This is a genomic window from Brevirhabdus pacifica (assembly GCF_002797755.1).
GTDB lineage: Bacteria > Pseudomonadota > Alphaproteobacteria > Rhodobacterales > Rhodobacteraceae > Brevirhabdus > Brevirhabdus pacifica.
On the sequence record NZ_PGFI01000013.1, the window covers coordinates 53,923 to 108,534 of the forward strand.

Below are 54,612 nucleotides of genomic sequence, written 5' to 3' on the forward strand. Positions count from 1 at the left end.
TCAGGAACCGGCGGCCGGTGGCGGGGGTGAAGGGCACGGCCAGTTGCAGCTTGGGGTAGTAATCCCCGCCTGCCCGCTCGAAGGCATGGGCCCAGGAGTGGTCGAAGACGTATTCGCCCTGGCTGTGCGACTTGGCGTAAAGCGGGGCGCAGGCGATGACGCGCCCCTCGCTTCGGGCTACCAGGTAGCGCGGCTGCCAGCCGGTTCCCCGCCCGACCGAGCCCGAGCGTTCCAGCGCCAGCAGGAAGCGGTGGGTGGTGAAAGGGTCGACGGGGCGGGCCGCTTTGTCGGGATCCGGCCCATCGGATTGCACTACCTCCGGGCAGGCGCAGGCATCCCACTCCGCGGCCGGGATATCCCCTAGGCTGGGATGGACGTGGATCTCGATCTCGGTGCTTTGCATCTGCTCTTCCATGCGCCCTGCTCCAGATGGTCCGGGCACGATCCGCGTCAAGTGGGGCGGGCCCGGTGCCCTAGGGCACCGCGGGGGTATACCCCTCGAAGGTGATGCCCTGCGCGTGGTCGCGGGCGCGCCCCTCCTGCGCGGCGGAGCGGACGGTCCAGCACAGGATGTCATGCCCGGCTCCGGCGATCCGGGCCACGGCAGGGGCGTCGAGGTCGCGGACATCGTGGCTGATGAAGCTGCCGCCGACGCGCGCAAGATCCGGGATGCCGCGCAGCGCCGCCAGGTCGGCCGGGTCGACCCCGGGCCAGTCGTCCGCCGCGAAATCGCAGGTGACCAGCCCCCGCGCCACGCCGGGCGCCAGGTCTTGCAGCCGCGCCATGCTGTGGGGATTGAAGGACATCACCGCGACCGGCCCGTCGTAATCCGCCAGCTCGGCGGCGACCGCCGCCTCCAGCCGGCCGGCATCCGGCCCCTGCCCCGACCTTTGCCCCGGGCCCAGGCTGCCGCTCTGGTCCTTGATCTCGATCAGCAGGGGCACGCGGCCGGCAACCAGCGCCAGCACCTGCGCCAGGGTGGGGATCCCCTCCTCGCCGCCGCTGAGCGGGATCCGACCCAGCTCTTCCGCCGGCAGGGCGGCGACCGGGCCCTTGCGCGCGGTCAGCCGATCCAGCGTCTCGTCGTGAAAGACCATCGCCCGCCCGTCGGCCGACGGTTGCACGTCCAACTCGATCCCGAAGCCCGCCTCGATCGCCGCGCGAAAGGCGGCAAGCGAGTTCTCGGGCCGACCCTGTGCACGGTCGTGCAGACCGCGGTGCGCCAGCGGCAGCCGCAGGAAATCGCGCGCCAGACGCGGGGCCGGGGTGCCGGTGGGTGTCATCGCCGGTGCCTCAGCGGACCTGAAAGATGCCTTCGATCTCGACCGCGACTCCCAGCGGCAGTGACGCCGCCGACACGGCGGCCCGCGCGTGCCGCCCCGCGTCACCCAGCACCTCGGCGAACAGGTCCGAGGCGCCGTTGATGACCTTGGGCTGGTCGGTGAAGTCGGGGGTGGAGTTGACGAAGCCGGTCAGCTTGACGACCCGCACCAGCCGGTCGAGGTCGCCGTCACAGGCCGCGCGCACCTGCGCCAGCAGCGACAGGGCACAGGCCCGGGCCGCGCGGGCCCCCTGCTCCACGCCCAGGTCATCGCCCAGCCGGCCGGTGATGAAGCCATCGCGGTCCTGGGAGATCTGGCCCGAGACGTAAAGCACGTCGCCCAGCAACACGTAGGGCACGTAGTTGGCGGCCGGGGCCGGGGCGTCGGGCAGGGTCTCGCCCAGGTCGGCGAGGCGGGTTTCAAAGGTGCCGGGCATGGTGACCTCCTGGATTGGCGGCGCGGGGCGCGCGTGAATTGTGGGCGACGCTAGCGCGGGGCCGGCGCCGGGGGAACAGCAAAACGCATCGCTCAGCTTTCGCGAAAGGCGCGCGAGAAATAGTCGGCCAGCGGTTCGATCAGGTAGGCCAGCGGCGTGCGGTCGGCGGTGCGGATAAACGCCTCGACCGGCATGCCGGGGATCAGGGTCATGTCGTCCAGCTTCTCGATCTCGCGCGGATCAAGTCGGATCTCGGCCCGGTAGAAGCTGACTTGCGACTCGCGGTCGGTAAAGGCGTCGGCCGAGATGCGGGTGACCTTGCCCGACAGTTCGGGCGTGATCCGTCGGTCAAAGACCGGAAAGCGCAACGTCACCTCCTGGCCGACGAACACCTCGTCCACGTCCAGCGGGGTGATACGGCTTGAGACGATCAGCGGCCGGTCCTGGGGCACGATGTAGAGCACCGGGTCGGCCGCGCGGATGACCGAGCGGGGGGCAAAGACCTCCAGCCCGTAGATCACCCCGGCGGTGGGCGCGCGGATGTCCAGCCGGGCCAGCCGCTCGCGCAGGCTGGCGCGCTGCTCTGCCATCTCGACCTCGCGGTATTGCAGGTCTCGGGTCTGGGCGATGGCCTCCTCGCGGCGGGTGGATTCCAGGGTCAGGATCTCGATCTCAAGCTCGGTGATCCGGCCCTCCGCCTCGGCGGCCGAGGCGGTCAGCTCGCCCAGCACGCCCTCAAGCCGCGCCTCCTCGCGCTGAAGGGTCAGGACGCGGCTGGCCTGGGCCAGTTGCCGGTCCAGCAGGGATTGCTGTGCCGCAAGCTCCTGCCGGACCAGTTCGACCTGGCGGGCGATGGCGGTCTTCTGGGCCTCGATCCCCTCGATCTGGCTGCCGATCTGGGCCTTGCGGCGGCCCAGCTGCTCGACCCGCTGACCTAGCGAGCGGCGGCGCGCCTCGAACAGGCGCCGCTGTCCCTCGATCAGATCTTCGACAACCGGGTTCTCGGCCTGGGCAGCGATCAATTCGGGGGGGAAGACGACGCCATCCTCGCCATCCCGCTCGGCCGCGAGGCGGGCGCGGCGGGCCATGATCTCGTAAAGCTGGCCCTCGGTCGCGTTCAGCTCCGAGCGTAGCAGCGTCGCATCGAGGGTCAGCAGCGGATCGCCCGCCTGCACGCTGTCCCCCTCGCGGACGTGGACAGCCTCGACCACGCCGCCGTCAGGGTGCTGGACCACCTGGCGGTTCTGCTCGACCTCGACCCGGCCGTCAGCGACGATGGCGCCCGCGATGGTGCTGCGGGCCGACCAGGTTCCGAAACCACCCAGCAGGATCAGCAGGGCGCCGAAGCCGATGGCAAGCGGCATGCGGGCCGACCAGGCCCTGTTCCCGCGCCCGGCCATCACGCGACCCCCCCGGCGCTTCGGTTGCCGATGATGTTCTGATGATTGCGCACCGTGCGCGACAGCACTTCGTCGCGGGGGCCCAGGGCGCGGACGGCTCCGTTCTCCAGCACCAGAAGCACATCGCATTCCTGGATCGCGGCGGGCCGGTGCGCCATGATGAGGACCGCGCCCCCCTCGGCCTTCTTGCGGCGGATCGCGAGGTTCAGCGCCTCGGACCCGTCGTTGTCGAGGTTCGAGTTCGGCTCGTCCAGCACCAGCAGCACGGGGTCGCCGTAAAGCGCGCGGGCCAGGCCGATGCGCTGGATCTGTCCGCCCGACAGGTTCCCGCCCGAGGGCGAAACCAGCGTGTCATAACCGTCGGGGAGTTGCAGGATCATCTCATGCGCCGCGGCGGCCCGGGCGGCGGCGACCACCGCCGCGTCGTCGGGTGCCTCGGCCAGCCGGGCGATGTTTTGGGCGATCGTGCCCTCGAACAGGGTGACCCGCTGGGGCAGGTAGCCGATCAGCCCGCCCAGGACATCCGGGTCGTAGTGGTCCAGGGCGGCGCCATCCAGGCGGATCTTGCCGCCAGCCGGCCGCCAGACGCCGGTGATGGCGCGGGCCAGGGTCGACTTGCCGGCCCCCGATGATCCGATCACGCCCATCGCCTGGCCCGGTTCGACACCGAACGTGACACTGCGCAACGCGGCCGTCTGCTGGCCGGGCGGCAGCACGGTAAGGGCCGCCGCCTGAAGCCGCGCGGCGGGGCGCGGCAGGGCGGTGCGCGGCGGCTCGGGGCGGACCTCGGACAGCAGGTCGCCCAGGGCGGACCAGCCGCGCAGCGCCCGCTGCACCACCTGCCACTGACCCAGCGCCACGTCGATCGGCGCCAACGCGCGCCCCATCAGGATCGAGGCCGCGATCATCGCCCCCGGGGTGATCGTGCCATCCAGGGCCAGATAGGCCCCGAGGCCCAGCATCGCCGATTGCAGGAACAACCGCAGCGTCCGGGTCAGGGTCGAGAAGCCGCCCGAGCGGTCCGAGGCCTGGATCGTGCGTTCCAGCGCCCGACCGCGAAGCCGCTGCCAGCGGGCGAAGGCCGCGTCGCGCATGCCAAGGCTGCGGACGGTCTCGGCCTCGTCGCGGATCTGGTCGGCCATGCGGTCGGCATGGATCGCGGCCCCGCCGGCGACCCGCCGCGCCCCCGACGTCAGGACCTGGTTCAGCAGCGTGACAAGTATCAGCACCCCCGCCCCGGCCAGCGCCAGGAACCCCAGCCAGGGATGAAAGACGAAGATCGCCAGCAGGAAGATCGGCGTCCAGGGAATGTCGTAAAGCGCCAGCAGCGCCGGCGAGGCCATCAGCGTCTGCACCGCCTCTAGGTCACGCAGACCCGTGGCCTCGGCCTTGTCCTGGGGGCGGTCGGTGGCGCGGCGCAGAAGAGCGCTAAAGACGCGCCGGTCAAGCGTGGCCTGAAAACGCGCCCCGGCGCCGGCCAGAAGGCGTCCCCGCGCGTAATCCAGAAGCCCCATCATCAGGTAGAGGAAGGCCACCAGAAGCGTCAGCGCGATCAGCGTTTCCTCCGATCGGCTTCCCAGCACCCGGTCATAGACCTGCAACATGTAGAGCGGCCCGGTCAGCATCAGCAGATTGACGAAGAGGCTGAACAGAAAGACCGAGGCGAAAAGACCCGCGCTTTGCCAGCGGACGCGGCCCAGCTCTGCCCGGCCGGGGCGGGTATCGAGTATCCGTGTCGGTGGCATGATCCCGCCCTCTCCTCTGTCTCCGCCCTGCCCGGCCGCCTGACCGGCCAACTTCCCTGCCCCCGGCACGCAAGGGGCCCGCGCCCCCACCGCGCGACAACCGCGCAACGGTGCCGGGCCGGGTCCATGGGCAGCTTGCGCCTACAAGCCTAACATCCTATCGATGAACCCGGTCCGGCACGCCGAGATGATCGGGTTGGATGACGATACGTCCTGCAAACTAGCTGCTACGGGGGCCCTGTTCCATTGCAACATTTTCATTCCCGGTTTTCCGCCACCCTGCGTCCCGTTTCCCGCCTGCTGATCGCGCTGCCGCTGGTGGCGCTGGTCGCGGCCTGCACCCCCGGCACCCCCGGGCCGGACGGGGTGTTCGACCCCTACGAGCAGGCCAACAGGTCGCGCCACGCCTCCAGCCTTCGGGTCGACCAGGCGGTGGTGAAGCCGGTGTCGGACACCTACGGAACGGTCGTGCCCCGGCCCGTGCGGCGGGGGGTGAGCAATTTCGCCTCGAACCTCGATCTGCCGGGGATCGTCGTCAACGACGTGCTTCAGTTCAAGGTCGAGAACGCGGTCCACAACACCTGGCGCTTCGCCATCAACTCCACCATCGGGGTGGCCGGCCTCTTCGATGTCGCGGGCTCGATGGGCCTGCCCGAGCGGGACAATGACTTCGGCCGTACCCTGCACGCCTGGGGCGCGCCCGAGGGCGCCTACTTGGTGCTGCCGGTGCTGGGCCCCTCGACCGAGCGGGACTTCGCCGGCAAGGTCGTGGATTTCATCATCAACCCGACCCGCTACCTGCTGGAATCGCCTGAAAGCTACTATGGCACCGGCGCAAAGGTGCTCAAAAAGCTGGGCGACCGGCACCAGTATTCCGATGTGCTGGATTCGGTCATATATCAAAGCGCGGACAGCTACGGCCAGGCCCGCATGCTCTACCTGCAGAACCGCCGGTTCGAGCTGGGGATCGACGTCAGCGACCAGTATATCGACCCCTATGAGGTTTCTCGATGACACGTAAAATGACCCGCCGCGACTTTGCCGCCATGGCCGCGTCCTCGCTTCTTGCGATGACGATGCTGGGCCGGCCCGCGGCCGCGGCGATCTCCCCCTCGGATGCCCAGGGCCTGGTACAGGCGCTGGTCGACGATATCTTCCGGGTGATCGAATCGGGCCGCTCCGAATCTGCGATCCTGAAGGATTTCGACGGGCTCTTCGCCAAATACGCCGATGTCGAGATCATCGCGCGGCAGGTACTGGGCGCCGACTCGCGCCGGGCCACCCCGGCCCAGATGCGCGCCTTCACCGATGCCTTCCGCGGCTATATCGCCCGCAAGTACGGCAAGCGCTTCCGGGAGTTCATCGGCGGCCGCATCGACGTGCAGAGCGCGGCCAAGGTGAAATCCTTCCACGAAGTGCGCACTATGGCCCACCTGAAGGGCGAGGCCCCGTTCGAGGTCAAGTTCCTCGTCTCGGACAAGTCCGGTCGGCCACGCTTCTTCAACATGCTGATCGAGGGCGTGAACCTGATGCTGACCGAGACCGCCGAGATCGGCGCGCGCCTGGACCAGCGCCGGGGCGACATCGACGCGCTGATCCGGGACCTGCGCACCATGGGCTGAGCCCTGGAGACGTAGTGCAGACATGAAAACACCCCGTCGCAGGACGGGGTGTTTTTTTTGGGGCCTATATACTTAACTAGCCATCTCAGCTAATGACAGCGCCCTCGGGAGGTTCGATGTTATCCCAACGCTCCGCGATGGTGGCGCAAGCGGCTTCCATATTCTGAAACCTGCGGGTCGCGTCAGTCGGTGCTGGAATGAATGTCGCGGTTGCACAGTCCAAGGTCACGCAGAGCTTTTCTTCCGGAGCCGTCTCATCCTGCACGTCGAGCATTTTGCGCACCCCTAACAACAAAGAAGACTGGTAAGCCCCCGTCTCTTCATCCAGCGGCGTGTTCTTAGCATATCGGATAGTGCCGAGGCCGGTGCGCAGTCGATTGGTCTTCATCACACGCTGGACGCCAAACCGGATGTCTGGGTTCACCTCTACACCGTTAATGTTGGTCCGAAAGCCGGTCGGCGCATCAACAACCTCAGCGGTGTTTGGGAACGTGTCCATGTTGAAGACTGCCCCGTAGGCGATCAGGAAGTCGCCGTTGACGTCCAAGGTATCGCGCTCGAAGTTCGTGTCAGACATCATTTCGTGCAACCGCTCGCCCTCGCCCTTCAGTGCATCTGGGCTAAGTGTGCCAGACCTGAGTGCGTTGGCGACGTAAGCTTTCGCCCGGTCATGCTGGATTGCTCTGGCGATTTTGCGATACTTGCAGTCGCGAATGATCGTGCGCTGCCTTCGTTCGGATGCGACCATATAGTCACTCAGGTATCGGCTGTTGACCTTGGGTGTCTTGACCAAACGGTGGGTCGGCGTTTCACTCATTTAAAAACCTCTGAGGCAGGCATGGCAGAACTCTATCTTACCGGGACAGCGCCAGATGGAAAGCATCTGATGATTGCCCCCATCACGTCCAAAAAGCTCGCCCGGTGCCCGGAGCCACCTGCGGACACCAGCGGCTATTTCCTGATGGAGGAAGACTGCACTGGAACTGGCGTCCTGACCATACTTGCACGTGTTTCCGATGCCGAAGCCGCGTTCCGCTTGGGCCGGATGTTCTGCATGTCCTAGTCCTCAATCAGCTTCGGGGATAATCGCTCTATTGCGAGTTGGGCAACAGAAGGCGCAAGATCTTTCCTTCCCTTCAGGTAGTTCTTGAACCTCCCGCTATCCAAATAGACGTCCTGCAACCACCTTCTGTATTCGCCGAGCGCATCAAGGGGGTAGCAATTCGCAATCTGAGGGTTGGATCGCGCTTGCGGGTGATCTTTGGGGTAGCGGTGCGGAAACCTCTCCCGATCACCAAACTTACTTCCAAGGTCGTTCGCATCCCAGTGCTTTGCCCAGTGTTGACCTATCGAGATATCCGGGACCATCTTTTCACCGATGTTGGCTCCCGCCATTATCAGTTCATAGATCACAGTATGCGCCTCGTTGAAAATACTGAAATAGCCGCTGGGGGCGCTTTGATGGTTGAGCTCAATCCGCTCGTGCCACTTCCTCAGGGGTTCAGTGATACGCTGCCCTGTCGGGTCATACCCGACCTGACTGTAAATTAGGTCTTGCAGGGCCTTCCCTGCGAGTATCCGGAAATTGTCCCGCGCGGTGTCCCTGGGGTTAGCCGCGTCGAAGGCATAGTACTCTAGGACGGCAAGACAGATCACGTCAGGAAAAGCGTGAATTACACGCTTTCCATCAGATGTCTCAATATGGGCCTCGGGCGCTGATATGCCGCGTTTTTCCAAGATGGACTTGATCGCGGCGACACGCGGCTTTGGCGGGTCCTCGTTCCATTCCTGACTAATCGTTCGAATGTGGAGGTTTTCGATACCGACGAGACGAGCAAGTCCTCTCCCCGTCAAGAATGCAGTGCCGTCCCTCAAGACGCCCATGCCAATTCCTTCGATTTCAGCCTGACGCTCTATCTGAAGGTCTAGGGAGCCTTGCCTTGGGTCGAGTTCCTTTCCGCCCATATTTTTAGGTAGCGATTTGATTTCATTGCTTTTCATGCCGAGTTCCTTACCCTTTGCCCGAGGCACCAGAGAGTTAACGACTTCATCGAACGAGCCGTCTATTGGCTCGATCAAATCTTTCTTCTTGTCAGGCATTGATTAGGCTCCTGTATGTCAGTCGCTTGTCGATCATGCGCTCGATAGTCAGTTCAATGAAGTCCATAGTGCCGATGTGCGCCGTGTTGTGACGGAAGGAGAACTCCTTCACGTAGCGGTGCAGATGCTTGGCGCTCATGTAGTGATAAATGCCGATGTAGCCGCGTTTGAGCAACGCCCAGAAGCTTTCGATGCCGTTGGTATGCGCCATGTCACGGACATACTCGCCAGCAGAATGATTGATGGTGATGTGATTGTAGCCACGTGCCTTGAGGTTGATGTAGCCGCCGTGAGTATCGGTCACGATGGTTGCGCCAGCCTTGCAATGTTCGCGGACGAAGCGCTCAAGGGTAGCAGCTTTGGTATTCTCGACCACAACGGCGCGAACCTGCCCAGCTTCGTCACGGACGCCAACAACAGCAGTTTTGCCAACCGTACCACGACCGGCGTGAAGCTTCTTGTTAGCGTGCTTGTTCTTCTCGCGACCACCAACATAGGTTTCGTCAACTTGCATCTGACCGTCCATGTGGTCGTCGCGATCTTTCAGCCACGTCTCGCGGATGCGCTGGGCGAGGAACCACGCAGTTTTCTGGGTGACGCCAAGTTCGCGGGCCATCTGGGTGCTGGGGATGCCCTTGCGGGCGCTGGTGAGCATGAAGATAGCCAGCAGCCACTTCTGCAAGGGAAGGCGGCTCTCGGCCAGCACGGTGCCTGTGCGAACGCTGAAATGTTTCCGGCAGTCTTTGCAGCGGTAGGGCATCGGCTTATGGTCTTTGCACTCGGTCACGGAGACCGAACCGCAGTGACCGCAAACCGGCTCACCACCCCAGCGCTTGGCCTCGAAGAACTTGCGCGCCGCTTCCTCATCCGGGAACTTCTGAAAAAACTGGAAGGTGGAGAGGGATTCAGGCTTCGGCTGCGTCATGGGTCGGGCTCCTTATGGAACCCTTGTAACTTAACTAGCCAGGACGCGCAAGAGATTTATGGCTAGTTAAGTATATAGACCCCTTTTTTTTTGTGAAGGGCCGGGCCGGCGGGCTTCAGGTCGGCGGGTTCAGGTCGGAGGGCGCGGGCCGGCCTTGGCGGACCGGCCCTTCGCCGGCCTCAACGGCCGCCCAAGATCTTGCCCAGAACGTCCAGGATGATCCGCTCGGCGGCCTGGGCGGGGTTGGGCTGCCGGCGCTGCTGCGTGCGGCTGGGGGCCTGACGCTCGCTGTAGCCGCCGTCGTTGTCGCCGCCAAGGGCGACCGGCTCGCCACCGCTTTCCATCGGCAGTGGCTGCGGCGGCAGCCCCTCGTGCACGCGGATCATGGCGTCCTGCCAGATCTCGGCCGGAAGGCCGCCGCCGGTAACGCCGGTCAGGGGCGTGTTGTCGTCATAGCCCATCCAGACCCCGGCCACGTAATCGGCGGTGAAGCCCACGAACCAGGCATCGCGGGCGGCCTGGGTGGTGCCGGTCTTGCCGGCGGCCTCCCGATCGGGAAGCCGGGCGCGCGCGCCGGTGCCCCCGTCGATCACCTTGCTCATCATGTAGGTCAGCTGACGCGCGGCGGTTTCCGAGATCACGCGCTCCCCCATGCCGCCGTCCTGATCCATCAGCGACCGGCTTTCCCCCACGAGGCGCAGTTCGGTCAGCCCGTAGGGCTTCACGCTCCGGCCACCGTTGAGGATGCCGGCATAGGCGCCCGTCATCTCCATCAGCGTGCTTTCCGAGGCGCCCAGCGCCAGCGCGGGGCCGGCGGCAAGGTCGCTCTTGATGCCGAACATCTCGGCGGTACGGCGCACGTTCTCGCGCCCGACCTCTTCCGAGATGCGCACCGCCGGCGTGTTGAGCGAGTTGCGCAGCGCCTCGGTCAGGGTGACGCGGCCGCGATACTTGCCGTCGTAGTTCTTTGGCGACCAGGGACCCGAGCCAGGGATGTTGATCGTCAGCGGCGTATCCTCGACCGTCGAATTGGGTGACATGCCCAGATCCAGCGCCGCCGCGTAGACGAAGGGCTTGAACGCCGAGCCGGTCTGACGCTGGGCCTGCACCGCGCGGTTGAAGGCGCCGGAAACCTTGGTCTGTCGCCCGCCCACCACGGCGCGCACCGCACCGTCCGAGCTCATCACCACGATTGCGGCCTGGGCTTCGGATCCTTCCTTCACCTTGTCGGCGAAGATGGTCTTCATCGCCGCCTCGGCCGCGGTCTGGATGCGGGGATCGAAGGTGGTGCGGATGATGACATCTTCGGTGGTGTCGCGGGTCAGGAAGGACGGGCCGCTCGACATCACCCAGTCGGCGAAATAGCCGCCGGCGCGCGCCTGTGCGGCCTCGGACAGGGTGGCGGGGTTGGCCCGCGCCTGCCGCGCCTCGGATTCCGAAATCTTGCCCTGTTCGGCCATCAGGCCCAGCACGACGGAGGCCCGATCACGCGACCGCTTCAGGTCGTTGGTGGGCGCGTAGCGGGTCGGCGCGACCAGCAGGCCGGCCAGCATGGCGGCCTCGGCGGTGTCGACCTGAGAGGCGGACTTGCCGAAATAGCGCTGGCTGGCGGCCTCGAAGCCGCGGGCACCGGCGCCGAGGAAGGCGCGGTTGAGATAGATGGTGAGGATCTCGGCCTTGGAGTAGCGGGCCTCCATCGCCATGGCGAAGATCGCTTCGTTGATCTTGCGCACCAGGGTGGAGCGTCGGCACTCGGCCTCATAATCGGCTTCGGAGCCATCGACCTGCGGGTCGTAGGGGCGCCCAAGGCAAAGCAGCTTGGCCGTCTGCTGGGTGATGGTCGACCCACCGTGACCCGACAGCGGGCCGCGCCCCTCGCGTAGGTTGATGCTGATGGCCGAGGCGATGCCCCGGGGCGACAGGCCGAAATGGTTGTAGAAACGACGGTCCTCGGTCGCCACGATCGCCTTGGTCAGGACCGGCGCCACCGTATCGGTGGTGATGGCACCGCCGAATTGCTCCCCGCGCCAGGCGAAGACCTCGCCATAGCGGTCGAGCATCCGGACCGAACCCTTGGCCCGCCCGTCCAGCAGCTCTGCCACCGGCGGCAGCGTCGCGGCGGTATAGGCCACCGCAAGCCCGACAAGCAGGATCACCACGACCGAGCCGCGCCAGATCAGGCTCCAGAACACACGCAGGAACCACAGCGGCACCGCCAGGATCATCCCGACCAGGCCCCGGGGCCGACGTGCGCTGCTTTTGCGGTTGGTCTTGCGCGAGCGGCTGGGCGGGCGCCCACGGCCGCCACCGGATCCGCCGCCTGTCTTGGTCTTGGCGCTGTATCTCCGGTCCGCGACCAGACGGGAGCGAGGTTTGCTTTTCGAACTCATATTCCACCCAGACTGCTCGGTTTCGGGGCACGATACAGGCCCCGCCAGCAAATGTGGAGCCGCCATCGCCACTTCGGCGACATCCCCCAATGCTTGGCCTGATGCATAATTTTTAATCACTTTGCACAAATTGTATAATTTTTAGGCGTTTTTTCCAGGAATCCGTCGCTGCGCCCCGCGCCAAAGCTTGCCGCAGCCCCCGCCTCGGCGAGGGTGCTGGGGTGACGGTCCCGTGGGGCCAACTGCCGAAGGGGTAAGACGTGAAACTCATCATAGCTACAATCAAGCCGTTCAAGCTCGAGGAGGTCCGCGAGGCGCTGACCCTCATCGGTGTGCGCGGGATGATGGTGACCGAGATCAAGGGCTTCGGCTCTCAGTCCGGGCACACGGAAATCTATCGCGGAGCCGAATACGCGGTGAACTTCGTTCCCAAGATCAAGCTCGAGATCGTGGTCAGCAGCGGCATGGCCGAAACGGTCGTCGACACGATCCGCCAGACCGCCTGCACCGACAAGATCGGCGACGGCAAGATCTTCGTGCTGGACGTGCTCCAGGCGGTCCGTGTGCGCACGGGCGAAACCGATACAGACGCGCTCTGAGCCGCGACACGAGACAAGGAAGACCCAGATGATACTCAAGAAATATCTCCTTACCGCCGCGGCGCTGGCAGCCCTGCCCGCCCTGGCCCCGACAGTGGCCCTGGCCCAGGAGGCCGCCGCCGAGGCAACCGCCCCCGCCGCCGTGCCCACCGATGTCGTCTTCATCCTGAACTCGGTCCTGTTCCTGGTCGGCGGTTTCCTTGTGTTCTGGATGGCCGCCGGCTTTGCCATGCTCGAGGCCGGCCTGGTGCGCGGCAAGAACGTCACGATGCAGCTGACCAAGAACGTGGTGCTGTTCTCGCTGGCGTCGATCTTCTACTGGCTGATCGGCTACAACCTGATGTACCCGCTGGGCGACTGGGCCATCGAGGGTTGGCTATCGGGCCTCTTCCCGTCCTGGGGCGTGCTTGAGGCCGTGGGCGTCACCGCCGACAAGGTGGACGATTATTCCTATGCCTCGACCGGCTCGGACTTCTTCTTCCAGCTGATGTTCGCCGCCGCCACCGCCTCCATCGTCTCGGGCACCCTCGCCGAGCGCATCAAGCTGTGGCCCTTCCTGCTCTTCACCATCGTGCTGACCTCCATCATCTACCCGCTGCAGGCCAGCTGGAAATGGGGTGGCGGCTGGCTCGACGCCATGGGCTTCCAGGATTTCGCAGGCTCGACCGTCGTCCACTCGGTGGGTGGTTGGGCCGCGCTGACCGGCGCCATCATCCTCGGCCCGCGCCTTGGCAAGTACAAGGACGGCCGCACCGTGCCGATGCCCGGCTCTAACCTGGCGCTGGCGACCCTGGGCACGTTCATCCTGTGGCTCGGCTGGTTCGGCTTCAACGGCGGCTCGCAGCTGGCGATGGGCTCCATCGGTGACGTGGCCGACATCAGCCGGATCTTCGCCAACACCAACGCCGCCGCCGCCGGTGGCGCGGTCGCCGCGGTGATCCTGACCCAGCTTCTCTACAAGAAGCCCGACCTGACCATGATCCTGAACGGCGCCCTGGCGGGCCTGGTCTCGATCACGGCCGAACCGCTGAACCCCTCGCTTGGCCTCGCGACCGTCATCGGCATGGCCGGCGGCACCCTGGTCGTCTTCGCGGTCCCGATGCTGGACAAACTGCGCATCGACGACGTGGTCGGCGCCATCCCGGTGCACCTGGTCGCCGGCATCTGGGGCACGCTGGTCGTCCCGCTCAGCAACCCCGATGCCAGCTTCATGGTCCAGATCACCGGCATCGTCTCGGTCGGCGTGTTCGTCACCGTCTGCTCGGCCGTGCTGTGGCTCGTGCTGAAGGCCGTGACCGGCATCCGGGTCAGCGAAGAGGCCGAGATCAACGGCCTCGACATGGCCGAGCTGGGGATGGAGGCCTACCCCGAGTTTTCCAAGGGCTGACCGACCTCCTCCCCGGTCCGCCAATATGGAAAAGCCCCGCCGTCTGGCGGGGCTTTTTTTCGTCTGCCGGGCGGGGGCCGCGGGCCCCGGCGCCTCACTTGTTGTTGAACCGCTTGGGCGCCCCCGTCGCCATGTCGGTCCCGACATAGCATTTCTCGGCCTTCTTCCAGGCGCCGAAGCCGCCTTCCATATGGGCCACCTTGTCGTTGCCGGCCTCAAGGAAGCCCTTGGCGACCTTTTCCGAGCGGACGCCGCTGCCGCAATGGAACACGATCTGCTTTCCGTCCTGGGTGGGCAGCGCGCCGGGCTTAAAGAAGGACATCGGCATCAGCAGCGCGCCCTCGATATGCTCCATCATGTATTCGGCCGGGGTGCGCACGTCGATCAGGACGATCTTCTCGTCCTTCACCGCCTGTTCCACCTCGTCGATGGTCCAGGTCTCCAACGTTCCGTTGTCGAGCTTGTCGGTCTTCATGGTCGCGCCTTTCTGTGCTGTCGCTCTCAGAAGCGGTTTGCGGGGATCTTGAAGTAGCTGTTGCCGTCATCTTCGGCCGGCGGCAGGTTGCCGCCGCGCAGGTTCACCTGAAGGGCATGCAGCATCCGGTCGGGAAGCGACAGGGTCGCGTCGCGCTTCTCGCGGAGCTTGATGAACTCCTCCTCGGTGGTGCCGCCGCCCACATGGGGGTTGTCGCGCTTGTGCTCGGCGACGGTGGCTTCCCAGGCCGGCTCGTCCCGGGTCTTGGTGCAATAATCGTGGCCGACGAACAGCCGCGTCTCGTCCGGCAGGCTCAGGATCTCCTGGATCGACTGGTACAGGTCATGGGCCGAACCGCCCGGAAAATCCGCCCGCGACGAACCCACGTCCACATGCATCAGCGTATCGTGCACGAAGGCCGCGTCCTTGCCCACCACATAGGTGATCGACCCCAGCGTGTGGCCCGGCGACAGCATCACGCGGCACTCCAGATTGCCGATGCGGAACGTGTCGCCCTTGTCGAAGAGACGATCGAAACAGGATTCGGGATCGAAGGCGTCGGGCGTGTTGTAGATCCCTCGCCAAAGCTCGGCGATCTCCAGCACCTTCGAGCCGATGGCATTGGGTGCGCCCAGCTTCTCCTTCAGCCAGGACGAGGCCATCAGGTGGTCGGCATGGGGGTGGGTGTCGAGGATCCACTCGATCTCCAACCCGTTGTCGCGAACGAAGTCGAGGATTTCGCGCGCGCTGTCGAAACTGCTGCGCGCATTGGGCACGTCGAAATCCTGCACCACGTCGATCAGCGCAGCCTTCTTCGTCTCTTCGCAGACAGCCAGGTACTGGCAGCTGCCGGTCGGCTTGTCGTAAAAACCCACCACGCGGGCGGAACCCGTCCCGTTCGAGGCACTCTCACGCTTGAACATCGGCAATCCCCTTGTTTGCTGCGAAACGTTCATATTCAACGCGTCGCATATTTCCGGGTTCCATGAAGATTGCCGAAAAAGCGGGGCGGCCCCTTTTCACTGTCGCAGAAATATCCCCGCCGGAGGCGTCGCGGCATCCGCAAACGTGCCCCGGGAAGGGATTGAGAGACCCGGCAACCAGGCCTCGCACTGCCTTCGGCCCGGGGGTTGGACAGGCGCGGCATCCCGGTCGCCCGGGGCGCCGCGCGCTTGCGATCAGATCCCCACGTCGAGGATGGCGCGCGCCAGCACCGGCACCGTCTCGGCGTTGAGGCCGGCGATGTTCAGGCGGCTGTCGCCCACCATGTAGATGCCGTGCTTCTCTCGCAGGGCCGCGACCTGCTCGGGCGTGGCGCCCAGGCGCGAGAACATGCCGCGATGGCGCGCGATGAAGTCGAACCGGTCCGAGTTCGACCGCTGGCGCAGCTCCTCGGCCAGTTGCTCGCGCAGCTTGAGCATGCCCAGGCGCACCTCTTCCAGTTCGGCCTGCCAATCGGCGCGCAGGGCCTCGTCGCCCAGGATGGTCGAGACGATCCGCGCCCCGTGGTCCGGCGGGAAGGAGAAGTTCTGGCGGTTGAGGTAGTTGAGCGTCCCCTGGGTCAGGCGCACGGTCTCGCCCTCGGGGGCGATGGCCATCAGGATGCCCGTCCGCTCACGGTAGATGCCGAAGTTCTTCGAGCAGCTTGCCGCGATCAGGCATTGCTCCATCTCCGAGGCGACCATGCGGGTGGCGGCGGCGTCATCCTCCAGCCCGTCACCGAAGCCCTGGTAGGCGATGTCGATGAAGGGGATCGCCTCGCGCTCCTGCAGCAGGGCAATGACCTCGGCCCACTGGGCGAGGGTCAGGTTGGCGCCGGTGGGGTTATGGCAGCAGCCGTGCAGCAGCACCACGTCGCCGGCGGCGACGGTGCCCAGGTCGGCCATCATGCCGTCGAAATCCACGTCGCGGGTTTCATTGTCGAAATAGCGGTATTCGCGCATCGACATGCCCAGGTGCTTGATGATCGACGGGTGGTTGGGCCAGGTCGGGTCCGAGATCCAGATCGTCGCCTCAGGGGCGGCCATGCGGATCAGCTCCAGCCCCTGGCGGATCGCGCCGGTGCCGCCGGGCGTGGCGGCGGCCGCCACCCGGGCGCGCGGCACGGCACTGCCCAGCACCATCTCGACCATGGCGTCGCCAAAGGCCGGATCGCCGGCGAGGCCGGTGTAGGCCTTGGTCTCCTGGGTGTCGACGAGGCGCTGCTCGGCGGCCTTGACGGCGCGCATGACGGGGGTCTTGCCCTCGGCGTTGCGATAGACGCCGACCCCCATGTCGATCTTGTCGTCACGGGGATCGTCGCGGAACAGCTGCATCAGCGCCAGGATCTTGTCGGCGGGCAGTTCCTTGAGGTTTTCGAACATTCAGGCGTCTCCAGTTGCGACCTTCAGGTCGTCATACATTCCCCATTCCGCCCAGGACCCGTCGTAGAGCGAGTGGTCCCGGTGGCCGATCCGCTCCAGCGCCAGCGACAGGATCGCGGCGGTGACGCCCGATCCGCAGGTGGTGATGATCGGACGGTCCAGCTCGACGCCGCCGGCTTCGAAGGCGGCGCGCAGGGCGTCGGGGGATTTCATTGTCCCGTCCTTTTCAAGCAGCGTGGCGTAATGCACGTTGCGCGAACCGGGGATATGGCCGGCGCGCAGGCCGGGACGGGGTTCGGGCGCGTCGCCGCGAAAGCGCGCGGGCGAGCGGGCGTCGACGATGACATGGCTGCCCAGCTTCGAGGCCGAGGCGACCTGGGTCACGTCGCGGACGAGCTGCGACTGGCGCTGCACGGTCATGTGGCGGTCGCGGATGACGGGGGGCAGATCCTCGGTCGGACGGCCCTCGGCCTGCCACTTGGGAAAGCCGCCGTCCAGCACGGCGACATCGGTCTTGCCCATCAGGCGGAAGAGCCACCAGACCCGCGCCGCCGAGAAAAGGCCGGCGCCGTCGTAGATCACCACCTGGTGCCCGTCGCCCACGCCCATGGCCCTGAGCCGGGACATGAACTTCTCGACCGGGGGGACGGTATGGGGCAGGTCCGAGCGCTGGTCGCTGTTTTCCTCGATGTCGAAGAAGCGGGCGCCGGGGATGTGGGCGGCGGCATATTCGGCCGCGGCATCGCGCCCCTCGGAGGGCATGTGCCACGAGGCGTCGAGGATGCGCAGATCGGGATCGCGCAGATGATCGTTGAGCCAGGCTGTGCTGACCAGGGTGCGGGGATCGTCGTCGCTCATGTCGCGGCACCTCGTTCAAGGGACGCAACTGACCTATCGGGCGGCGGTACTGCTGACAAGGGGGTGCGACGGCGCAGGGTTGCCGGGAACGCGGTGCTCAAAGGGACCTGCATCGGCCGGGGGTGCCTAGCCCTGGCGCAACAACCGCGCCTTCTGACGCTGCCAGTCGCGCTTGGCCTCGTTGGCGCGCTTGTCCTGGTTCTTCTTGCCCTTGGCGATGGCGATCTTGATCTTCGCCATGCCGCGATGGTTGAAGTAGAGCACCAGGGGGACCAGGGTCATCCCCTCGCGCTTGGTGGCGTTCCACAGGCGCGCCAGCTCCTTGCGGGAAACCAGCAGCTTGCGGCGCCGCCGCTCGTCGTGGCCGAAGGTGCGGGCCTGCTCGTAGGGCGCGATGTAGGAGTTGATCAGCCACAGCTCACCGTCCTCGACGGCGGCATAGCTCTCGGCGATGTTGGCCGATTTCTGGCGCAGGGCCTTCACCTCGGAGCCCTCGAGCATGATCCCGCATTCGAGATCCTCCTCGATCGCGTAATCGTAGCGCGCGCGCCGGTTCTCGGCGACGACCTTGTAGTTGGGATCGGACTTCGGCTTGGCCATGGAACGCACTTAGGGTCTGGGTGGTGTGAAGTCCAGTTCGACCTGGGATCCGCGCGGGGCGGACGGCGGCCGGGAGTTGGACGCGGAAGGGCGAAATCGGCGGCGTTGCGCGGGCTGAAAGGAGGCCTCCGGCGGGGATATTTGGACGACAATGAAGGGGGGCGTTCCGCGTGCCCCCCCTTGGTGGTCGCGGTGGGCCCCGTGCCCGGTCCCGCGGGAGATCAGCCGATGAGGCCGGCGTGGCGCATCGCGTCCTTGATCGCGAGGCGCGTCACCTCGCCCAGGGGCAGCAGCGGCAGGCGCACGCTGTCGGCGCAGCGACCCAGAAGCGACAATGCGTATTTGGCACCGGCAACGCCCGGCTCCATGAAGATCGCCTCGTGCAGGGGCATCAGGCGGTCCTGATACTCGAGCGCCTTGGCGTAGTCGCCGGCCAGGGTGGCCTTCTGGAACTCGGCGCAGAGGCGGGGGGCGACGTTGGCGGTGACCGAGATGCAGCCGACGCCGCCATGGGCGTTGAAGCCCAGCGCGGTCGCATCCTCGCCCGAGAGCTGGATGAACTCGGGACCGCAGGCGGCGCGCTGCTGGCTGACGCGGGCCAGGTCGCCGGTGGCGTCCTTGACCCCGATGATGTTCTCAAGCTCTGCCAGGCGGCCCATGGTGGCCGGGCTCATGTCCACGACCGAGCGGCCGGGGATGTTGTAGATGATGATCGGCAGGCCCACCTCGTTCAGACGGGCGTAATGGGCATAAAGCCCTTCCTGGGTCGGCTTGTTGTAATAGGGGGTGACGACCAGCGCCGCGTCGGCACCCGCGCCCTGGGCGTGGTTGACCAGGCGCACGGCCTCGGTCGTGTTGTTGGAGCCCGCACCCGCGATCACGGGCACGCGGCCCTTGGCGGCGCGGATCACCGCGTCGATCACCGCCTCGTGCTCGGCGTGGCTGAGGGTGGGGCTTTCGCCGGTGGTGCCAACGGGGACAAGCCCGTCGGTGCCTTCGCCGATCTGCCATTCGACCAGCGATTCAAGGGTTCCGAAATCCACGGCACCGTCCTTGAACGGGGTCACCAGGGCGGGCATCGAACCTTTGAACATCGGGGGTCTCCTGTCGGGCGGCACCTTGGCCGGGATGAAAGTGGGCGGAACCTAGCCGGGGCGGGGCCGGTTGCCAAGAACGTCTGTTGTCGGGGGGGTGATGAAAGATACAGTCGGGGCGTAAATCACGAGTGGGGATCGAATGTTTCGGACAATATGCCTGATCGCAACGTGTTTCCTGGCCGCCCCCACGGGGGTTTCGGCCGAGAATCGCACATCCGCCGCCCGGGAACTGGCGGCGGCCATGGAAGACGTCCGCGGCCAGAAATGGGACGGGCTGTCGCGCCTCTCCGACCCCAACGCACAGGCGGTGGTGGACTGGTTCAGACTGCGCGCCCGCGAGGGGGATTTCGCCGAGTATCTGGCCTTCCTGAAGGATTACGGCGACTGGCCGGGCCTGCCGCTGCTGCGCCAGCGCGGCGAGTATCGCATTCCGCGCGATGCCCCGGCCGACCGGGTGCTGGAGTATTTCGCAGGTCAGGAGCCGGGGACCGCCCTGGGCGCCCTGCGCCTGGCCAGCGCGCTGGAGGCGAAGGGACGCACCGCCGAGGCCGAGAAGGCGATCATCCGCGCCTGGCGCGAATACCCGACCACGCCCGACGTGGTGGATGCCTTCCTGGAACGCTATGGCAAGATCCTGAAGCCGCACCACGAGGAGCGTCTGGACATGCTTCTGTGGCGGCAGCGCTTTTCCGAAGTCGACGCCATGCTGCCGCTGGTGCCGGAGGGGCAGCGCGCCCTGGCCCGCGCCCGCATCGGTCTGCAACGGCGGGTCAACGGGGTCGACAACCTGGTGGCCGCCGTACCGTCCGACCTGCGCGACACGCCCGGTCTGGCCTATGAGCGATTCGTCTGGCGCGTGCGCAAGGGGCTCGACGACAGCGCCCTTGAGCTGATGCTGGAGACCAGTGCCGCGGGCCGCCTTGGCCGCCCGGAGGAATGGTCGAACCGCCGGCGCAGCATGGCGCGGCAGCTGATGCGCGACGGCAAGGGCAAGACCGCCTACGAACTGGCCAGCAAGCACGGCCTGACCGAGGGGTCGCATTACGCCGATCTGGAATGGCTGTCGGGATATATCGCGCTGACGTATCTCAAGGATCCCAAGCGGGCGCTGTCGCATTTCAACAACCACCGCGACGACGTCGAAAGCCCGATCAGCATGGGGCGCGCCGGCTATTGGCGGGGCCGCGCCCACGAGGCGATGGGCAACAAGGCCGAAGCCGAGAAATCCTACCGCGAGGGGGCCAGGCACCAGACCAGCTTCTACGGGCAGCTGGCGGCCGAGCGTATCGGTCAGCCCACCGACCCCGATCTGCTGGGCGACAAGCTTTATCCCGGCTGGAAGACCGCGAAATTCCGCGAAGCCTCGGTCTTCAAGGCGGGCATCTTGCTGCTGGAGGCGGGCGAGCTTGACCTGGCCGAACGCTGGTTCGTGCACCTGTCCGAGCGGTTGAACGGCGACGAGATGGGTCAGCTCGCCGACATGCTGCTGGACCGGGACGAGCCGCACCTGGCGCTGAAGGTCGCCAAATACGCGGCGTCGCGGGGGATCGTGCTTCAGCGGGCCTATTACCCGGTGACGGCGCTGGCCAAGCGGGATCTGCCGGTCGACAAATCGCTGGCCCTGTCCATCGCGCGGCGCGAGTCCGAGTTCGACAAATCCGTCGTCAGCCCCGCCGGCGCGCGCGGCCTGATGCAGCTGATGCCGGCCACGGCAAAGGCGATGGCGGCCGAGGTCGGGCTTTCCTACTCGGGCAACCGGCTGCTGTCGGACGGGGATTACAACGCGGCCCTCGGCGGCGCCTACCTGGCGCGGCTGCTGCCCCAGTTCAACGGCAACAAGGCGCTGGTGGCCGCGGGCTACAACGCCGGGCCGGGGCGGCCACGGTCGTGGATGCGGACCTATGGCGATCCGCGCACCTCGCAGGTCGATCCCGTCGACTGGATCGAGCATGTGCCCTTCCGCGAGACCCGCAATTACATCATGCGGGTGATGGAATCGGTGCCGATCTATCGCATGCGGCTGGAGGGCAAGGTCGGCCCGCTGAATCTGATGAAAGAGCTGAAGGCGGGGGGCTGACGTCCACGCCGAAGCAGACGATGCGAGTAGGGCCGGTGCATGCACCGGCCCTTTTCATTGCCACGCCCTGAAAGGTCGATGGTGGACCGGGCCTCAGCCAGCCTCGGGGCCCGAGGTGACCGGGGGTGCGACGGGGACGGCCTCCCGCGCCTTGGCGGCTGCGCGCAACCGGGCCCGGCGTTCCCGCCACAGGGTGAAGATGCCGGCCGCCACCACGATCGCGGCGCCGAAGGCCACGTTGGGCGCCAGCGTCTCGCCGAAGACCGCAAGCCCGATCGCGGAGGCGAAGACCAGCTGTAGGTAGGCGAAGGGCTGGACGGTGCTGGCCTCGGCCACGTCATAGCAGCGGATCAGAAGGTAGTGGCCCAGCGCACCGGTGACGCACAGGCTACCCATCCACAGCCAGTCGTCGGCGGCCATCGGCTCCCAGAACCAGATGCCGATGGCGCTCATGCCGATGGCGCCGACGATGCCGGTCCAGAAGAAACTGGTCGCGGCGCTGTCGTAGCGCGCGGCATAGCGGGTCAGCAGGCCGTAGACCGCGAACATCAGCGCCGCCGCCAGCGGCACCACCGCCTCGGGGGCGAAGACCGCGTAACCGGGTTGCAGGATGATGAGGACGCCGACGAAGCCCACGCCAATGGCGGCCCAGCGGCGCCAACCCACCTTCTCGCCCAGTAGCGGCCCCGAAAGGGCCGCGATCAACAGCGGGTAGCTGGTGAAGATCGCGTGGCTTTCCACCAGCCCCAGCAGGACAAAGCCCCAGATCATCACGCAGATCTCGGTGATCAGAAGCAGTCCGCGCAGGATTTGCAGACCCGGCCGCGCGGTGCGGGCGGTGGCGCGCAGACCACCGGGCCGCCGCGCCGCCAGCGCCAGCACGAAGAGCGCGAAGAACCAATAGCGGATCATCACCACCATCAGAACGTTGTACTCGCTGGCCAGGTGGCGCGAGATACCGTCCTGCACGGCGAAGACGGCCGTGGTGCCGATCATCAGGTAGATGCCCAGGCGGTCGTTGCGCTCAGCCATGGGCGACCTGCCCTTCAAGCCGACCGCGCGTCATGTGCCGCTTGCGGCCAAAGCCCGGCACCCGCACGACCGCGAAGCCCGCTTTGGCAAGACCTTCGCGCACGAATCCCGCGGCGGTATAGGTGGCGAAGCTGCCGCCCGGGACGGTGTGGCGGGCGACCTCGTCCATCAGCTCGGGCTGCCACATCTCGGGGTTGCGGGCGGGCGAGAAGCCGTCGAGAAACCAGGCGTCGGCGCGGCCGGACCAGTCGGGCAGCGTGTCGCGCACATCGCCATGGATCACCCGAAGTTCCAGCCCCTCCAGCCGGATGGTGCCATGCGGGTCGGCCTCCCATGCGCGGACCAGGACCTCGGCGTCCTGCTCCAGCACCGGAAAGGCCGACAGGGCGCGCGCCATCTGCGCGGCGGACATGGCAAACCCCTCGAAGCTGGTGAAGCGGATGGGCGGGGTCGCGTCCCGGGCCGTTTCTGCCCGCGCCGCGCGCCAGGCGGCGACCGTGGCCAGCGCGTTCAGGCCCGTGCCGAACCCCAGCTCGGCGATGTGGAAGCCCGGCCGCAGGCGGGCGGGCAGGTCGTTGCCCGCCAAAAAGACTTGGCGCGTCTCATCAAGCCCGTGGTCAAGCGAGAAGTACGGATCCTGAAACCGGGTCGAGACGGGCACCCGCCCGTCACGCCATTCCAGCCCGCCCTGCCCCGCCCCGGCGGCAGGGGCCGCGTCGTCGCCGGCGGCTGCGCTCTGGTGATCCTGCATCAATTGTCCTACGAAATTCACGGCGACAATGAGCGGGAGCGCGGCAATTGGCAACGGTCGATCTGACAGTCAGGGGGGCCGGGGTGATCGGCCTGTCGGTGGCCTGGGCCTGCCTGCGCCGAGGGGCCCGTGTGCGGGTGATCGACCCCGCCGGCATCGCCGCAGGCGCCAGCGGCGGACTGGTCGGCGCCCTTGCCCCGCACACTCCCGACCGCTGGAACGAGAAGAAGGCGTTCCAGCTTGAAAGCCTGCTCATGGCGCGCGGGTTCTGGTCGGAGGTGGCCGAGGTCTCGGGCCTGCCCACAGGCTATGCGCCCACCGGCCGGCTGCAACCGCTGGCCGACGACCGGGCGGTCGCACTGGCCCGGGAGCGCGAGGCCGACGCCCGCGCCAACTGGGGCGAGGCAGCCAACTGGCGGGTTGTGGCGGCCAATGACCTTGACCCGGGCGCGCACGAAGCCCCCTGGCTGCCGCCCAGCCCGACGGGGATGCTGGTGCATGACACGCTGTCGGCCCTGCTGCATCCGCGCCAGGCCACCCGGGCCCTTGCCGGGGCCGTCCGCGCCCTTGGCGGAGAGGTGATAACCGGCGTGGACGCCGCATCCGAGGCCGCCCCGAACCCGCCCGAGGTCTGGGCGACTGGCGCCGAGGGCATCGAGGCGCTGAACCGCGAGTTGGCCGAACAGGGCCGCCGTTCGGCGGGCGCGGGGGTGAAGGGACAGGCTATGCTGCTGGACCTGGACCGCGCCGGCAGGCCGCAGCTTTTCGTCGATGGCATGCACCTGATCCCGCATCTCGACGGCACCCTCGCCATCGGCTCCACCACCGAGCGGTATTACGAAGAAGCGACCGGCACCGATGCACAGCTTGACGAGCTGCTGTCGCGCGCCGTGGCCGCGATGCCGGAGCTGGATGGGGTTTCGGTTCTGGATCGCTGGGCCGGGGTCAGGCCCCGCGCCCGCAGCCGCGCACCGATGATGGGCGCGCACCCGCTGCGCAAGGGGATCACCCTTGCCAACGGCGGCTTCAAGATTGGGTTCGGCATGGCCCCACTGATGGGCGAAGTCATTGCCGACCTTGTGTTAGAGGGGCGCGACCGCATCCCGCCCGGGTTCCGGGTCGAGGATAACCTCTGAGCCGCGCCTTGCTTACTCGGACAGGCTGGGGAAATAGAGGCCGCCGGGCGACAGGGTGAAGATCTCGTAACCGGTGGCGGTGACGCCGATCGAATGCTCGAACTGGGCCGAGAGGGACTTGTCGCGCGTCACGGCGGTCCAGTCGTCGGCCAGGACCTTGGTTTCAGGGCGTCCCAGATTCACCATCGGCTCGATGGTGAAGAACATCCCCTCTTCCAGCACGGGTCCGGTGCCCCAGCGGCCATAGTGCAGCACGTTGGGCGGCGCGTGGAACACGCGTCCCAGGCCGTGGCCGCAGAAATCGCGCACGATCGACATGCGATGCCCCTCGGCATGCTGCTGGATCGCGGCGCCGATATCGCCGAATGTATTGCCCGGCTTGACCTGCTCGATGCCCTTGAACAGCGCATCGTGGGTCACCTGGATCAGGCGCTCTGCCTTGCGGTTGGCGGTGCCGGCCACGTACATCCGGCTGGTGTCGCCGAACCAGCCATCGACAATAACCGTCACGTCGATGTTCAGGATATCGCCGTCCTTGAGCTTCTTGTCGCCGGGAATGCCGTGACAGACCACGTGGTTGACGCTGATGCAGGAGGCGTGCCGATAGCCCTTGTAGCCGATCGTGGCCGAGGTGGCCCCGGCATCCTCGACGGCCTTGGTGATGAAGGCATCAAGCGCGCCGGTCGTCTGGCCCGGCTGGACCAGGGGTCCGACCTCGTCGAGGATCTGTGCGGCAAGGGCGCCTGCCTTGCGCATGCCTTCGAAATCCGCGGGTTCATAGACGCGGATCCCATCTCGGGTCACATGTGCGGTTTGGCGATCGTCCAAGGTCAACTCCGGAAACTTTCTTGTATCAACTGAATTTAGAACAATTCACGACAAACCGCCAGCCGCCGTGCTGCCCTGCAGCGTGGGCGGCGTGAGGGCGCGGTCAAGCGTGATGCCCAGCGGCGAGATCCGCGTGCCGTGACACAGCACCTCGACCCCGTCGCCGATGGCCTGAAAATAGGCCGCCGCATAGGCCGGATCAAGGTCGGCCGCCAGTTCCACCGCCGTGCAATCGGTGCGCTGCACCACGTAGAGAAGCATGGCGCGTTGACCCTGCGCCACCATCCGCCCCAACTCGGCCAGGTGGCGGGCGCCACGGGCGGTGACGCAATCGGGAAACTCGGCCAGGCCGGGACGGCGGCAGAGGTGGACGTTCTTCACTTCGAGGTAAAGGTCGGGCAACCCCCCGCCGCTCAACAGGAAATCGACGCGGCTACGCTCGCCATAGCGGACTTCGGGGCGGACTGTTTCATACTGTGCCAGGGCAGGGATCGCCCCCTGGGCCAGCGCCTCTGCCACCAGCCTGTTTGGCAGGGCGGTGTCGATCCCGGCCCAGTGACCTTCGCCCAGGTCTGACAGTCGCCAGGCCCAGCCAAGCTTGCGGCGCGGATCGTCGTTGGGTTCCACCAGGATGGGCTGACCGGGTGTGTTCAACCCCAGCATCGCACCGGGATTGGGGCAATGGGCCGTCACCTCGCGCCCGTCTTCCAGCCGGATGTCGGCCAGAAACCGTTTGTAGCGGCGCAGCAGCGTGGCGCGGACGAGAGGGGTTTGAAAGCGCATGGCGCCGACCTATACCGCTTGTAGGTCGACGGACAAGCGGATCGCCCCGCGCCGCGCGGGCATTTCCCCGCCCCACTGCCGCCACCGCGCCATATCGCCAAGGAGCCGCCATGCAGAACCCCACCGCCGCCATGCTTGCCATCGGGGACGAGATCCTGTCGGGCCGCACCCAGGACGCCAACATGCACCACCTGGCGCAGGAATTGACGGCGGCCGGGATCGACCTGCGCGAGTGTCGGGTGGTGGCCGATGACCACGACGCCATCGTCGAGGCCGTGCGCGCGCTTTCGTCACGCTGGGACCATGTGTTCACCTCGGGCGGGATCGGGCCCACCCATGACGACATCACCGCCGACGCCATTGCCGCCGCGTTCGACCGGCCGATCGACGTGCGCGCCGACGCCCGCGCGTTGCTGGCCGCCCATTACGCCGCCTCGGGGCGGGAGCTGAACGCCGCCCGGCTGCGCATGGCGCGCATTCCCGACGGTGCGGCCCTGATCGAGAACCCGATCTCGACCGCGCCGGGGTTCATCCTTGAGAATGTGCATGTCATGGCGGGCGTGCCCGCGATCTTCCGCGCGATGCTGGCCTCGGTCCTGCCCGGGCTGACCGGCGGCGCCCCGATCCAGAGCCGCACCCTGCGCGTCGAGCGCCCCGAGGGCGACGTGGCCGAGGTGCTGGGCGCCGTCGCCGCCGAATGCCCTGACCTTTCCATCGGCTCCTACCCCTTTGTCGAGGCGGGGGTGCTGGGCACAAACCTGGTGCTGCGCGGCCCCGATCCGGACCGGCTTGAGGCCGCGCTGGCCGAGCTGAAGCGCCGGTTCGGAGGCTTGGCATGACCGGGGCGGCAGATCACCGCCCCGCACAGGCGGACGCCCCTTCACCGGGCACGGCGAATGACCAGGCCATCGGGGGGCAGGCCCTCGGGGGTGACGCCCCCCGCTTCCTGCGCGCGATGGAGGCGACCTGGCCCCCCCGTGCGGTCACGTCCCTCGGCCCCTGGCGGCTGCGCGACGGGGCGGGCGGGGGCAAGCGTGCCTCGGCCGCGACCTTTACGGGTGACCCCGGCGAGGTGTCGGATGCCACGATCGACGACGCCGTGCAGGCCATGCGCGACGCGGGCGGCCCGGTGCTTTTCCAGGTGCTGCCGGGGCAGGAGGCCCTGGACGCCGCCCTTGCCACCCGCGACTTTGCGCTGGTGGATCCCGTGGTCATCAAGGCCGCCCCCGTTGCCGCCCTGGTCGGCAACGCACCCCCCTCGCCCACGGCACAGTTCATCTGGCCCGCCCTCGCCATCATGCGAGAGATTTGGGAAATGGGCGGCATCGGCCCCGAACGCCTGTCGGTGATGGAGCGTGTGGCCGGCCCCAAGACCGCGATTTTCGACCGGGTTGGCATGAAACCCGCGGGCGTCGGCTTCGTCGCCATGCATGAAGGTATCGCCATGCTGCACGCGCTGGAGGTTCAGCCGCCCCTGCGCCGCAAGGGGGCCGCGCGGCATATCTTGGGCTCGGCAATCCAGTGGGCACAAGAGCTGGGGGCCGATCACCTTGCGGTTGCCGTGACAAGCGAAAATACGCCGGCCCGGGGCCTCTATACTTCTCTGAATATGGGAATCGTGGGACATTACCACTATCGGGCGGGGAGCTAAGGCAAGGAACATAAACGGTTGAAAGACGAACCGGACATGCCGACGGCACTGAACCTGCCGCCAGCCGCGCCTATGCCTTCGCATATGGCGGGGTATTTCGACAAATGCGTCGAAAAGCTGGGCATGGTCCCCAACGTCCTTCGCGCCTATGCCTTCGACCCCGACAAGTTCGACGCCTTCACCGCCATGTATAACGACCTCATGCTCGCCGACAGCCCCCTGTCGAAGCTGGAGCGTGAGATGATCGCCGTCGCCGTCTCGGCGGTGAACCGGTGCTATTATTGCCTGGTCTCGCACGGGGCCGCCGTCCGGCAATTGTCGGGCGACCCCGAGCTGGGGGAGCGTCTGGTGATGAACTATCGCACTGCGCCCCTTGAGCCGCGCCAGCGCGCGATGCTGGATTTCGCCGTCAAGATGACCGAGCAGAGCTACAGCATCGAGGAGGCCGACCGCGCGGCCCTGCGCAAGGTCGGTTTCGACGACCGCGCGATCTGGGACATCGCGGCCGTGGCCGGGTTCTTCAACATGACGAACCGAATGGCCTCGGCCACCGACATGCGCCCCAACCCCGAATATCACGGCCTGGCCCGATGATCGCACGGCTCCTTCCCCTGGCCCTGGTCGCGGCCCTGATGCCAATTGCCGCCCCGGCGATGGAATTCGACCTGCCGGCCAACGCCAAGCTGACCGCGCGTCAGACCGAAGAGACGGGAAGCTATGCCGTGCCGGTCGGTCCCTGGTCCGACGGCGCCCTGCCGACCCTGCGGGCGGAGGGCGCGATCCTGCGCCGGGCGATGCGGGTCGACGGCGGCGCGCTCAGCTCTCCGCAAGTGCTGTTCCCGATGCGCGAACAGCTTCTCAAGGCCGGCTACGAGGTCCTGTTCGAATGCAAGGCCCGCGCCTGCGGCGGTTTCGATTTCCGCTTCGGCACCGAGGTCATGGCCGAACCCGACATGCACGTCGACTTGGGCGATTTCCGCTTTCTCTCGGCCCGGCGGATCAATCGCGAGCGGGGCGCCAAGCCGGAATTCGTCAGCCTGATGGTCAGCCGCGGCTCCGACACCGCCTGGATCCAGGTGATCGAGGTGGGCGCCGATGTGCTGCGCCAGCCCGTGGCGTCCGTGGGCAAGTCCAGCCGCAGCGCCCGCGCCGGCAACAACCCCCATCCCGCTACCCGCAGCCGCCTGGTGCCCCAGACCGGTCTGATCGCCCGCATGGAAAGCGACGGAACCGCGGTCCTTGGGGATCTGGTCTTCGACACCGGCGCGGCCAGCCTGTCCCAAGGGGAATACGGCACGCTGGGCACCCTTGCCCGCTATCTTCGCGAAAGCCCCGAGCGTCGGGTCACGCTGGTCGGCCACACCGACGCCGAGGGCAGCCTTCAGGGCAATATCTCCCTCTCCAAGCGCCGCGCCCGTTCGGTCGGAGAGCATCTTGTCGCGCTGGGGGTCAGCCCCGCGCAGATCGAGACCGACGGCGTTGGCTACCTGTCGCCGCTGGCCAGCAACCTCACGGAAGAGGGGCGGCGCAAAAACAGACGGGTCGAAGCCATGTTGACCTCGACCCGCTGATTTTCTGCCTTGCCGGTGGCGCCGCTCAGATCGGCGCTTCCATCCCGGCGAAATGCGACACCAGATAATCGATGAAGGACCGCACCTTGGGTTGGGTGAACCGCCCCGGGGGATAGACCGCGTAGATGCCCAGCCGTTCCTGCGGCAGATCGGGGATCGCCTCCTCGATCAGGCCCTTTTCCAGCGCCTCTCGGTAGAGGAAGCTGGGCAGGTAGGCGATGCCAAGCCCCGAGATTGCAGCGTTCAGCAGCGACTGGCCGTCATTGACCGTCAGCCAACCGGCCGAGCGGACCTGACGCTTCTCGCCCGAGGGGGCGGTGATCTTCCAGACGTTGCCGTTCGACTGGTTGGAATAATGCAGCAGCTTGTGCTCGTTCAGATCGTCGATCTTCTGGGGCCGCCCGTAGCGCGCGAAATACGCCGGGGAGCCGACCATGCGGCGGGTGGTTTCGGTCAGCTTGCGCGAACGCAGGGTGCTGTCCTCCAGCTCGCCGATGCGGATGGCCATGTCGAACCCTTCCGAAATCAGCTCCACGAAGCGGTTGTTGAGGACCATGTTGACGGTGATCTCGGGGAATTCCGACAGGAAGTCGCCCAGGATCGGCGACAGGTGATTGACCCCGAAATCCGTCGCGACCGAGATCCGCAGCAGGCCGCTGGGCGCCGATTGCATCGAGGTGACAAGCGCGTCGGCCTCGCCGGCATCGTTCAGCACACGGCGGGCGCGGTCATAATAGGCCAGACCGATCTCTGTCGGGCTGACGCGGCGTGTGGTGCGGTTGAGAAGTCGTGCGCCCAGCCGCGCCTCCAGCGAGGAGACGTGCTTGGAAACCGCCGACTTCGAGATCCCCATCTTCTTTGCAGCATCGGTAAACCCACCTTGGTCCACCACCGTCGCAAAGGCTTCCATTTCGGTCAGACGGTCCATTGACGTGCCCTTTTCACTCGCATTCAACGTGACCTGTTTTCTGCGGGAATTCAGGCAGGAATGCGGAGGGCGTCGGACAATACCGGGGTAACTTCACGGACCGTTCAGGACACGTGCACAATGAAACAGGTGTTCCCGAAACGCGAACAGGGATCAAAAAGGGCGAAAAGGGCGCCTACAGGCCCGCCGCCAGCCGTGCGCCCTGGTCGATGGCCCGCTTGGCGTCCAGTTCCGCCGCCACATCGGCGCCACCGATGACATGGGGCGTCACGCCCAACGCCTGCAAACTGTCGGCCAGCGACCGGTCGCTCACCTGCCCCGAACAAAGGACGATCGTGTCGGCGGGGATGAGCCGCGCCTCGCCCCCTTCGCCGGTCGAGACCTCAAGCCCCTCGGGCGTGATCCGTTCGTAACCCACCCCGCCGCGCATTTCCACGCCCAGGTGGCGCAGGCTGGTGCGGTGGATCCAGCCGGTGGTCTTGCCCAGCCGGCGGCCCGGCTTCTCGGGCTTGCGCTGAAGCAGGGTGATGCGGCGGCGCGAAGGTTCGGGCTGTGGCCCCTCGGGGGCAAGACCGGCGCGCTGCCGCTCGGGGTCGGCCACGCCCCATTCATGCAGCCAGCGGTCCAGATCCGTGGTCGGGCTGGGCACGGGCTGGCCCAGGAATTCGGCCACGTCGAAACCGATGCCGCCGGCACCGATCAGCACCACCCGGTCGCCCACCGGAGCGTCGCCTGCCAGCACGTCGACATAGCTTAGCACATGGGGCAGGTCCTGGCCGGGGATGCCCGGATCGCGGGGCAGCACGCCGGTCGCAACGATCACCTCGTCAAAACCCGCAAGCTCCTCGGCACTGGCTTCCTGGCCGAGGCGCAGGTCGATGCCGGCGGCCCCAACGGCGGTGGCGAAATAATCCAGCAGGCCCGCGAACTCTTCCTTGCCGGGGATACGCGCGGCCATGTTCAACTGTCCGCCAAGGCGCGGGGCGCGGTCGATCAGCGTCACGGCATGGCCGCGCTCTGCCGCGACCAGCGCGGCCGACAGGCCCGCAGGCCCGGCCCCTACGACCGCGATGCGGCGGGGCGTGGCCGCAGGCTCATAGCGCAGCTTCGTCTCATAGCCCGCGCGGGGGTTCACCAGGCAACTGGCGATCTTGCCGCCGAAGGTGTGATCCAGGCAGGCCTGGTTGCACGCGATGCAGGGGGCGATCCGGTCGGCCTGCCCCGCCGCGGCCTTGGCGACGAAATCGGGGTCGGCCAGGAAGGGCCGCGCCATCGAGACCATGTCGGCGGCTCCCTCGGCCAGGATCTCCTCGGCGACGCCGGGGGTGTTGATCCGGTTCGAGGCGATCACCGGGATGCCCACCTTGCCCATCAGCTTGGCCGTGACCCAGGCGAAGGCCCGGCGCGGCACCGAGGTCGCGATGGTGGGAATGCGCGCCTCGTGCCAGCCGATGCCGGTGTTGAGGATGCTGGCGCCCGCCGCCTCGACCCGGCGGGCCAGCTCGACCACCTCGTCAAAGCTGGACCCGTCGGACACGAGGTCCATCATCGACAATCGGTAGATCAGGATGAACTCGGCCCCCACGGCGGCCCGGACCCGGGCCACAACCTCCAGCGGCAATCGCATCCGGTTCTCGTAGCTGCCGCCCCAGCGGTCTGTGCGCTTGTTGGTATGGGCGACGAGAAACTGGTTCAGGAAATACCCTTCCGAGCCCATGATCTCGACCCCGTCGTAACCGGCCTGCTGCGCCCGGGTGGCCGCGGTCACGATGTCGGCGATCTGCTTCTCGATCCCCTCCTCGTCCAGTTCGGTCGGCACGAAGGGCGAGATCGGCGACTTGATCGCCGAGGGGGCCACGCATTCCTTGCCATAGGCATAACGCCCGGCATGGAGGATCTGCATCGCGATCTTGCCGCCGGCCTCGTGGACCCGGTCGGTCACGACGCGGTGGTTGGCGATGTCCTGGTCGGTGAAAAGGCCCGCAGCCCCGGGAAAGACCCCGCCTTCGCGGTTGGGGGCCATGCCCCCGGTCACCATCAGCGCGACACCGCCGCGCGCCCGCTCGGCGTAGAACTCGGCGACCCGGTTCCAGTCGCCGGTCTCTTCCAGGCCGGTGTGCATCGACCCCATCAGCACCCGGTTGCGCAGGGTGGTGAAGCCAAGGTCGAGCGGGGCAAGCATGTGCGGGTAACGGATCATGGCCTCTCCTTCTTGCGGCCAATCTCGGGCAAGAGGGGGCAGGCTGTCACGCCCGACCCCGCGTCAACTGACGCGGCGGGAATGCTGTGGACGTTGGGACGCGCCGCGGCTCAGCTGGTTTCCAGGCAATGGCGGCGGAAGGCGCGCTTGAGCATGTCCAGCTCGGCCCGCAGCAGGTCGATCTCGGAGCGGATGTCATCCTCCAGCGGCTCGCCGGTGACGATGGTGAAGCTGCCAAGGCGCACGGCGCTGCGGGCGTCCTGGATCAGGATCGTCTGCACCCCGTCCGACAGGATCTCGGCGGGCACGGGAATGCGCAGCACCCACTGACCCTCGGTCGCCGGATCCTCGGTGATCTCGACCCCGTCCAGGGGCTGTTCGAGATGGGTGATCAACAGGTGGGGCCGGCCCGCGGCCTCGTCCACGGCGGTCAGGACGCCTTCCCAGACGCCAGCGTGCAGCCGCGTCTTGGTCAGCACGAAGCCCGCCATTGCCGGATCGCCCCTCACAGCTCGGACCTCGGGCGGCGGATCATCGTCAGGTCGCGGATGACGATCTGATTCATCTCGGGGCCCTCGAAGATGAGGTCGAGCCAGATACGCTCGACTCGTTTTTCGTTGATCTTGGTATAGGCCATGTCGAATTCGACCATAATCTCTTTCGACCCTACGGGCAATTCGCGCACGATCTGCTCGGTATTAGGGCCGTGTTTGATGTTCAGCCGGGCAAAAAGTTCCAGCGGCTTTTCCAGCTCGACGATGGCCTCGATGCGCAGCACGTGGGTCAGGCGCAGGTCGCGCGCGGCTTCGGCCGGCAGGTCCAGAACTAGGGACAGGAACGAGCCGTCGAACTGAAACACGTCCATGCGCAGGCCGAAGGGGGCAAGATCCTCCCCCCGCGTGTTGCGCAGCTGGCGCAGGGTCAGCTCGCTGACCTTGCAGTCATGGAAGACGGTCGCCTCGTCGCCGAAGGCCGTTTGGCTTTCGACCGCGCTAATGCCAGGGGGCGAGAGGGGCCCGCGCCAGATCTGCGGCCGGTAGGCCCAGTCGCAATACATCGGCTTGCGGATGGCGTTGGAACTTAGAAGCGGCAGGGTCAGGCGGGCATCGGCCACGTGCAGCACCTGCTCCACCCGGCGGCGTTGCTGGCGGGCGTGGGTGCGCAGGGTGCGCAGCCGCTCAAGATCCGTGGTCTCGGCGATGGCGACGGCATCGTGCCACCAGTTCAGCGACCGGCGCTGACGGTATCGCCCGATGACTTCCTTCAAGCGTTCAAGCATTGCCGATCCTTTCGTCGCCCCATAATGCGCAATCATGGCGGCCCGGACAAAGGGTTTCGCGGCGGGGGCCCGATTTCGGCCCGCCGCGCCCAATGTATCGACCGGACCCACCGGGGCCGGCGGCCCGCTCAGACCCGGCGGGAGTCGCTGTTGGCCTGCTGAACCCGGCGCACGAAATCGCGCATCAGCTCCAGCCCGGCGCGGCCATCCAGCGGATAGTCGGCGGTGCCGCCTACCGTCAACGACACCATGCGCGAGCGCACGTCGAAGAAGGCCCGCCACTGGTCCGAGCCAAGCGTCCGGTCCGAGGTGCGCACATAGAAGACACCGTCACGGGTAAAGGATTGGCGAACCGTCACGTCCGCGGCGCGACCCGATTGCGACAGCGCGGCGCGCCCCGCCTCGGAGGCCAGGAACACCCGCAGCTCTTCCAGCATCAGAGCCACGGCGGGCCCTTCCTCTGGCGCGCTGATCGAGGCCGTCAGCCGCGCCGGAACGCTGGGTTGGGGCGCGTCGGGCATGCGCGAGATCGCGGCGCAATTGCCCATCAGCACGAAGGATCCGGCCTCCCGCGCGGCCGAGGCCGCGGGGTCGACGCAGAAGCCGCGCGGACCGACGATGGTGACATCGGTCCCCGAGGCCACCACCTGCTTCGGCGCGACCCGCGACAGGGCCTTGCCCCCCGCGCCGGCGGTTGCCCCCGCGAAGGGGCCCCCGTTCAGCCCGGCGCATCCGGCAAGCCCCCCGGCGACGCCAAGCGCCGCCACCAGGCCGTAAAGCTGCATCATGCTCAAAGATCCATGTAGGCGTGCTTCTCGGCCTTGCCGCCGGGATGGGTGACAGCACCCTTGTTGGTGGCGCCGACAAGCTGGGCGTATTTCCACAGGGCGCCGGCGGCATAGATCGTCTCGCGCGGGCCGGACCAGGCGGCCTTGCGGCTGGCCAGTTCCTCGTCGCTGAGATCGACCGAGATCGTCCCCTCGATGGCGTTGAGGGTGATGACATCGCCATCCTTGAGCAGGGCGATCGGGCCGCCATGCGCGGCCTCGGGGCCGACGTGTCCGACGCAGAAGCCCCGCGTCGCGCCCGAGAAACGCCCGTCGGTGATCAGCGCGACCTTCTTGCCCATGCCCTGACCCGAAAGGGCCGCGGTGGTGGCCAGCATCTCGCGCATGCCGGGGCCGCCTGCGGGGCCCTCGTTGCGGATCACGATGACCTCACCTTCCTTGTATTCGCGGTTGCGCACCGCCTGGAAGGCATCCTCTTCGCATTCGAAGACGCGGGCGGGGCCGGTGAAGACCTGCTCGGCCTCGGACATGCCGGCGACCTTCACGATGGCACCCTCGGGGGCGACGTTGCCCTTCAGGCCGACGACGCCGCCGGTCTTGGTGATGGGGGTGCTGACGGGATGGATGACGCGACCGTCGGCCTCACGCGTGACCTTGTCGATCTCGACGCCGATGCTTTCGCCGGTGACGGTCATGCAATCCTCGTGGATCAGACCGGCCTTGCGCAGCTCCTTCATTACGACGGGCACGCCGCCGGCCTCATAAAGATCCTTGGCGACATAGGCACCGCCGGGCTTGAGGTCGACGAAGTAGGGGGTGTCGCGGAAGATGGCGCAGACGTCATCCAGATCGAAATCGATCCCGGCTTCGTGGGCGATGGCAGGCAGGTGCAGGCCGGCGTTGGTCGAGCCGCCGGTGCAGGCCACGACCCGTGCCGCGTTCTCGAGCGATTTGCGGGTGACGATGTCGCGCGCAAGGATGTTCTTTTCGATCAGGTGCATGACAGCCTGACCCGAAGCCTCGGCGTATTGGTCGCGGCTTTCGTAGGGCGCGGGCGCCCCGGATGAGTTGGGCAGCGCCAGACCGATCGCCTCGGAGACGCAGGCCATCGTGTTGGCGGTGAACTGACCACCACAGGCCCCGGCGGAGGGGCAGGCCACGGCTTCCAGCTTTTCCAGCTCGCAGGTGGACAGGTTGCCGGCCTGGTGCTGGCCGACGGCTTCGAACACGTCCTGGACGGTGACGTCCTTGCCGTTCAGCCGGCCCGGCAGGATCGAGCCGCCATAGATGAAGACCGACGGCACGTTCAGGCGAACCATCGCCATCATCATGCCGGGCAGCGACTTGTCGCAGCCGGCCAGACCGACGATCGCGTCGTAGCAGTGGCCGCGCATGGTCAGCTCGACCGAGTCGGTGATGGCCTCACGCGATGCGAGCGAGCTGCGCATCCCCTCGTGGCCCATCGCGATGCCGTCGGTGACGGTGATGGTGGTGAACTCGCGCGGGGTGCCGCCCTGGGCCTTCACGCCCAGCTTCACGGCCTGCGCCTGACGGTTGAGCGAGATGTTGCACGGCGCGGCCTCGTTCCAGCAGGTCGCGACGCCGATGAAGGGCTGGTGGATCTCGGTCTCGCTCAGCCCCATGGCATAGTAATAGGACCGGTGCGGTGCACGGGCGGGCCCTTCGGTCACATGACGGCTGGGCAGTTTGGATTTATCGAACGGACGTTTCAGCATGAGACCCTCCCGATGGCGCTGCTTGGGCTTTGGAATAGACGCGTGCGCGTTCAGACACAAGCGGGTGAACGCCATGCCGCGCCCGCCTGCGGCGGTGCATCGCCTCTTGTCAGCGCGCCCCTCGGCGCCGGGCTTGCCGCGCCACTTGTTCGGGGCGCCAAGCGGGGCACCGGGCGGCGACACCTCGCCGCCGGGGCGCCCGCGCGCTATATGCAGGGGAATTGCCCCCGTGATGCCCGAAGGACCCGCCAATGCGCCTGGCCTATTCCCGCCCCCTGCAACGGCTGATCGCGCCGGCGCGGCGCCGCCCGGCCCTGTGGCGCCTTGCTCTTGGCGTGGTGCTGGGTCTTGCGGTCTATGGCGTGCCCTTATTGGGCGCGGGGCTTGCCCTGCGCCTGGCCCTGCCCGAGGGGACCGGCGCCGCCCTGATGCAGGAGGTGGCCGAGGGCGCCACCCCGCGGGGCCTGCTGCTGGCGCTGGCAAGCTTCGGCTTCATGGCGCTGGCCCCGATCGCGGCGGCCTGGCTGCTGCACCGGCGCGGGGCGGGCACGCTTTTTGGTCCGCGCGCGGGGCTGTGGCGCAACTTCCTGCGGGTCACGGCGGTGCTGAGCGTGATGCAGGTCGCGGTCCTGATCGTGCTGGCAACGATGACCGACCTGGAGCCCAATGTCGCACCCGCCACCTGGCTGATGCTGCTGCCCCTGTCGCTGCCGCTGTTGCTGCTTCAGGTCAGCGCCGAGGAGATGGTCTTCCGCGGCTACCTGATGCAGCAGCTCGCCGCCCGCTTCCGCAGCCCGCTAATCTGGATGTTCCTGCCGGCCGTGCTGTTCGGGATCGGGCATTTCTCGCCCCAGGACGCGGGCGCGAACGCCTGGGTGGTCGCGGCCTGGGCCACGCTGTTCGCGGTCTATGCCGCGGACCTGACGGCGCGGACCGGCGATCTGGGGGCCGCCATCGGCTTTCACTTCATCAACAACTTCTTCTCGTTGCTGCTGGTCTCTCTCCAAGGGCCGATGTCGGGCCTGTCGCTCTATACCCTGCCCTTCGACGGCGCGGACGACGCCACGCTGCCGGGCCTTCTGTGGGCCGAACTGGCGGTGCTGACCCTGGCGTGGGCGCTGTGCCTTCTGGTGGCGCGCCCGTGGCCCGAGGACGCGGCGGAAACCCCGCCGCCCTCAGCGATGGGCCCGGAGCCTGTGGCCGAACCCGCCCCCGCGCTCGCCTCCATACAGACGGGGCGCACCCGCTCGCCGGGGGACGGCCCCGGCTCATGATTGCATTCGCCGGCCCGCCGAATTATCTCAGGGGCCGACAAACGGCCCGCGCGGATCTGCGCGCGGCAGGAGGGATCGCCTGAATGAACTGGATTTCCAACTACGTCCGGCCGAAGATCAACTCGCTCTTTTCGCGGCGCGAGGTGCCCGAGAACCTGTGGACCAAGTGCTCCGAATGCGGAACGATGCTTTTCCACCGCGAGCTGGCCGACAACCTGATGGTCTGCACCAACTGCGACCACCACATGGCGATCACCCCGCGTGAACGTTTCGCAAGCCTGTTCGACGGCGGTGTCTACACCGAGGTCAAAGTGCCCGCGCCGGTCACCGACCCGCTGCATTTCAAGGATCAGAAACGCTATCCCGACCGGATGAAGGCCGCGCAGAAATCCACCGGCGAGGAAGAGGCCATGCTGGTCGCCGAGGGCGAGATCGGGCGCACGCCTATCGTCGCGGCGGCACAGGACTTCAGCTTCATGGGCGGATCCATGGGCATGTATGTGGGCAACGCCATCATCGCCGCCGCCCAGCGCGCGGTGAAGCTGAAGCGGCCTCTGGTGCTGTTCTCGGCCGCCGGCGGTGCCCGGATGCAGGAAGGGATCCTGTCGCTGATGCAGATGCCGCGCACCACCGTGGCCGTGCAGATGCTGAAGGAAGCGGGCCTGCCCTATATCGTCGTGCTGACCCATCCCACGACCGGTGGCGTCACCGCCTCCTACGCGATGCTGGGTGATGTCCATATCGCCGAGCCGAACGCGCTGATCTGCTTCGCCGGGCCGCGCGTGATCGAACAGACGATTCGCGAGAAGCTGCCCGAAGGGTTCCAGCGTGCCGAATACCTGCTGGACCACGGCATGCTGGACCGGGTCACCCACCGCAGCCAGATGCGCGCCGAGCTGATCACCCTGACACGGATGCTGACCGGCCTGCCGCCCGAGGTGAAGGGCGACCTGCCGCCCCCCTCGATCGGTCCCGACGCCGAAACCGCGCCCGAACTTCCGGCCGCCGTCGAGAACGCCGAACCTGCCAAGGCGGGCGCCAAAACCGCCGGCGATGCGGCCGCGGCGAAACCCGTGACGGCGAAATCCGCCAAGCCCGCGGCTGACGCCAAGGACAAGGGCACGGCGAAGTGAGCGAGGCCACCGCGCCGTCGGCGCTTGCCGGCTCGGACGCCCTGCTGGAACGGATGATGACCTTGCACCCCAAGGTCATCGACCTGACGCTGGATCGCGTCTGGCGGCTGCTGGCCGCCCTGGGCCACCCCGAGAAGAACATGCCGCCTGTGATCCACGTCGCGGGCACCAACGGCAAGGGCTCGACCCAGGCGATGATCCGGGCCGGGCTGGAGGCGGGGGACAAACGGGTGCATGCCTACACCTCCCCCCATCTCGCCCGCTTCCACGAGCGGATCCGCCTGGCCGGCGAGCTGATTTCGGAAAGCTACCTGTCCGAGATCCTCGACGAGTGCTACGCCGCCAACGACGGCGCCCCGATCACCTATTTCGAGATCACGACCGTCGCCGCCATCCTGGCCTTTTCCCGGGTGCCCGCCGACTACACCGTGCTTGAGGTCGGGCTGGGCGGGCGGTTGGATGCGACCAACGTGGTCGAAAGCCCCGCCCTCAGCATCATCACCCCGGTCTCCATCGACCATCAGCAATACCTGGGTGAGACCCTGGCCCTGATCGCCGGCGAAAAGGCCGGCATCATCAAGCGCGGCGTGCCCTGCATCGTCGGCGCCCAGGAAGAGGCCGGCCTCGACGTGATCGAGGCGCGGGCCCGGGCGCTTGACGCCCCGCTGCTGGTGCGCGGACAGCACTGGCACGTCTGGGAAGAACGCGGGCGCCTCGTGTTCCAGGACGAGACCGGCCTGCTGGACCTGCCGCTTCCCAACCTGATCGGCGCCCATCAGGTGCAGAACGCCGGGATGGCGATCGCCGCCCTGCGCCATCTGGGGTTCGGCGAGGCCGAGTGCGAGGCCGCGATGCGCGATGCCTACTGGCCCGCGCGCCTGCAACGGCTGACTACCGGACCGTTGATCGCCGCCGCCGGCGAGGCCGAGTTGTGGCTGGACGGCGGGCACAACCCCGCCGCGGGCGAGGCATTGGCCGAGGCGCTGGCCCGCCTGCCCGAGCGCCCGCTGCACCTGATTTGCGGCATGCTGGATACCAAGGATATCGGCGGCTACCTGCGCCCCCTGGCCGGGCTGGCCCAGGACCTGATCGCCGTCTCGATCCCCGGCGAGGCCGCGACCCTGCCCGCCGAACGCACTGCCGAGGCCGCCCGGAAGGCCGGCATCCCCGCCACCACCGCCGAAAGTGTCGATGAGGCGGTGGCGGAGTTGAAGGCACAGGCCCCGGGCGGGCGCATCCTGATCTGCGGCTCGCTTTACTTGGCCGGTCGGGTGCTGCGCGAAAACGGCTGACCCTTCGCGCGCGGCCCGGCCGCGCGCGCCTGTCCCTCCCCCCGGCCACCTCCGCGCCCTCAAATCGCCCGGGCCGCGCCACAGTTGCGTGCAACCTTTGTCGCGTCTTTTTTTGAGCGTGAGTGACGGGGCCCCGGCCCCAGAGGGTTGTAGATGAAAGAGATTCTTCTGCTTTCGGCCAAGGGAATCGCGGGCGTGCTTGCGCTGACCCTGTTCTACCTGTGGGACATGGCCACCCGCCTTTACGAGGCATATGGCGCCGCCGCCCGCGAAGCTGCGGGCAAGATCGGCGCCCAGATCCAGCCCCATCTTCCCCAGATCTCGGAACTGCTGCGCATCAAAGAGCTGAACTGCGCCGGCTCCACCTGCATGGTGACCCAGATCATCGTGCCCCTCTTCGTCGTACTGGCAAGCTGGGTGCTGTTCTTCGGGGCGCTCTTTCTGCTGCGGCGGCTGATGGGCGCGCAGGGCGACCGGCCGCTGCTGCTGAACCTGCTGGTTCTGGCGGTGCTGCTGGCCTCGCCAACGGCGGTGTTCGACGTGTCGCGGGACGTGGCGGCACTCAGGGCCCAGACCAAGGCGCTTGCCGAGGCGACCGCGCAGAAGCTCTGACTTCGCGCGGGCGCGTCAGGCCGAAGCGGCCTCAGACGCCGGGCGGCCCCAGTCGGCCGATTGCATCTCGGCTAGGCGCGAGGCCGTGCGCTCGAACTCGAACGATCCCTCGCCTTCCAGGTAAAGCCGGTGCGGCGGGGCCTCGGCCGAGCAGATCAGCGTCACCCGTGCCTCGTAAAGCGCATCAATCAAGGTGACGAACCGCTTTGCCTGGTTGAAGTTGCTGCGTCCCAGGCAGGGAATATCCTCAAGCACCAGCACCCGCAGCGCCCCGGCGATGGCCAGGTAGTCTGCCGGGCCCAGGGGCTGGCCGCAAAGATCCCAGAACGCCGCCCGCCCCGCGCCGTTGCGGTAGGCGGGCACGGTCACCTCGCGCCCGTTGACCCGCAGGACCAGGGGAGACGACGCGCCGCCGGTCAACCCGGTCCAGATCGCCTCGATCCTGGCGCGGGCATTGGCATTGATTGGGGTGAAATAACGCGCCTCGCCCTGCAGGCGATGCTGTCGGTGGTCGCGGGGGCTTTCCAGCTCGTGGACCTGCATCCGTTCCTTCAGCAACCCGATGAACGGCAGGAAGAGGTCCCGGTTCAGGCCGTCCTTGTAAAGATCGTCCGGCGGCCGGTTCGAGGTGGTGACGACGGTCACGCCGGCATCGAAAAGCTTCTGGAACAGCCTGCCGACGATCATCGCGTCGGTAATGTCGGTGATCTGCATCTCGTCAAGACACAGCAGCCGCACGTCCCGCGCCAGCCCTTCGGCCACCGGGGCGATCGCGTCCTCGACCCCGGTCTGGCGCGCGGCATGAAGCTTGGCGTGGACCTCTTGCATGAAGGCGTGGAAATGGACGCGGCGCCGGGCCTCGACGGGCGCGTGTTCGTAGAACAGGTCCATCAGCATGGACTTGCCCCGGCCCACACCGCCCCAGATGTAAAGCCCCCTGGGCGGTGGCGGCGCCGCACGGAAAAAGCGCATCAGCCCGCCGGGGGCCGGAACCTCCTCGAGCGAGCGGCGCAGATCCTCGAGAAGGGCCAGCGCGTCTTCCTGCGCCGGATCCTGCTTCAACCTGCCTTCCGCGACGCGGGCTGCGTAGATCTCTTTCAGCGATGCCATGGCGACGGGATAATACCCCCCGCCGCCGGAGGGAAGCCGGAACGCGCCCCCTTGCGGCGATTGCGGGCTTCACCGATAAATGGCCGGGTTTCGGCGGCCCCGCGCGGGCCGCCCCACCTTCCCGTCGAATACCGAAGGATTCAGCATGAACGCCACGCTTCCGCAGGCCAAGGCGGCCTCGATCTTCACGCCGGTCCTGATCGCCGGTTGCTGCATCATGCTTGTCAGCTTCGCGATCCGGGCCTCCTTCGGCGTCTTCCAGATCCCGATCGCCGAGGAGTTCGGCTGGCTCCGGGCCGACTTCTCGCTGGCGATTGCCATCCAGAACCTGGCCTGGGGCATCGGCCAGCCCCTCTTCGGCGCCATCGCCGAGAAGTTCGGCGACCGCAAGGCCATCGTGCTGGGCGCGATCACCTACGCGGCGGGTCTGATCCTGTCGTCCTATGCCTTCACCCCGGGGCAGCATCAGCTTCTGGAGATCCTGGTCGGCTTCGGCATCGCAGGCACCGGATTTGGCGTCATCCTGGCGGTGGTCGGTCGCGCCGCCTCGGACGAGCATCGGTCGATGGCCCTGGGCATCGCCACGGCGGCGGGTTCGGCCGGCCAGGTGGTGGGCGCACCCGCCGCCGAATTCCTGCTGGGGTTCATGTCCTGGCAATGGGTCTTTGTCGTCTTCGCGGGCGCGATCCTGGCGTCGCTGATGGTGCTGCCGATGATGCGCGCCCCCGCGCCCGCCGCCCGCGCCGAGCTTGAGGAGACCCTGGGCCAGATCCTGGTCCGGGCGTTCCGCGACCGGTCCTACCTGCTGATCTTCGTGGGGTTCTTTTCCTGTGGCTACCAGCTTGCGTTCGTGACCGCCCATTTCCCGGCGCTGGTGGCCGAGATGTCGTCACCCATCGCGCCCGGCGGCTGGCTGGCGGGCATGGGCGTGACGACCACGGCGGGCCTGGGCGCGCTGGCCATCGCGTTGATCGGCCTTGCGAACATCGCCGGCACGCTGACGGCCGGCTGGGCCGGCAAACGCTATACCAAGAAATACCTGCTGGCGGGGATCTACGTCGGCCGCACCGTGGTCGCGGCGCTGTTCATCATGGCGCCGATCACCCCGACCAGCGTGATCCTCTTCTCGATCGGGATGGGGGCGCTTTGGCTGGCGACAGTGCCGCTGACCAGCGGGCTGGTCGCGCATCTTTTCGGGCTGCGCTACATGGGCACGCTTTACGGGTTTGTCTTCTTCAGCCACCAGCTTGGGTCGTTCGTGGGGGTCTGGCTGGGCGGCAAGCTTTACGATCTTTACGGCAGCTACGAGACCGTCTGGTGGATGGGCGTCGGCGTCAGCCTCTTCAGCGCCATCGTCCACCTGCCGGTGAAGGAGCATCGCAGCCCCGCACCCGCCCCCGCCTGATCGCCCGCGCCAATCCCCGCCCGGTCCGCCGGGCGGGGGGCGGGCCGGTCAGCTTGCGTCCTCGGCCGCGGCAAATGTGGCCTCGTCCCGGGACAGCAACCCTTCCGCGACCAGCCGGTCGGCCCAGCCCTGGGGCCCCTGGAACAGGTGCGTCTGCCAGCCCCTGGCGGCAGCGGCGGTGATGTTGTCGGGGCGGTCGTCAGCGAAAAGAAGCGTCGCGGGCGCCAGGCCGCAATCTTCCTCGACCATGCGATAGATCTTCTCGGCGGGCTTGATGACGCCCATGTGCCCCGAGATGTAGCGCCGGTCGAATTCGGCCAGGAATGGGTAATGCCCCGAGGCGAAGTCGAAGCTTTCGATGCCGAAATTGGTCAGGGCGAAGACGGGCACGCCCCGGGCGCGCAGGCGCCGCAGCAGGTGAACCGAATGCTCGATCACCGGTGTCGCCAGCTCCAGCCAGTTGTCGTGCCACATGCGGATCTCGTCGCGCCACTCGGGGTAGCTGTCTGCGGTGGCGTAGATCGTGTCGGTGAAATGCTGGCCGCTGTCGACCTTGTCGTTCATCGCGTGCAGGTCGACGGAGGCGAACATCTCGCGCCGCCGGGCCTCGCCGATGGTGCGGTCGTAGAACCGCTCGGGCTGCCATTCGATCAGCACGTTGCCGATGTCGAAGATCACCGCCTTGATATTGCTCATTCGCCTTGTTCTCCATCCTGGCCGCGCGGGACGGCCCCGTCGGCAAGATCCTGGGCCGCCGCCCGCAGCGCCCGTTCCAGTGCGTCGAGAAAGCGCGACCGGTCGGCCTTGCCGAAGCCCTTTCCGCCGCCCTGGCGGAAGGGATCGGCGGCGCGCAGGTCGGCCATCAGGTCGCGGGTTGCCAATGTCTGGCCGATGTTGGCGCGGGTCAGCGCCTCGCCGTTGTGGCGCAGCACCCGGGCGCCCGCTTCCACGCATTTGGCCGCCAGGGGGATGTCGCCTGTGACCACCACGTCACCGGGTCCGGCCCGGTCGGCGATCCACATGTCCGCAAGATCGGGCCCTTCGGGAACGTAAACCATCTCCACCAGCGGATTGGCCGAGGGGCGCAGCCCCCCGTTCGAGACGAATTTCACCGGCGTCCGGTGGCGCGTCGCCACCGCCTCGGCCTCGGCCTTGACCGGGCAGGCGTCGGCGTCGACGTAGATCGTCATGACCAGAGCGCCTCGGCGTGGAAGGCCAGGTGATCCTCCATGAAGGAGGCGATGAAGAAATACGAATGATCATATCCCGGCTGCATCCGGAACTGTCCCTGCTGGCGGCGCGCCATCATCGCGTGGGCCAGGGTCTCAGGACGCAGGAGATCCAGGAACTGGTCGTCCGAACCCTGGTCGATCAACACCGGGCCATCGAATCCGCGATCGGCCATCAGCAGGCTGGCGTCATGGCCCGAGGCGTCCGCCCCCTCGCCAAGATAGGCCGCGAACTGCTTGCGTCCCCAGTCCGAGGCGGTGGGATTGGCGATCGGGGAGAAGGCGCTGACCGAGCGGTAGCGCCCGGGATGGCGCATGGCCAGGGTCAGCGCGCCGTGCCCGCCCATGGAGTGGCCGGTGATCGCCTGACGCTCCACGTCAAGGGCGAATTCCTCGAACAGCAGGCCCGGCAGCTCGCCGACAATATAGCTTTCCATGCGGTAGTGGTCGGACCAAGGCTCTTGTGTCGCGTCGAGGTAGAAACCCGCGCCCTGGCCCAGATCGAAGGCCTCGTCGTCGGCGACGTGTTCGCCGCGCGGCGAGGTGTCGGGAAAGACCAGGGCCACACCATGTTCGGCGGCCCAGCCCTGGGCACCGGCCTTGATCATCGCGTTCTCGTGGGTGCAGGTCAGACCAGACAGGTACCACAGCACAGGCACGGGCCCGTCGCGGGCCTCCTCGGGCAGGAATAGGCCGAAGGTCATCTCGCTGTCGCAGCAGGCAGGACGGTGGGAATAGACCCCCTGGACGCCGCCAAAACACCGATTTTCCGAGATCGTCTTCATGCCTGTTCTCCTTGCCTGGCGGCCCTGTTGCCGGTGCCGTCTGCTCTGCCCGGACCTACCCCATCCCGCCGGCCCAGGTCAAAGCGGTTTGACCCATCCGATCACGAACGTCACGGTAAGTACGCTGAGCGCGGTCGAGACCAGGATCGCGGTCGAGACCCGCTGCGGCGCGACCCTGTAATGCTGGGCCAGCATGTAGACATTGCCGGCCACCGGCAGGGCGGCGGCGGCGATCGCGACCCCGGCGGAATATCGCTCGACCTTGAAGATCAGCAGCATCGAGATAGCGACCGCCACCGGGTGAAGCACCAGTTTCACCGTGCTCAGCCAGATGGCGATGCGCATCCGCTCGGCCGACTTGTCGGAAAGCGAGGCGCCGATCGCGAAAAGCGCGCCGGGCGTCGCGGCGGCCCCCAGCAGCACCAGGAACTGGTTAACGGGGCCGGGCACCGGCCAGCCGAGGGCCGAGACGGCAAAGCCCAGACCGATGGCCACGATCATCGGGTTGCGCAACAGACCCAGACCGATCGTGCGCAGGATCGCCGGTTCCAGCCGCCCCTGGCGGGAGCCTGTGATGATCGCGACCACCAGGCTGGAAAAGACCAGCAGGTCGGTTGCCAGCACCAGCATGACGGGGCCGATCGCCGCCTCGCCCAGCAGCATCACCAGCATCGGCACGCCCAGGAACCCGACGTTGCCGATGACGCCGCATTGAGCTTCGATCGCGGCCTCGGCCACCGGCAGGCGGCGCAGCCGCGCCACCAGGGTCACCAGCAGGTAAAGCGGGACGGTCGCGGCCAGATAGGCGGCCACCAGAGTCCAGTCCAGCACCTCGGCCAGCGACAGGTTGGCCGAAAACCGAAACAGCATCGCGGTCAGCGCGAAGTAGAAGACGAACTTCGTCAGCCAGGCGTTCGCCTCGGGCGGGAAGAAGCCACTGCGCCCGGCACCATAGCCAAGACCGATGAGGGCGAAGAAGGGGATCGTCTGGAGGAATATGTCAACCATGCCCGCCCGATAGCACGCGGCGGCGGCGGGCGGAATGGCCCGCGGAACGTTGCGTCAAGGCCGCGGCACCGCGGGCACATCCGGGCCACAGGCGGACCGGAATGCGCCCACCGGAAGGGGCCGCCCGGCCTTAGCCGGAGCCGATCAGAACGCCCGCCGCCAGCACCAGCGCGCCGCCCAGGACCACCTGCATCGCGGCCCGGAAGAAGGGCGTTTCCATATAGCGGTTCTGGATCCAGGCGATGGCCCAAAGCTCTATGAAGACCACGATGCCGGCGATGGTGGTGGCGGTCCAGAAATCGGGGATGAGATAGGGCAGCGCGTGGCCAAGGCCGCCCAGGGTCGTCATGACCCCCGAGGCGATGCCGCGCTTTAACGGAGAGCCACGGCCCGACAACTCGCCATCGTCCGATGCGGCCTCGGTGAAGCCCATCGAGATGCCGGCGCCGACCGAGGCGGCCAGCCCGACCAGGAAGGTCTGCCAGGTGTCGCCGGTCGCGAAGGCCGCCGCGAAGATCGGCGCCAGGGTCGAGACGGAGCCGTCCATCAGCCCCGCCAGCCCCGGCTGCACCCAGGTCAGAACGAACTGGCGCTTGGCGGCCTCGTCCTCGGTGTCGCGGGCTTCGGGGTCGAGGTGCTTGTCCTCCAGCTCGTCGGCGGTGGCGGCATGACCCGCCTCGGCGGCAGCCAGGTCGCCCAGCAGCTTGCGGGTGGCGCTATCGGTGGTGCGGCGTGCGGCGGCCTCGTAGAAGCGGCGGGCCTGGTCTTCCATGCCGGCGGCCTCCTCGCGGATCCGCTCAAGGCCGAGGTTCTCCACCAGCCAGACCGGCCGGCGGGCGTAATAGCCCGAGACATGCTCACGCCGGATCAGGGGGATCATTGTGCCGAAACGCGCCTCGTGCAGCTCGATCAGGCGGCGGCGATGCTCGTCCTCCTCGGCCGCCATGCCATCGAAGATGGATGCCGAGGCGGGAAACTCGTCGCGCAGGGATTCGGCATATTGGCGGTAAATCCGGGCGTCATCCTCTTCCGAGGAAATGGCCAGCGCCAGGACCTCCTGCTCGCTCAGGTCCGAAAAGCGGCGGCGTTGGGCAAATCCGGGTATCATCGGGGGCGACCTCCTGCTGGTTTCCCCTCAAGCTAGAGGAAGGGGCCGCTCCCGCAAGGGGCAAGCGTCGCGCCCCTGCCCTAGTCCAGTCGGCGCACGTGCATCTGGTTGCCGACCTTGCGGGTTTCGAACCGCTTGAGGTCCTGAACCAGATCAGACAGCTTCTTGCGCCCGTAGCTGCGGGTGTCGAAATCGGGGTTGTCGGCGGTGATGTACTGGCCAAGCTGGCCCAGCGCATACCAGTCGTCGTCCTGGGCGATCTTGTCCATCGCCCGCAGGATCAGCGGGATCGCATCGGTGGGATCGGCCTTGCCCTTGCGCGGGGCCTCGGAGCGGGCGCCGCCGCTTGCGGGTTCGGGCTCGTCGACGAGGTTCTCGATCATCACGAACCGGGTGCAGACATTGCGCAGGGATTCGGGCGCCTTGCCCTCGCCGATGCCGATCACGTCCAGGCCGTTCTCGCGGATGCGGTTGGCCAGGGCGGTGAAGTCGCTGTCCGACGAGACGATGACAAAACCGTCGAACCGGCCGGTGTGCAGGATGTCCATCGCGTCGATCACCAGACCGATGTCGCTGGCGTTCTTGCCCTTGGTATTGGCGGTTTCCTGATGCGCGACAAGCCCGTGTTCCAGCACCTTCTCGGCCCAGCCGCGCAGGCGGTCGCTGGACCAGTCGCCATAAACCCGGCGCAGGGCGGGCTTACCCAGGCTCGTGATCTCTTTCAGGATCGCCTCGGCGAATTTCGCCGGGATGTTGTCGGCGTCGATCAGGACGGCCAGCAGGGGCGGTTTGGTAAGCTCGGGCATGGGGCTTGGCCTTTGTTGTTCTGGTGGGCCGCCGCCGGTCGGGGGCGGCCCTTTCCCTCGCACATAGCCCGCAAGGCGGGGTCAGTAAACGACGACCGAGCGGATGGATTCGCCCGAGTGCATCAGATCGAAGCCCTTGTTGATGTCCTCAAGGCCCATCGTGTGGGTGATCATCGGGTCGATGTCGATCTTGCCGTCCATGTACCAGTCGACGATCCTGGGCACATCCGTGCGCCCGCGCGCACCACCAAAGGCCGTACCGCGCCAGACCCGCCCGGTGACAAGCTGGAAGGGCCGGGTCGAGATTTCGGCCCCCGCGGGCGCCACGCCGATGATGATCGACTCGCCCCAGCCCTTGTGCGCCGACTCCAGCGCCTGACGCATGACTGTGACGTTGCCGGTGGCGTCGAAGGTGTAATCGGCCCCGCCGCCGGTCAGCTCGACCAGATGGGGCACCACGTCGCCGTCGATCTCCTTGGGGTTCACGAAATCGGTCATGCCGAAGCGGGTCGCCATATCCTTCTTGCTGTCGTTGATGTCGACGCCGACGATCTGGTCGGCCCCCGCCAGACGCAGGCCCTGAATGACGTTCAGCCCGATGCCGCCCAGACCGAAGACCACGGCGCGGGCGCCGATCTCGACCTTGGCGGTGTTGATGACGGCACCAATCCCGGTGGTCACACCGCAGCCGATGTAACAGATCTTTTCGAAGGGCGCGTCGGGGCGGACCTTGGCCAGCGCGATCTCGGGCAGGACGGTGTGGTTGGCGAAGGTCGAGCAGCCCATGTAATGCAGGATCGGCGTGCCATCCAGCATCGAAAAGCGCGAGCTTCCGTCGGGCATCACCCCTTGGCCTTGCGTCGTGCGGATCGCCTGACACAGGTTCGTCTTGGGGTTGAGGCAATATTCGCACTGCCGGCATTCGGGCGTGTAAAGCGGGATGACGTGATCGCCGGGCTTCAGGGTGGTGACGCCCGGCCCGACCTCCAGCACCACGCCGGCGCCTTCGTGGCCCAGAATGGCGGGGAACAACCCTTCGGGGTCGGCACCCGAGCGGGTGAATTCGTCGGTGTGGCAGATGCCGGTTGCCTTGATCTCGACCAGCACCTCGCCGGCGCGGGGGCCTTCAAGATTGACCTCCATGATCTCAAGCGGTTTGCCGGCCTCAAGCGCGACGGCTGCTCTGGTTCTCATACTCGGGGTCCTTTCAGCGAGGTGGTGCGGCAGAATGTGGCAAAGCCGGCGCGGGATCAACCGCCCGGCGGGGCGTTCGGGTCCGGTGCCGGGGCGACATTGGTCGCAAGGAAGGGGGATGGATCGGGCCCGGCGCGCGGGCGGGCGGGTCAGCGCAGGTGGTCGGCGAACTCGGCCAGGACGCTGACGTAGATATCGCGCTTGAAGGGCACGATCGCCTCGACCAGGTCGGCCCGGCGCATCCACTGCCAGCGGGCGAACTCGGGGTGGCCCCCGTTGATGTCGATACCGTTCTCCGAACCCGTAAGCTGCATCAGGAACCAGTGCTGGGACTGGCCCCGGAAGCGGCCCTTCCAGACCTTGGGCACCAGGTCATGGGGCAGGTCGTAACAGCGGGCCTCGCGGGTTTCGGCCAGCACTGTCACCTGCTCGTCGGTCAGCCCCGTCTCCTCACTCAGCTCTCGCAAGGCGGCCTGGCGCGGGCTTTCGCCGGGATCGACCCCGCCCTGGGGCATCTGCCATGCGCCGGGCGTGTCCAGCCGTTCGCCGGCAAAGATCAGCCCGTCGCGGTTGATCAGCACGATGCCCACGCAGGGGCGATAGGGCAGGCGCGCGATCTCTTCGGCACAGGGGGCGGTCGGGGAGTTGTCGGTCATGTCAGGCGAAAACCCGGGTCTTGAGGGTGGTGGCGGGCGGGGCCGGGCCCCGCCGCACCGCATGGTGCATGGCCGTGGATCACTCCTGCGGGCCGAGCACCTTGAGACCCTTCAGCAGGTCGATGGCATAGGAAAGCTGGTAATCCTCCTCGCGCAGCTTGGCGGCTGCGGCGGCGGCTTCCTGCTCTTTCTTGAGCTGCTCACGCTCGGCGTCGGTCATGCTGTCGTTGCTGATCGCGCCGCGCAGGTCCGCCTCAGAACGGTTGGGACGGCGGGTGCCGTTCGCCTTCTCGTCCCCGTCCTCGCCCTCGGCGGCGGCCTCGGGGCGCGGGGGCTGTTCGACCACGATGTCGGGCGAGACGCCCAGCGCCTGGATCGAGCGGCCCGACGGCGTGTAGTAACGCGCCGTCGTAAGGCGCATCGCGGCCTCGCCGCGCAGGGGCATGATCGTCTGGACCGACCCCTTGCCGAAGCTCTTGGTGCCGACCACCACCGCGCGATGGTGATCCTGAAGCGCGCCCGCGACGATTTCCGAGGCCGAGGCCGAACCGCCGTTGATCAGCACGACCATCGGCTTGCCCTCGGCCAGGTCGCCGGGGCTGGCGTTGACGCGGTCGCTGTCCTGGGGATTGCGGCCACGGGTCGAAACGATCTCGCCCTTGTCGAGGAAGGCGTCCGACACGCGGATCGCCTGGGTCAGCAGACCACCGGGGTTGTTGCGCAGGTCCAGGATGAAGCCGTTGACCTTGTCGATCCCGCCGGCCTCTTCGACCAGCTTCTTCAGCTCGGTCTCGAGGTTGGGATAGGTCTGGTCGTTGAAGGTCGTCACGCGCAGCACGGGGGTCGTCCCCTCCAGCCGGGCGCGCACGGCGGTCAGGCGGATGGTGTCGCGCACGATGGTCACGTCGAAAGGCTCGGCCTTGCCCTCGCGGACGACGGTGATCACGATTTCCGAACCGACGGGACCGCGCATCATCTCGACCGCGTCATCCAGGGTCAGGCCCAGCACGCTTTCGCCGTCCACGTGGGTCACGAAATCGCCGGCCTCGATCCCGGCCTCGTCGGCGGGGGTGCCGTCGATGGGCGAGACGACCTTCACGAAGCCCTCTTCCTGAGTGACCTCGATGCCGAGGCCGCCGAACTCACCCCGGGTCTGGACCTGCATGTCGTCGAAATCCTTCGGCGGCAGGTAGCTCGAGTGGGGATCCAGCGAGGTCAGCATGCCGTTGATCGCGGCCTCGATCAGGTCGGCCTCGTCCACCTCTTCGACATATTGGGCGCGGATGCGTTCGAAGATGTCGCCGAACAGGTCGAGCTGTTCGTAGACATTGGTCTTCTGTTCGGATTCCTGGGCGATCAGCGGACCGGCGACCTGGGTGGTCATGACGATCCCGGCCAGGGTGCCGCCGACGGCGGCCATCACATATCTCTTCATCGCATCCTATTCCTCTGTCAGGCGGAACCAGTCGGCTGGATCCATCGGCACGTTGGCCTGTCTCACTTCCATATAAAGCGTTTCCTCCCGGGATCCGCCATCGTCTTTGACCCCCACGGTCAGGAAGTCGCGCTCTTCCGGCGCCTCGCCGCCCATGAGCCCGATCGGCGCGCCGGCGGGGATGATCTCTCCGACCTCACCATAAACCTCTTTAAGCCCGGCGATCACCAGCAAGAAGTCGGCCGCAGGCTCCAGGATCATCACGTTTCCGTAGTCCAGCAGCGGGCCGCGGTAGCGGATCGTCGCGGGCCAGGGGCTGGTGACCAGGGCGCGGGGCCGGGTCGCAAGGACGATGCCCGGCCGGCGCACGCCCGCGGCGTCCGCCTCTTCGAACCGGCGCAGAAGCTTGCCATCGACGGGCAGCGGCAGCCGCCCCCGTGCGCCCGCGAACCTGTCGGGCGCCTCGGCCTCCCCCGCTCCGCTTTCCAGCGCGGTGACCTCCTGCCGGCTCAGCCCGTCGGCAAAGCTGTCGAGGGTCTGGCTGCTTTCGGCCAGGCGGGCCAGGGCGGCCGGGTCGGCGGCGAAACGGCGCGGCAGGTCGGTGCGGTCGGCCACGGCGCGCGACAGGGCGATGCGGGCCTTCTGCGCCCCATCCAGCCCCTCGCTCAGCGTCGCGGCAGCGCTTTCCTGCAAAAGGCGCAGAACCTGAAGCTCGGACAGCTCGGCACCAAGTGTGCGGGCCTGGGATTGCAGCGCGGGCGTGATCTCGGACAGGATCATCCCCGAGCGGGCGGTGCCGACCGGCCCCGAGGGATGAAGCAGCAGCAGGGGCGCCGGCGCGCGCTGGATCGTCTGCAACGCTCCCAGAAGCCGCGCCACCTCCTCGCGCTTGGCGTCCAGCCGCATGACCAGCACCCGCTCGCGCAGGGTCGCCTGGCGCAGTCCCTCGCGCAGGGCGATCAGCCCTTCCTCGTAGCCGCGCACCGCCTCGCTGAGGGCCCGGACCCGGTCACGGGCGCCTTCCGCCTCGGTCAAAGCGATCGCGGCGCGCTCCAGCATCTGGGCCGCGCGTTGTGCGGTGATGGCGGGATCGGCCTGCCCCGATGCCATGCCCGGCAGCAAAAGCGCCAGCAGGATGGCAAGGCCACGGGGGCCGCGGGGTCGGAACCGGCCCCTCACCGGATCAATGACTTTCCGGTCATCTCGGGCGGGGGCGTCAGGCCCATCAGCTCCAGCACCGTGGGCGCCAGGTCCGCCAGCCGCCCATCGGCCAGGCGCGCGCCCTCGGGGCCGCCGTCCAGCAGGACGGGCACCGGGTTGAGGGTGTGGGCGGTGTGCGCCTTGCCGGTCTCGGGGTCGACCATCAGCTCACAATTGCCGTGGTCGGCGGTGACAAGCAGCGCGCCGCCGCTGGCGCGGGTCGCCTCGATCAGCCGGCCGAGGGCCACATCCACGGCCTCGCAGGCGCGGGTCGCCGCAGAGATCGAGCCGGTGTGACCGACCATGTCGGGATTGGCAAAGTTGACCACGACCAGATCATATCCCTTGCGCACGGCCGCGACCAGGTGATCGGCCACCTCGACCGAGGACATTTCGGGGCGCAGGTCATAGGTGGGCACGTCGGGGCTGGCGGGCATGTGACGGTCCTCGCCCGGCTCGGGCTCTTCGCGCCCGCCGTTCAGGAAGAATGTCACGTGTGGGTATTTCTCGGTCTCGGCGATGTGGAACTGGGTCAGCCCCTTGGCCGCGACCCAGGCGCCCAGCGTATTCTCGACCTCGTGCTTGGGAAAGACCGTGTCGAAGAAGGCGTCGTGACGTTCGGAATAGTCGGCCATGCCAAGGCGGGCGACCAGTTCGGGGCGGGTCGCAGTGGGGAAATGGTCGAAGGCCGGGTCGACGATGGCCGACAGGATCTCGCGGGCGCGGTCGGCGCGGAAGTTCAGGCAGAAAAGCCCGTCGCCGTCGCCCATGCCGGCATAGTCGCCGATGACGGTCGGATCGTAGAACTCGTCGCTTTCGCCGCGGCCACGGGCGGCGCGGTCGGCGTCGCGGGCGCTGGCGGCGCGGTGGGCGGCGCGCCCCTCGACCATGGCGGCATAGGCCTTCTCGACCCGCTCCCAGCGCTGGTCGCGGTCCATCGCCCAGTAGCGGCCGATGACAGTGCCTATGCGCGCCCCCTCGGGCAGGGCCTCCTCAAGCTGCCTGAGAAAGCCACCGGCTGAGCCGGGGGCGACATCGCGCCCGTCGGTCAGCGCGTGCACCACCACGGGAATACCGCGCCCCGCCAGAAGGCGCACCGCCTCGATCAGGTGGGCGATGTGGCCGTGGACGCCCCCGTCCGATGCCACTCCCAGCAGGTGGGCGGTGCCGCCGCTGGTCCCAACCCTGTCGGCAAAGCGCAGAAGGGCGGGATGCGCGGCAAAGCTGCCGTCCTCGATCGCAAGGTCGATCCGGCCAAGGTCCATCGGCACGATGCGCCCGGCACCGATATTCATGTGCCCGACCTCGGAATTGCCCATCTGACCGGTGGGCAGGCCCACGTCCGGCCCGTGGGTAATCAACCGTCCCATCGGCCCCTTGGCCATCAGCGCATCGAAATTGGGGGTGTCCGCCTGGGCCGGCGCATCCTCTGGTCCGCCCGTGCCGATGCCCCAGCCATCCAGAATGCACAGAACGACGGGTCGGGGACTGGTCATGCGGGCGGCTCCTTGGCGTTTGCCGGGTTTGTAGCCGGTCCCATCGGCGGGGGAAACACCCAGAACGCCGCGCGCGGCGATTGGCGCCTGTCAGAAAGGGATAACCTGGCCCGGATGCGGCCCTTCACCCTCAGTCCCGGTGATAGGGGCTGCCGGACAGGATCGAGGCCGCGCGGTAAAGCTGTTCGGACAGCATCACGCGGGCCAGCATGTGCGGCCAGACCATCGCGCCCAGAGAGATCGCCATGTCGGCCCGGGCGCGCAGCGCGGGGTCGATCCCGTCGGCGCCGCCGATCATCAGCGCCAGCTCGCCCCGCCCGTCATCGCGGTGACGGGCCAGTTCCTGCGCGAAATCGCGCGAGCTCAGCTTGCGCCCGCGCTCGTCCAGGACCCAGAGGGCCGCGGCTTCGGGCACGGCACGCTCCAGCAGGGCGGCCTCGGCGGTCATGCCGCCGCCCTTGCGGTCCTCGACCTCGACCACCTGGGCCGGGCCGAGGCCCAGCGCGCGGCCGGTCTTGTCAAATCGTGAGAGATAATCGTCGAGCAAAAGCCGTTCGGGACCGGCCCGAAGCCGGCCCACGGCACAGATCCTGACGCGCATGGCTCCTACCGGGGTTCGGTCGGCAGCCACATCTTTTCGAGGGCGTAGAATTCACGCACCTCGGGGCGAAAGACGTGAACGATCACATCACCCGTGTCGATCAGCACCCAGTCGCCGGCATCCTTGCCTTCGACCTTGCTGAGACGGCCGAACTCCTGCTTCAGGCGATCGACCAGCTTTTCCGAGATC

At 67.4% G+C, this 54,612-nt stretch carries 55 protein-coding genes (2 of these 55 cut by a window edge); 16 read left to right on the forward strand and 39 right to left on the reverse strand.

Annotated features, from left to right (window positions below; translation table 11 throughout):
• The 5 genes from CLV77_RS12065 to CLV77_RS12085 all read right to left on the reverse strand — a co-directional run.
• Positions 1–403, reverse strand: partial view of a GNAT family N-acetyltransferase gene (locus CLV77_RS12065; RefSeq protein WP_100053123.1) — the 5' portion only. It extends 809 nt beyond the left edge of the window; 403 of the gene's 1,212 nt are visible here — the first part of the coding sequence; it begins with the start codon at positions 401–403; the stop codon falls past the left edge of the window.
• Between the two features lie 70 nt (positions 404–473).
• On the reverse strand, positions 474–1,283 hold the full coding sequence (locus CLV77_RS12070) for a glycerophosphodiester phosphodiesterase family protein (RefSeq protein WP_076980077.1): 810 nt from the start codon (positions 1,281–1,283) through the stop codon (positions 474–476).
• 10 nt (positions 1,284–1,293) lie between these two features.
• On the reverse strand, positions 1,294–1,758 hold the full coding sequence (locus CLV77_RS12075; RefSeq protein ID WP_076980076.1) for a RidA family protein: 465 nt from the start codon (positions 1,756–1,758) through the stop codon (positions 1,294–1,296).
• Between the two features lie 92 nt (positions 1,759–1,850).
• Positions 1,851–3,158, reverse strand: coding sequence for an HlyD family type I secretion periplasmic adaptor subunit (locus CLV77_RS12080; protein WP_076980075.1), 1,308 nt, complete (start codon positions 3,156–3,158; stop codon positions 1,851–1,853).
• Positions 3,158–4,903, reverse strand: a complete 1,746-nt coding sequence (locus tag CLV77_RS12085) for a type I secretion system permease/ATPase (protein WP_076980074.1) — start codon at positions 4,901–4,903, stop codon at positions 3,158–3,160. Before CLV77_RS12085 ends, CLV77_RS12080 begins: the two co-directional genes overlap by 1 nt.
• 246 nt (positions 4,904–5,149) lie before the next feature.
• On the opposite strand from CLV77_RS12085, the gene CLV77_RS12090 reads away from it, so the two are divergent.
• Positions 5,150–5,917 carry an MlaA family lipoprotein gene (locus CLV77_RS12090; protein ID WP_076980073.1) on the forward strand — a complete coding sequence of 256 codons (768 nt, stop codon included), beginning with the start codon at positions 5,150–5,152 and terminating at the stop codon, positions 5,915–5,917.
• Positions 5,918–5,925: 8 nt separating this feature from the next.
• Positions 5,926–6,525 carry an MlaC/ttg2D family ABC transporter substrate-binding protein gene (locus tag CLV77_RS12095; RefSeq protein WP_244901597.1) on the forward strand — a complete coding sequence of 200 codons (600 nt, stop codon included), beginning with the start codon at positions 5,926–5,928 and terminating at the stop codon, positions 6,523–6,525.
• An 85-nt stretch (positions 6,526–6,610) separates the two neighbouring features.
• Here CLV77_RS12095 and CLV77_RS12100 read toward each other — a convergent pair whose 3' ends face one another.
• A complete protein-coding gene (locus CLV77_RS12100) occupies positions 6,611–7,342 on the reverse strand; it encodes a hypothetical protein (RefSeq protein WP_085047339.1) in 732 nt (243 codons plus the stop codon).
• A gap of 21 nt (positions 7,343–7,363) precedes the next feature.
• Between CLV77_RS12100 and CLV77_RS16400 the strand changes: the two genes are divergently transcribed.
• Positions 7,364–7,588 carry a hypothetical protein gene (locus CLV77_RS16400; RefSeq protein ID WP_143815123.1) on the forward strand — a complete coding sequence of 75 codons (225 nt, stop codon included), beginning with the start codon at positions 7,364–7,366 and terminating at the stop codon, positions 7,586–7,588.
• Here the strand turns inward: CLV77_RS16400 and CLV77_RS12105 are convergent.
• From CLV77_RS12105 to CLV77_RS12115, 3 genes are all read right to left on the reverse strand, one after another.
• Positions 7,585–8,625, reverse strand: coding sequence for a BstA C-terminal domain-containing protein (locus CLV77_RS12105; protein WP_083707792.1), 1,041 nt, complete (start codon positions 8,623–8,625; stop codon positions 7,585–7,587). The two genes, CLV77_RS16400 and CLV77_RS12105, sit on opposite strands and share 4 nt — an antisense overlap.
• Positions 8,618–9,550 (reverse strand): IS1595 family transposase, encoded by a 933-nt coding sequence (locus CLV77_RS12110; protein WP_076980070.1) that lies wholly within the window; start codon positions 9,548–9,550, stop codon positions 8,618–8,620. Before CLV77_RS12110 ends, CLV77_RS12105 begins: the two co-directional genes overlap by 8 nt.
• 179 nt (positions 9,551–9,729) lie before the next feature.
• Positions 9,730–11,940, reverse strand: coding sequence for a transglycosylase domain-containing protein (locus CLV77_RS12115; protein ID WP_076980069.1), 2,211 nt, complete (start codon positions 11,938–11,940; stop codon positions 9,730–9,732).
• A 260-nt stretch (positions 11,941–12,200) separates the two neighbouring features.
• Between CLV77_RS12115 and CLV77_RS12120 the strand changes: the two genes are divergently transcribed.
• Positions 12,201–12,539 carry a P-II family nitrogen regulator gene (locus CLV77_RS12120; protein ID WP_076980068.1) on the forward strand — a complete coding sequence of 113 codons (339 nt, stop codon included), beginning with the start codon at positions 12,201–12,203 and terminating at the stop codon, positions 12,537–12,539.
• A 28-nt stretch (positions 12,540–12,567) separates the two neighbouring features.
• Positions 12,568–13,926, forward strand: coding sequence for an ammonium transporter (locus CLV77_RS12125; protein WP_076980067.1), 1,359 nt, complete (start codon positions 12,568–12,570; stop codon positions 13,924–13,926).
• A 94-nt stretch (positions 13,927–14,020) separates the two neighbouring features.
• On the opposite strand, the gene CLV77_RS12130 is transcribed toward CLV77_RS12125, so the two are convergent.
• The 6 genes from CLV77_RS12130 to dapA form a co-directional block, all read right to left on the reverse strand.
• Entirely contained in the window at positions 14,021–14,401 is a 381-nt protein-coding gene (locus CLV77_RS12130; protein WP_076980066.1) for a rhodanese-like domain-containing protein, read from the reverse strand.
• Positions 14,402–14,427: 26 nt separating this feature from the next.
• Positions 14,428–15,324: an MBL fold metallo-hydrolase gene (locus tag CLV77_RS12135; protein WP_076980065.1), complete on the reverse strand. Its 897-nt coding sequence runs from the start codon at positions 15,322–15,324 to the stop codon at positions 14,428–14,430.
• A gap of 255 nt (positions 15,325–15,579) precedes the next feature.
• Positions 15,580–16,764 carry an amino acid aminotransferase gene (locus CLV77_RS12140; RefSeq protein ID WP_076980064.1) on the reverse strand — a complete coding sequence of 395 codons (1,185 nt, stop codon included), beginning with the start codon at positions 16,762–16,764 and terminating at the stop codon, positions 15,580–15,582.
• A complete protein-coding gene (gene sseA, locus CLV77_RS12145) occupies positions 16,765–17,622 on the reverse strand; it encodes a 3-mercaptopyruvate sulfurtransferase (protein WP_076980063.1) in 858 nt (285 codons plus the stop codon).
• 126 nt (positions 17,623–17,748) lie between these two features.
• Entirely contained in the window at positions 17,749–18,222 is a 474-nt protein-coding gene (smpB, locus tag CLV77_RS12150) for an SsrA-binding protein SmpB (protein ID WP_076980062.1), read from the reverse strand.
• A gap of 221 nt (positions 18,223–18,443) precedes the next feature.
• Positions 18,444–19,316 carry a 4-hydroxy-tetrahydrodipicolinate synthase gene (dapA, locus tag CLV77_RS12155; RefSeq protein ID WP_076980061.1) on the reverse strand — a complete coding sequence of 291 codons (873 nt, stop codon included), beginning with the start codon at positions 19,314–19,316 and terminating at the stop codon, positions 18,444–18,446.
• A 244-nt stretch (positions 19,317–19,560) separates the two neighbouring features.
• Between dapA and CLV77_RS12160 the strand changes: the two genes are divergently transcribed.
• Positions 19,561–21,396, forward strand: coding sequence for a lytic transglycosylase domain-containing protein (locus tag CLV77_RS12160; RefSeq protein ID WP_158086721.1), 1,836 nt, complete (start codon positions 19,561–19,563; stop codon positions 21,394–21,396).
• 93 nt (positions 21,397–21,489) lie between these two features.
• Here the strand turns inward: CLV77_RS12160 and CLV77_RS12165 are convergent, their stop codons facing one another.
• Positions 21,490–22,428: a DMT family transporter gene (locus CLV77_RS12165; RefSeq protein ID WP_083707791.1), complete on the reverse strand. Its 939-nt coding sequence runs from the start codon at positions 22,426–22,428 to the stop codon at positions 21,490–21,492.
• A complete protein-coding gene (gene mnmC2, locus CLV77_RS12170) occupies positions 22,421–23,179 on the reverse strand; it encodes a tRNA (5-methylaminomethyl-2-thiouridine)(34)-methyltransferase MnmC2 (protein ID WP_083707790.1) in 759 nt (252 codons plus the stop codon). The genes CLV77_RS12165 and mnmC2 overlap by 8 nt, the downstream gene beginning before the upstream one ends.
• A gap of 47 nt (positions 23,180–23,226) precedes the next feature.
• Here mnmC2 and CLV77_RS12175 point away from each other — a divergent pair, with 47 nt between their 5' ends.
• On the forward strand, positions 23,227–24,315 hold the full coding sequence (locus CLV77_RS12175; RefSeq protein ID WP_076980059.1) for an NAD(P)/FAD-dependent oxidoreductase: 1,089 nt from the start codon (positions 23,227–23,229) through the stop codon (positions 24,313–24,315).
• 12 nt (positions 24,316–24,327) lie between these two features.
• On the opposite strand, the gene map is transcribed toward CLV77_RS12175, so the two are convergent.
• On the reverse strand, positions 24,328–25,119 hold the full coding sequence (map, locus tag CLV77_RS12180) for a type I methionyl aminopeptidase (RefSeq protein ID WP_280522652.1): 792 nt from the start codon (positions 25,117–25,119) through the stop codon (positions 24,328–24,330).
• A gap of 69 nt (positions 25,120–25,188) precedes the next feature.
• Positions 25,189–25,926, reverse strand: a complete 738-nt coding sequence (gene sfsA / locus CLV77_RS12185; RefSeq protein ID WP_076980058.1) for a DNA/RNA nuclease SfsA — start codon at positions 25,924–25,926, stop codon at positions 25,189–25,191.
• Positions 25,927–26,036: 110 nt separating this feature from the next.
• On the opposite strand from sfsA, the gene CLV77_RS12190 reads away from it, so the two are divergent.
• Genes CLV77_RS12190 through CLV77_RS12205 form a run of 4 tightly spaced genes read left to right on the forward strand, consistent with a single transcriptional unit; the run spans position 26,037 to position 29,148 of the window.
• Positions 26,037–26,765, forward strand: coding sequence for a competence/damage-inducible protein A (locus CLV77_RS12190; RefSeq protein ID WP_076980057.1), 729 nt, complete (start codon positions 26,037–26,039; stop codon positions 26,763–26,765).
• The gene (locus CLV77_RS12195) at positions 26,762–27,577 is read left to right on the forward strand and encodes a GNAT family N-acetyltransferase (RefSeq protein ID WP_236860985.1); all 816 of its coding nucleotides are present in this window, start codon (positions 26,762–26,764) and stop codon (positions 27,575–27,577) included. Before CLV77_RS12190 ends, CLV77_RS12195 begins: the two co-directional genes overlap by 4 nt.
• A 36-nt stretch (positions 27,578–27,613) precedes the next feature.
• Positions 27,614–28,171, forward strand: a complete 558-nt coding sequence (locus CLV77_RS12200) for a peroxidase-related enzyme (protein ID WP_076981115.1) — start codon at positions 27,614–27,616, stop codon at positions 28,169–28,171.
• Positions 28,168–29,148, forward strand: coding sequence for an OmpA family protein (locus CLV77_RS12205; RefSeq protein WP_076980056.1), 981 nt, complete (start codon positions 28,168–28,170; stop codon positions 29,146–29,148). The genes CLV77_RS12200 and CLV77_RS12205 overlap by 4 nt, the downstream gene beginning before the upstream one ends.
• Positions 29,149–29,173: 25 nt before the next feature.
• Here CLV77_RS12205 and CLV77_RS12210 read toward each other — a convergent pair whose 3' ends face one another.
• From CLV77_RS12210 to ilvD, 6 genes are all read right to left on the reverse strand, one after another.
• A complete protein-coding gene (locus CLV77_RS12210) occupies positions 29,174–30,076 on the reverse strand; it encodes a LysR family transcriptional regulator (RefSeq protein ID WP_076980055.1) in 903 nt (300 codons plus the stop codon).
• Positions 30,077–30,251: 175 nt separating this feature from the next.
• Complete coding sequence (locus CLV77_RS12215) at positions 30,252–32,276, reverse strand: NADPH-dependent 2,4-dienoyl-CoA reductase (protein WP_076980054.1); 2,025 nt, start codon at positions 32,274–32,276, stop codon at positions 30,252–30,254.
• Between the two features lie 110 nt (positions 32,277–32,386).
• Complete coding sequence (locus CLV77_RS12220; protein ID WP_076980053.1) at positions 32,387–32,767, reverse strand: hypothetical protein; 381 nt, start codon at positions 32,765–32,767, stop codon at positions 32,387–32,389.
• Positions 32,768–32,781: 14 nt separating this feature from the next.
• Complete coding sequence (locus CLV77_RS12225; protein WP_076980052.1) at positions 32,782–33,555, reverse strand: DUF6478 family protein; 774 nt, start codon at positions 33,553–33,555, stop codon at positions 32,782–32,784.
• A gap of 128 nt (positions 33,556–33,683) precedes the next feature.
• Positions 33,684–34,343 carry a hypothetical protein gene (locus CLV77_RS12230; protein WP_076980051.1) on the reverse strand — a complete coding sequence of 220 codons (660 nt, stop codon included), beginning with the start codon at positions 34,341–34,343 and terminating at the stop codon, positions 33,684–33,686.
• 2 nt (positions 34,344–34,345) lie between these two features.
• Positions 34,346–36,079 carry a dihydroxy-acid dehydratase gene (ilvD, locus tag CLV77_RS12235; RefSeq protein ID WP_076980050.1) on the reverse strand — a complete coding sequence of 578 codons (1,734 nt, stop codon included), beginning with the start codon at positions 36,077–36,079 and terminating at the stop codon, positions 34,346–34,348.
• A gap of 251 nt (positions 36,080–36,330) precedes the next feature.
• Between ilvD and CLV77_RS12240 the strand changes: the two genes are divergently transcribed.
• From CLV77_RS12240 to CLV77_RS12255, 4 genes are all read left to right on the forward strand, one after another.
• On the forward strand, positions 36,331–37,353 hold the full coding sequence (locus tag CLV77_RS12240) for a CPBP family intramembrane glutamic endopeptidase (RefSeq protein WP_076980049.1): 1,023 nt from the start codon (positions 36,331–36,333) through the stop codon (positions 37,351–37,353).
• A gap of 83 nt (positions 37,354–37,436) precedes the next feature.
• The gene (accD, locus tag CLV77_RS12245; protein WP_083707788.1) at positions 37,437–38,486 is read left to right on the forward strand and encodes an acetyl-CoA carboxylase, carboxyltransferase subunit beta; all 1,050 of its coding nucleotides are present in this window, start codon (positions 37,437–37,439) and stop codon (positions 38,484–38,486) included.
• A gap of 53 nt (positions 38,487–38,539) precedes the next feature.
• A complete protein-coding gene (locus CLV77_RS12250; RefSeq protein ID WP_076981114.1) occupies positions 38,540–39,778 on the forward strand; it encodes a bifunctional folylpolyglutamate synthase/dihydrofolate synthase in 1,239 nt (412 codons plus the stop codon).
• Between the two features lie 153 nt (positions 39,779–39,931).
• The gene (locus tag CLV77_RS12255; protein ID WP_076980048.1) at positions 39,932–40,390 is read left to right on the forward strand and encodes a hypothetical protein; all 459 of its coding nucleotides are present in this window, start codon (positions 39,932–39,934) and stop codon (positions 40,388–40,390) included.
• A 15-nt stretch (positions 40,391–40,405) separates the two neighbouring features.
• On the opposite strand, the gene zapE is transcribed toward CLV77_RS12255, so the two are convergent.
• On the reverse strand, positions 40,406–41,500 hold the full coding sequence (zapE, locus tag CLV77_RS12260) for a cell division protein ZapE (RefSeq protein ID WP_076980047.1): 1,095 nt from the start codon (positions 41,498–41,500) through the stop codon (positions 40,406–40,408).
• Positions 41,501–41,645: 145 nt separating this feature from the next.
• Between zapE and CLV77_RS12265 the strand changes: the two genes are divergently transcribed.
• Positions 41,646–42,905 carry an MFS transporter gene (locus CLV77_RS12265; protein ID WP_076980046.1) on the forward strand — a complete coding sequence of 420 codons (1,260 nt, stop codon included), beginning with the start codon at positions 41,646–41,648 and terminating at the stop codon, positions 42,903–42,905.
• 48 nt (positions 42,906–42,953) lie between these two features.
• Here CLV77_RS12265 and CLV77_RS12270 read toward each other — a convergent pair whose 3' ends face one another.
• From CLV77_RS12270 to rsfS, 13 genes are all read right to left on the reverse strand, one after another.
• Entirely contained in the window at positions 42,954–43,601 is a 648-nt protein-coding gene (locus tag CLV77_RS12270) for an HAD family hydrolase (protein WP_076980045.1), read from the reverse strand.
• Complete coding sequence (locus CLV77_RS12275) at positions 43,598–44,095, reverse strand: YaiI/YqxD family protein (RefSeq protein WP_076980044.1); 498 nt, start codon at positions 44,093–44,095, stop codon at positions 43,598–43,600. Before CLV77_RS12275 ends, CLV77_RS12270 begins: the two co-directional genes overlap by 4 nt.
• Positions 44,092–44,919: an S-formylglutathione hydrolase gene (gene fghA / locus CLV77_RS12280; RefSeq protein WP_076980043.1), complete on the reverse strand. Its 828-nt coding sequence runs from the start codon at positions 44,917–44,919 to the stop codon at positions 44,092–44,094. Before fghA ends, CLV77_RS12275 begins: the two co-directional genes overlap by 4 nt.
• Positions 44,920–44,997: 78 nt before the next feature.
• Positions 44,998–45,927 carry an AEC family transporter gene (locus CLV77_RS12285; protein ID WP_076980042.1) on the reverse strand — a complete coding sequence of 310 codons (930 nt, stop codon included), beginning with the start codon at positions 45,925–45,927 and terminating at the stop codon, positions 44,998–45,000.
• A 130-nt stretch (positions 45,928–46,057) separates the two neighbouring features.
• Positions 46,058–47,035: an iron exporter MbfA gene (gene mbfA / locus CLV77_RS12290; protein WP_076980041.1), complete on the reverse strand. Its 978-nt coding sequence runs from the start codon at positions 47,033–47,035 to the stop codon at positions 46,058–46,060.
• Positions 47,036–47,115: 80 nt separating this feature from the next.
• Complete coding sequence (locus tag CLV77_RS12295) at positions 47,116–47,841, reverse strand: NYN domain-containing protein (protein WP_076980040.1); 726 nt, start codon at positions 47,839–47,841, stop codon at positions 47,116–47,118.
• A gap of 81 nt (positions 47,842–47,922) precedes the next feature.
• Complete coding sequence (locus tag CLV77_RS12300) at positions 47,923–49,035, reverse strand: S-(hydroxymethyl)glutathione dehydrogenase/class III alcohol dehydrogenase (RefSeq protein WP_076980039.1); 1,113 nt, start codon at positions 49,033–49,035, stop codon at positions 47,923–47,925.
• Between the two features lie 149 nt (positions 49,036–49,184).
• Entirely contained in the window at positions 49,185–49,691 is a 507-nt protein-coding gene (locus tag CLV77_RS12305) for an RNA pyrophosphohydrolase (protein WP_076980038.1), read from the reverse strand.
• A 79-nt stretch (positions 49,692–49,770) separates the two neighbouring features.
• Positions 49,771–51,126 (reverse strand): S41 family peptidase, encoded by a 1,356-nt coding sequence (locus tag CLV77_RS12310; protein WP_076980037.1) that lies wholly within the window; start codon positions 51,124–51,126, stop codon positions 49,771–49,773.
• Between the two features lie 6 nt (positions 51,127–51,132).
• Positions 51,133–52,236, reverse strand: a complete 1,104-nt coding sequence (locus CLV77_RS12315; RefSeq protein ID WP_076981113.1) for a murein hydrolase activator EnvC family protein — start codon at positions 52,234–52,236, stop codon at positions 51,133–51,135.
• Positions 52,237–52,301: 65 nt separating this feature from the next.
• Positions 52,302–53,822: a 2,3-bisphosphoglycerate-independent phosphoglycerate mutase gene (gene gpmI, locus CLV77_RS12320; RefSeq protein ID WP_076980036.1), complete on the reverse strand. Its 1,521-nt coding sequence runs from the start codon at positions 53,820–53,822 to the stop codon at positions 52,302–52,304.
• A gap of 130 nt (positions 53,823–53,952) precedes the next feature.
• Entirely contained in the window at positions 53,953–54,423 is a 471-nt protein-coding gene (gene rlmH / locus CLV77_RS12325) for a 23S rRNA (pseudouridine(1915)-N(3))-methyltransferase RlmH (RefSeq protein WP_076980035.1), read from the reverse strand.
• A 5-nt stretch (positions 54,424–54,428) separates the two neighbouring features.
• On the reverse strand, positions 54,429–54,612 hold the final stretch of the coding sequence (gene rsfS, locus CLV77_RS12330) for a ribosome silencing factor (protein WP_233128059.1). 194 nt of this gene lie beyond the right edge of the window; the window shows 184 of its 378 coding nt (coding positions 195–378); its start codon lies beyond the right edge, outside the window; it ends in the stop codon at positions 54,429–54,431.

Excerpts from the sequence above, each read along its gene's own strand:
- CLV77_RS12070 (WP_076980077.1), bottom strand. The coding sequence starts at position 1,283 with ATGACACCCACCGGCACCCCGGCCCCGCGTCTGGCGCGCGATTTCCTG.
- CLV77_RS12075 (WP_076980076.1), bottom strand. The coding sequence starts at position 1,758 with ATGCCCGGCACCTTTGAAACCCGCCTCGCCGACCTGGGCGAGACCCTG.
- CLV77_RS12080 (WP_076980075.1), bottom strand. The coding sequence starts at position 3,158 with ATGGCCGGGCGCGGGAACAGGGCCTGGTCGGCCCGCATGCCGCTTGCC.
- CLV77_RS12085 (WP_076980074.1), bottom strand. The coding sequence starts at position 4,903 with ATGCCACCGACACGGATACTCGATACCCGCCCCGGCCGGGCAGAGCTG.
- CLV77_RS12095 (WP_244901597.1), top strand. The coding sequence starts at position 5,926 with ATGACCCGCCGCGACTTTGCCGCCATGGCCGCGTCCTCGCTTCTTGCG.
- CLV77_RS12100 (WP_085047339.1), bottom strand. The coding sequence starts at position 7,342 with ATGAGTGAAACGCCGACCCACCGTTTGGTCAAGACACCCAAGGTCAAC.
- CLV77_RS16400 (WP_143815123.1), top strand. The coding sequence starts at position 7,364 with ATGGCAGAACTCTATCTTACCGGGACAGCGCCAGATGGAAAGCATCTG.
- CLV77_RS12105 (WP_083707792.1), bottom strand. The coding sequence starts at position 8,625 with ATGCCTGACAAGAAGAAAGATTTGATCGAGCCAATAGACGGCTCGTTC.
- CLV77_RS12110 (WP_076980070.1), bottom strand. The coding sequence starts at position 9,550 with ATGACGCAGCCGAAGCCTGAATCCCTCTCCACCTTCCAGTTTTTTCAG.
- CLV77_RS12115 (WP_076980069.1), bottom strand. The coding sequence starts at position 11,940 with ATGAGTTCGAAAAGCAAACCTCGCTCCCGTCTGGTCGCGGACCGGAGA.
- CLV77_RS12125 (WP_076980067.1), top strand. The coding sequence starts at position 12,568 with ATGATACTCAAGAAATATCTCCTTACCGCCGCGGCGCTGGCAGCCCTG.
- CLV77_RS12130 (WP_076980066.1), bottom strand. The coding sequence starts at position 14,401 with ATGAAGACCGACAAGCTCGACAACGGAACGTTGGAGACCTGGACCATC.
- CLV77_RS12135 (WP_076980065.1), bottom strand. The coding sequence starts at position 15,324 with ATGTTCAAGCGTGAGAGTGCCTCGAACGGGACGGGTTCCGCCCGCGTG.
- CLV77_RS12140 (WP_076980064.1), bottom strand. The coding sequence starts at position 16,764 with ATGTTCGAAAACCTCAAGGAACTGCCCGCCGACAAGATCCTGGCGCTG.
- sseA (WP_076980063.1), bottom strand. The coding sequence starts at position 17,622 with ATGAGCGACGACGATCCCCGCACCCTGGTCAGCACAGCCTGGCTCAAC.
- smpB (WP_076980062.1), bottom strand. The coding sequence starts at position 18,222 with ATGGCCAAGCCGAAGTCCGATCCCAACTACAAGGTCGTCGCCGAGAAC.
- dapA (WP_076980061.1), bottom strand. The coding sequence starts at position 19,316 with ATGTTCAAAGGTTCGATGCCCGCCCTGGTGACCCCGTTCAAGGACGGT.
- CLV77_RS12160 (WP_158086721.1), top strand. The coding sequence starts at position 19,561 with ATGGAAGACGTCCGCGGCCAGAAATGGGACGGGCTGTCGCGCCTCTCC.
- CLV77_RS12165 (WP_083707791.1), bottom strand. The coding sequence starts at position 22,428 with ATGGCTGAGCGCAACGACCGCCTGGGCATCTACCTGATGATCGGCACC.
- mnmC2 (WP_083707790.1), bottom strand. The coding sequence starts at position 23,179 with ATGCAGGATCACCAGAGCGCAGCCGCCGGCGACGACGCGGCCCCTGCC.
- sfsA (WP_076980058.1), bottom strand. The coding sequence starts at position 25,926 with ATGCGCTTTCAAACCCCTCTCGTCCGCGCCACGCTGCTGCGCCGCTAC.
- CLV77_RS12190 (WP_076980057.1), top strand. The coding sequence starts at position 26,037 with ATGCAGAACCCCACCGCCGCCATGCTTGCCATCGGGGACGAGATCCTG.
- CLV77_RS12195 (WP_236860985.1), top strand. The coding sequence starts at position 26,762 with ATGACCGGGGCGGCAGATCACCGCCCCGCACAGGCGGACGCCCCTTCA.
- CLV77_RS12200 (WP_076981115.1), top strand. The coding sequence starts at position 27,614 with ATGCCGACGGCACTGAACCTGCCGCCAGCCGCGCCTATGCCTTCGCAT.
- CLV77_RS12205 (WP_076980056.1), top strand. The coding sequence starts at position 28,168 with ATGATCGCACGGCTCCTTCCCCTGGCCCTGGTCGCGGCCCTGATGCCA.
- CLV77_RS12210 (WP_076980055.1), bottom strand. The coding sequence starts at position 30,076 with ATGGACCGTCTGACCGAAATGGAAGCCTTTGCGACGGTGGTGGACCAA.
- CLV77_RS12215 (WP_076980054.1), bottom strand. The coding sequence starts at position 32,276 with ATGATCCGTTACCCGCACATGCTTGCCCCGCTCGACCTTGGCTTCACC.
- CLV77_RS12220 (WP_076980053.1), bottom strand. The coding sequence starts at position 32,767 with ATGGCGGGCTTCGTGCTGACCAAGACGCGGCTGCACGCTGGCGTCTGG.
- CLV77_RS12225 (WP_076980052.1), bottom strand. The coding sequence starts at position 33,555 with ATGCTTGAACGCTTGAAGGAAGTCATCGGGCGATACCGTCAGCGCCGG.
- CLV77_RS12230 (WP_076980051.1), bottom strand. The coding sequence starts at position 34,343 with ATGATGCAGCTTTACGGCCTGGTGGCGGCGCTTGGCGTCGCCGGGGGG.
- ilvD (WP_076980050.1), bottom strand. The coding sequence starts at position 36,079 with ATGCTGAAACGTCCGTTCGATAAATCCAAACTGCCCAGCCGTCATGTG.
- CLV77_RS12240 (WP_076980049.1), top strand. The coding sequence starts at position 36,331 with ATGCGCCTGGCCTATTCCCGCCCCCTGCAACGGCTGATCGCGCCGGCG.
- accD (WP_083707788.1), top strand. The coding sequence starts at position 37,437 with ATGAACTGGATTTCCAACTACGTCCGGCCGAAGATCAACTCGCTCTTT.
- CLV77_RS12250 (WP_076981114.1), top strand. The coding sequence starts at position 38,540 with ATGATGACCTTGCACCCCAAGGTCATCGACCTGACGCTGGATCGCGTC.
- CLV77_RS12255 (WP_076980048.1), top strand. The coding sequence starts at position 39,932 with ATGAAAGAGATTCTTCTGCTTTCGGCCAAGGGAATCGCGGGCGTGCTT.
- zapE (WP_076980047.1), bottom strand. The coding sequence starts at position 41,500 with ATGGCATCGCTGAAAGAGATCTACGCAGCCCGCGTCGCGGAAGGCAGG.
- CLV77_RS12265 (WP_076980046.1), top strand. The coding sequence starts at position 41,646 with ATGAACGCCACGCTTCCGCAGGCCAAGGCGGCCTCGATCTTCACGCCG.
- CLV77_RS12270 (WP_076980045.1), bottom strand. The coding sequence starts at position 43,601 with ATGAGCAATATCAAGGCGGTGATCTTCGACATCGGCAACGTGCTGATC.
- CLV77_RS12275 (WP_076980044.1), bottom strand. The coding sequence starts at position 44,095 with ATGACGATCTACGTCGACGCCGACGCCTGCCCGGTCAAGGCCGAGGCC.
- fghA (WP_076980043.1), bottom strand. The coding sequence starts at position 44,919 with ATGAAGACGATCTCGGAAAATCGGTGTTTTGGCGGCGTCCAGGGGGTC.
- CLV77_RS12285 (WP_076980042.1), bottom strand. The coding sequence starts at position 45,927 with ATGGTTGACATATTCCTCCAGACGATCCCCTTCTTCGCCCTCATCGGT.
- mbfA (WP_076980041.1), bottom strand. The coding sequence starts at position 47,035 with ATGATACCCGGATTTGCCCAACGCCGCCGCTTTTCGGACCTGAGCGAG.
- CLV77_RS12295 (WP_076980040.1), bottom strand. The coding sequence starts at position 47,841 with ATGCCCGAGCTTACCAAACCGCCCCTGCTGGCCGTCCTGATCGACGCC.
- CLV77_RS12300 (WP_076980039.1), bottom strand. The coding sequence starts at position 49,035 with ATGAGAACCAGAGCAGCCGTCGCGCTTGAGGCCGGCAAACCGCTTGAG.
- CLV77_RS12305 (WP_076980038.1), bottom strand. The coding sequence starts at position 49,691 with ATGACCGACAACTCCCCGACCGCCCCCTGTGCCGAAGAGATCGCGCGC.
- CLV77_RS12310 (WP_076980037.1), bottom strand. The coding sequence starts at position 51,126 with ATGAAGAGATATGTGATGGCCGCCGTCGGCGGCACCCTGGCCGGGATC.
- CLV77_RS12315 (WP_076981113.1), bottom strand. The coding sequence starts at position 52,236 with ATGGCATCGGGGCAGGCCGATCCCGCCATCACCGCACAACGCGCGGCC.
- gpmI (WP_076980036.1), bottom strand. The coding sequence starts at position 53,822 with ATGACCAGTCCCCGACCCGTCGTTCTGTGCATTCTGGATGGCTGGGGC.
- rlmH (WP_076980035.1), bottom strand. The coding sequence starts at position 54,423 with ATGCGCGTCAGGATCTGTGCCGTGGGCCGGCTTCGGGCCGGTCCCGAA.